Genomic DNA, 54,927 nt, shown 5'->3' on the forward strand with positions numbered 1-54,927 from the left:
GCCATGGGGACGAGCGGCCCGATTGCCCCATCCTCGATGACCTGGCGGGGGAGCTCCCTGCCCAGAAGCACTAGGCGCGCTTGCGCGCCGCCGGTGAAGCAGCAGCAGCAGCAGGTGCGGCCTTGCGCACGCGCCTGACAGGCACCTTGGCCACGGCCTGGTCCGTGCGCCGCAGCACCCCCTTGCACAGCGTCTCGATGCACTGCCCGGCCACCTGCTCGGCCGTGTACTCGCCACCGGGCTGGTACCAGCGGCCGATCCAGCTCAGCGCCCCGGCGATCACGAAGGCCGTCATCTTCGGGTCGCAGGGCTGCAGCGAGCCCTCTTCCACCCCTTCAGCCACCAGGCGGCGGAATTCCTTGTCGATGGCGGACTTGAGGCGCCGCAGCTCCACCCGGCTCTCGGGCGGCAGCTGCTCGTCGCCCACGCGGATCAGGCACTTGCCGAAATCCTCGGTGACGATGCGCGCATAGACCTGCATGCAGGTCATGAGCTGGTCGATGGCCTTGCCGCCGGCGGCGCGCGAAGCGGCTATGCCCTCCAGCATCATCTCCAGCCCCTTGCTCACGCACTGCAGCAGGATCTCGTCCTTGTTCTTCACGTAGTAGTACAGCGTGGGCTTGGTCACATTGAGCCGCGCGGCGATGTCGTCGAGCGAGGTCGCATGGAAACCCCGCTCGTTGAACAGCTGGGCCGCCGCCTGCAGCACGGCATTGCGCTTGGCCTCGCGCTGCTGTTCGCGGTGGGACGCGGGCGCCCAGGGCGATGCGGGCGGGCGCGGGTCGGCACTGCGGGGGGGCGACACGGTGGGGCTGGGCATGGCAGGCTGGTTCCTCGGGAAAGTACGGATGCTGATGGGGCGCAGTGCCTTCCAGAATCTACTCGCGAGTAAACAGTTTACGCACAAGTAGAACTTTTCCGCCACCTTGGCGAGAGTTTTCCGGTCAGCACAAACCCGCATTAGAAAGCCAATGGAGACACACCCACCCGGCATTCCCCCCGCCACGGCAGCGCCGCTGCTCGCGGTCGACGGCGTCACGCTGGCCTTCGGCGGGGTCAAGGCGCTCACCGGCGTGGGCTTTGGCGTGCAGGCCGGCTCCATCACCGCCGTCATTGGCCCCAACGGCGCGGGCAAGACCTCGCTGTTCAACACCATCTCGGGCTTCTACCGGCCCGCCAGCGGCGCCATCCGCTTCAAGGGCCAGGACATCACGCGTGTGCCCGCCCCCCGGCGCGCCCGGCTGGGCCTGGGGCGCAGCTTCCAGAACATCGCGCTGTTCCGCGGCATGACGGTGCTCGACAACATCAAGCTCGGCCGCCACGCGCACCTCAAGACCAACGTGCTCGACGCACTGCTCTACGTGGGCCGCGCGCGCCGCGAAGAGGCCGCCCTGCGCGCCGACATCGAGGAGCGCATCATCGACTTCCTGGAGATCGACCACATCCGCCACGCGCCCGTCTCGGCCCTGCCCTACGGCCTGCAAAAACGCGTGGAGATGGCCCGCGCACTGGCCATGCAGCCCGAGGTGCTGATGCTCGACGAACCCGTGGCCGGCATGAACCGCGAGGAGACCGAGGACATGGCGCGCTTCATCCTTGACGTGCGCGCCGAATGGGGTGTCACCGTGCTCATGGTCGAGCACGACATGGGCATGGTCATGGACCTGTCGGACCACGTGGTGGTGCTCAACTTCGGCCAGGTCATCGCCCAGGGCACGCCGGGGCAGGTGCAGGCCAACCCCGAGGTGATCCGCGCCTACCTGGGCGCGGGCAACGTGGGCGACCTGCGCGCCCGGCTCCAGGCAGCAGCCGCCACACCGCAGCAAGGGGCCAGCGCATGATGGACTGGGCCTACCTGTTCGAGATCAGCCTCACCGGCATTGCCGGCGGCGGCCTGTACGCCCTGGCCGCGCTGGCCTTCGTCATGGTCTACAAGGCTACGCGCGTGGTGAACATCGCCATCGGCGAACTGCTCATGGTCGGCGCGTACCTGTTCTTCACCTTCGCCGCCACCTTCGCGATGCCGCTGTGGCTGGCCATTCCCGCCGCGGTGCTGGGATCGGGCCTGCTGGGCGCGGTGATCGAGCGCACCATGATCCGCCCGCTGCTGGGCGAACCGCCGATCTCCGTCTTCATGGTCACCGTGGGCCTGGCCTCGGTGCTCGTGGGCCTGGTGGAGATGATCTGGACGGCCGACCAGCGCCGCCTGCCCGAGTTCATGCCCACCAAGCCCATCATGGTGGGCGATGCCTTCCTCGCGCCCAAGGTGTTCTGGGGCGCCATGATCGCCGTGGCCTTCATCGCCGCGGTGCTGCTGGTGTTCCGCTTCTGGCGCGGCGGCGTGGCGCTGCGCGCCACGGCCAGCGACCAGGCCGCCGCCTACTCGGTGGGCATCAATGTGCCGCGCGTGTTCTCGCTGGCCTGGGTGGCCTCGGCCATGATCGCCGCCGTCTCGGGGATCATCGTCGGCTCCATCGGCGGCATCTCGTCGAGCATGGGCGTGTTCGGCCTCTCGGTGCTGGTGGTGGTCATCGTGGGCGGGCTCGACAGCGTGCTCGGCGCGCTCCTGGGCGGCCTGCTCATCGGCCTGGTCGAAGCATTGGCGGGCGCCTACCTGGGCGGCGAATACAAGCTCTTGGCCACCTTCATCGTGCTCGTGGCCGTGCTGCTGGTGCGTCCGTACGGCCTGTTCGGCACCCACGAAATAGAACGTCTGTAAGGCCCGCCATGCGCATCGGAACCCTCAAGGAAAGCTACGTCGCCGACGCGGCGCTGTTCGACTCGCGCACGCAGAAGGTCTGGCTGGCCGTGGCCGCCGCGCTGCTGCTGCTCTTTCCCTTCATGGCCAGCGACTACTGGCTCTACCTGGCCTGCCTGGTCAGCATCAACGTCGCCAGCGCCACGGGCCTCAACATCCTCACCGGCTACACAGGCCTGGTGAGCCTGGGGCAGGCGGCCTTCATGGGCCTGGGAGCCTACACCGTGGCCGTGCTGGAAACGCGCGTGGGCACGCCCTTCGTGCTCAACCTGCTGGCCGGCGGCTTCGTGGCCATGCTGGGCGGCATCGTCGTGGGCATCCCCTCGCTGCGCGTCAAGGGCCTGTACCTGGCCATCGCCACCATCGCGGCATCCTTCATCGCGCACTTCATCTTCGCCAACTGGAAGTTCACGGGCGGCACCGGCGGCCTGAGCGTACCCCCGGCAAAGCTGTTCGGCCTGCCGCTCGACACCTCGTTCCGCCTGTACTGGGTGATCGTGCCGGTCACCGTGCTCATGCTGCTGGGCGCGGCCAACCTGTTCCGCACGCGCGTGGGCCGCGCCTTCATCGCCATCCGCGACCGCGATATCTCGGCCGAGGTGCTGGGCATCCCCCTGCTGCGCTACAAGCTGCTTTCCTTCGGCCTGTCTTCGTTCTATGCAGGCGTGGCCGGTGGGCTGTGGGCGTACTTCTTCCGCGTGGTCACGCCCGAGAGCTTTCCGCTGCTCATGTCCATCTTCTTCCTGGCGGCCATCATCGTCGGCGGCATGGGCTCCATCCTGGGCGGCATCCTCGGTGCGGTGTTCATGACCATGGTGCCCGAGCTGCTCAAGCTGGTGGTCGCCCTGCTGCCCGGCGGCAACGAGCTCACGGTGTTCCTCTCGCCCGTGCGCACCGTGGTCTTCGGCCTGCTGATCATCGGATTTCTGGTGTTCGAGCCACAGGGGCTCGCAGAAGTGTGGCGGCGCATTCGCCGCTTTTTCCATCTGTGGCCGTTCCGCAATTGACGGGCCCCGCCGCAGCCAAAAAACCATGAAGGAGACAAGCACCATGCCCCAAACCACCACCCCAGCCCTTGCATCGCAGCGCCGCCGCTCCCTGCTGCTCGCGGCCGGCGCCACGCTCGCCGCGCCGCTCACCGCCACCGCGCAGGCCAGCGGCGAGGACATCGTGATCGGCGGCTCCATCCCGCTCACCGGCGTGTTCGCGTTCGCGGGCGTGGGCATCAACGCCGGCATCGGCGACTACGTGAAGATGGTCAACGACGCCGGCGGCATCAAGGGCCGCAAGCTCAAGTACGTGCCCGAGGACACGGGCTACAAGGTCGACGTCTCCGTGGCCGCCTACAAGAAGATCACCAGCCAGAACAAGGTGAACCTCTACTACGGCGACTCCACGGGCTTTTCCAAGACCATCAACCCCGAGCTCGACCGCGCCGGCACCACGCTGATGGCTGGCGCCTCCTTCGCCAGCGAGCTCAACGACCCCAAGAAGAACCCCAACCAGTTCCTCGTCGGGCCCGACAACACCGAGATGTTCGGCATCCTGCTCAAGCACATCGCCAAGGAGAAGCCCGGCGCCAAGGTGGCCTTCGTGTACTCCGATTCGGAATTCGGCCGCGACCCCATCGACAAGAGCGAGGCCGCCGCCAAGGCGCTCGGCCTGTCGGTGCCCGTCAAGATCATGACGCCCGCGGGCAGCGTGGACGTCTCGGGCGAGGTCATCAAGCTGCGCCGCGCAGCGCCCGACTACACCATCTTCCACGGCTACATCCTCGCGCCCATCCCCGAGTTCATCACCCAGGGCAAGCAGCAGGGCATGACCAGCAAGTGGATGGGCACCTTCTGGACCATGGACAGCTCCACCGTGATGAAGATGGGCGAGGCCGCCGACGGCTTCATGGGTGTGATGCCCTACCGCTACTACTACGACACCGAGAAGGCACCCATGCTGGAGAAGATCCGCGCGCTGCGCCCCGAGTACCAGAGCACGGCCTACATCCAGGGCTTTCTCGCCGCCATGCTGTTCACCGAATCGGCCAAGCGCTGCCTGGATGCGGGCAAGCCCCTCGACGGCAAGAACCTCAAGGCCGCGCTCAACAGCATCAAGGACTTCGACACCGGTGGCCTGATCGGCGTGCCCATCACCATCAGCGGCAACTCCATCCCCGTGGGGCGCGTGTACCGCGCGGACATGAAGGCCCAGAAGATGGTCGCAGCCTCCGACTGGATCAAACTGTGACCAGCCTGCCATGACCGCGCACGCCACGCCGGACCATGTCCTCGAAGTCAATAACATCGAGGTCATCTACAACCAGGTCGTGCAGGCCCTGCGCGGACTGTCGCTGGCCGTGCCGCGCGGCCAGATCGTGGCATTGCTGGGCAGCAACGGCGCGGGCAAGTCCACCACGCTCAAGGCCATCTCGGGCCTGCTCGCGATCGAAGACGGCACGGTGGAGTCGGGCAGCATCCGCTTCAACGGCCAGCCCACGGCGGGCCTGGCACCGCAGCAGTTGGTGCGCAGCGGCCTCTCGCACGTGATGGAGGGCCGGCGTGTGTTCGAGGACCTCAGCGTCGAAGAGAACCTGGTGGCCGCGACCTATGCGCTCACGGGCCGGGGCGATGCCAGGCCCGACTTCGACAGCGTCTACAGCTACTTCCCGCGCCTGCACGAGCGCCGCAAGGGCCTGGCCGGGTACCTCTCGGGCGGCGAGCAGCAGATGCTGGCCATCGGCCGCGCGCTCATCGCCCAGCCCCAGCTGATCCTGCTCGACGAGCCCTCGCTGGGCCTGTCGCCCAAGCTGGTGGAAGACATCTTCACCATCATCGCACGCATCAACGCCGAGCGCGGCACCTCCATGCTGCTGGTGGAGCAGAACGCCACCGTGGCCCTGGCCGTGGCCCACCAGGGCTACATCATGGAGAACGGCAAGATCGTGATCGACGGCCCGGCCGAGCGCCTGGCCAACGACCCCGACGTGCGCGAGTTTTACCTGGGCATGGGCGGCAGCGGCGAAGCGAAAAGCTTCAAGGACATCAAGCACTACAAGCGCAGGAAGCGTTGGCTGTCATGAATCTTCCCGACCTCACCCTGCCCCAGATGCTGCGCGAGCGCGCGCGCACCGAGCCGGGCCGCGTGGCCATCCGGCAGAAGGACTACGGCATCTGGAAGCCCTTCACCTGGGCCCGCTACCACGAGCGCGCCTGCCACTTCGGCCTGGGCCTGCGCGCTCTGGGCCTGCCGGCCGGCGGCCATGTGGGCGTGATCTCCGAGAACCGCATCGAATGGGTGCTCGCGCAGATGGGCGCGGGCCTGGTCGGCGCAGTCACCGTGGGCGTGTACCCCACCAGCCCCACCAACGAGGTGGCCTACGTGGTCGGCCATGCCGACATCGAGGTCATGGTCTGCGAGGACCAGGAGCAGACCGACAAGCTGCTCGCCGCGCTGCCAGAGCTGCCGCGCCTGAAGAAGATCATCGTCATCGAGACCAAGGGCCTGCGCCGCTTCGCACCCGAGGCGCGCGCGCTGATCGCCACCTTCGCCGAGGTCGAGGCGCTGGGCGCCGCAGCGGACTCACAGGCGCTGGTGGACGAGGCGCTGGCGCGCCAGACCCTGGACGACCTGGGCCTGATGATCTACACCTCGGGCTCCACCGGCAAGCCCAAGGGCGCCATGATCCGCTACCGCAACATCCGCGGCGTGGTGCCCGGCATCGTGGATCGGCTGCAGCTCGACGCGGCCACCACCCACCTGTCCTACCTGCCGCTGTGCCATGTGGCCGAGCAGATGCTCACCAGCTTCGTGCCGGTGTACATCGGCTCGCAGGTGAACTTCGGCGAATCGATCCGCACCGTGCAGGAAGACCTGCGCGAGGTGGCACCCACCATGTTCCTGGGCGTGCCGCGCATCTGGGAGAAGATGCACGCCGCCATCCACATCAAGCTGCAGGAGACCGGGGGCCTGCGCCGCCGGCTGTTCCAGCGCGCCTTCGCCGCCTGCCAGCCCCTGGCCGAGAAGCCGCGCAGCGCCTGGAGCCTGGGCGAGCGCCTGGCATCGGCCGCCAGCTACTGGCTGGTGTTCCGTGCGCTGCAGAACTTCATCGGCCTGCGCGATGCGCGCGTGGCGCTCACCGGGGCCGCGCCCATCCCGCCCGATGTGGTGCGCTTCTTTCGCGTGCTCGGCCTGCCGCTGGTGGAGGTCTACGGCCTGACCGAATCCACCGGCATGGTCACCGGCCACCGGCTGGACCAGGTGGTGGTGGGCACCGTGGGCGTGCCCATCCTGGGCGTGGAACACCACATCGCCGACAACGGCGAGCTGCAGCTGCGCGGCGACATGGTGTTCGCGGGCTACTACCAGAACCCCGAGGCCACGGCCGCGAGCATCGTCGACGGCTGGCTGCACACCGGTGACGTGGTGCGTGAAGAGAACGGCCAGATCAAGATCGTGGACCGGCTCAAGGACGTCATGATCACGGCCGGCGGCAAGAACCTCACCCCTTCGGAAATCGAGAACACCATGAAGGGCAGCCCCTTCATCAAGGAATGCATCATCGTCGCCGAGGGCCGCAAGTTCGTCGGCGCGCTGGTGATGATCGACTTCGAGACCGTGGGCAAATGGGCCGAGGCGCGGCGCATCGCCTTCACGCACTTCCGCTCGCTGGTGGAAACGCCCGAGGTGCGCGAACTCATCGACACCGAGATCCGCCGCGGCAACGAGCGCCTGGCCCAGGTCTCGCAGATCCGCCAGTTCCACCTGCTCACCAAGGAACTGGACCACGACGACGGCGAGGTCACCGCCACCATGAAGGTGCGCCGCTCCAGCATCTACAAGACTTACGCCGCCGAGATCGAAGCGCTCTACCGCTGAGGAAACCCCGCCATGACCGACCACGCCGAGGCAGCGCCTCCTCCCCTGCTGATCGAACGCCAAGGTGCCATCGCCACCCTGTGCTTCAACCGGCCCGCCGCGCTCAACGCCATCGACGTGCCCATGGCCCAGGCCTTCCTCGCCGCCGTGCAGGCCATCGCGCAGGACCCTGGCGTGCGCGTGGTGGTGCTGCGCGGCGCCGGCAAGGGCTTCATGGCCGGTGGCGACCTGGCCACCCTGCGCGCCAACCCTGTGCAGGGCGCCATGGACCTGCTCACACCCCTGCACGCCGGCCTGGCCCTACTGGCGCAGATCGATGCACCCGTCATCGCCCAGGTGCATGGCGTGGCTGCGGGGGCCGGCCTGTCGATGCTGCTGCAGGCCGACTACGTGCTGATGGCCGAGGGCACGCGCCTGAACCTGGCCTACATCAATCTGGGCACCAGTTGCGACGTGGGCGCCTCCTGGTCGCTGCCGCGCCTGGTCGGCATGCGCCAAGCGCTGGAGATCGCGCTGCTCGGCGATGCCTTCACGGCCGAGGACGCGCTGCGCCTGGGACTGGTGAACCGCATCCTGCCCGCCGCCGACCTCGATGCCGCCACCGCTGCGATGGCCGAACGCCTGGCCGCCGGCCCCACCGTGGCCTATGGCGCGATGAAGCGCCTCATGCGCCAGTCGATGGAGCGCAGCCTGTCCGAGCAGCTCGATGCGGAGCAGCAGGCCTTTGCCCGCTGCGCAGCCACCAGCGATTTCCGAGAGGGCATAGCGGCCTTCCACGAACGCCGCCCCGCGCAGTTCAACGGGCGCTGAACCCGGTCGGCAAGCTCAGAACGGCGCCGATTCCGGGTCCGTGTCCACCGGGGCTGTTGCCGGCCCGGTGATGGCGCGCCCGCCCACATCCTTGCCGCGCGGCGCCACGGGCACGGCGGATGCGAGGCTGGGGCGCGAAGCGGCAACAGCGCCACCGCCGGAGCCGACACCATCGGACTCACCCCCCAGCGCCTCGATCAGGTCGGGGATCAGCTTGGACAGTTCGCCCGTGGCGATCGCCACATCGGTATCGAAGCCGCCGTCATCGGCCTTGGTGCCCTCGAACACCGTGTCCAGAAAGGACACCTTCTTGATCTGCAGCCCCTCGGTCAGCATCAGCGAGACGCGGTCGTCCCAGGTCAGCGCCAGCTTGGTGGGCAGCTTGCCGGCGGCGATGTGGGCCTGCACCTCCTCGATGTCGAGCGGGTGGCGCGAATAGCGCACCACGGCCTTGGCCTCGTCGGCGCTTTTCAGCTCGCATTCGCGGTCCACGGTAAAGCCCACGGGCGGCTCCTGCGTGCTCAGCCAGTGCGACATGGCCGCCTGCGGGCTGGTCTCGGTGTACAGCAGCGAGACCGACAGGCCCGGCAGCGACTCGACCAGCAACGACACCACCTCGTCGGCACGGCCCTGGCTGCCGGTGTCGAAGACGATGGTGCGTGCCTCCTTGTCGATCCACACCCACATCGAGCCCTGCTTGGTGAAAGCCATGGGCAAGAGGTCGAGCTTGGCCTCTTCCTTGAGCTCCTTGCTCTCCTTCTTGCCCGGCTTGCGCCCGGTTTCCTTCTCGATGCGCTCGGCCTTTTCCTTCACGCGGCGGTTGAGCACCGAGCCCGGCAGCACCTTGGACTCGACCATGAAGCGCAGGATCCACTGCCCGCCCACCGATTCGACCAGGGCGCCATGCTCTTCGCCGCGCGGCGGGACAAAGCCCAGCGACTTTTCCTGCGTGGCACCGCATTCCATGAAGGGCAGCTTGGCCAGCGCCTCTTCCACCTGCGTCAATTCCACCTGCCATTGCGGCGCAATGCGGTACACGATCATGTTCTTGAACACGGAAACAAACCCCCTGGTTGCCGGACGAAGCTGTCCACCGGTGCCTGCACGCCGAGAGCGCTGCGGCACGGAACCCTCCATTGTCGGTGCTCGGCACACCCTTGCGCACCAGGTTGCAGCGCGGCACGGGGGCAATGCCCGCGCCCGGCCCGCTTTTGCTCCGCTTTTGATAGCTGCAGCGCCGCGCGGACAAAGACGATCTTCTTGTCACAACTTTACACTGGGACAAACAACGTGCATGCGGGCGATACATGGCAGGCGGACACTGCAGTCAACCGCTGGAACCGTCGTTCCGGGGCCTCTTCCCCCCTCTGAAAGGACTCTCGCCATGGCCTTCCTGTCCCGCCAAACCGTTGTTGCCGCCTCCGTCCTCGCCGCCCTGGCCCTGCCGGTGCTGGCCCAGCCCACCCCCGCCAACCCGCCCGCAGCCGGCACCGTGGCCGCGCCTGACGCCCGCAAGGGCCCCGGCGAACACCGCGAACGCCACGAGGCCCGCAAGGCCCAGCGTGCCGCCGCACTCAAGGAGCAGCTCAAGCTGACCCCCAACCAGGAACCGGCCTGGAACACCTTCACGGCCTCCATGCAACCCCAGGGCGACCGCCCCGCGCGCCTGGACCGCAAGGACATGGACAAGCTCACCACCCCCGAGCGCATCGACCGCATGCGGGCCCTGCGCGCCCAGCACGCCGCCGAGGCCGACCGCCGCGGTGAAGCCACCAAGGCCTTCTATGCCGTGCTGACCCCTGAGCAGCAAAAGACCTTCGACGCCCGCACCCACCGCATGGGCCCGCGCGGCGAGCACGGCAAGCATGGCCCCCACGGCCACCGTGGCAAGCCTGCCGGCACACCCCCAGCCTCCCAGTCGTGAGCGGCAGGGCCACACTCCCCGGTGTGGCCGGCAGGCAGCAGATGGTGAAGGGCCCCTCGGGGCCCTTTTCCTTTTTTGCCGCCAGCAAGGCGAGGTGGCGGCCTACAAAACACCCTGGGAATGCATTCCTAAACTTGTTTACATACAGTTGTGTATGTCAAACCACGGAACAAAAACCATGAACTCCAAAACCGTCCGAACCACCGTCCCTGCGCTCGCGGCCACCCTGGCCCTGGGCTGCCTGGCAGCATTGCCCCAGGCCGTCCAGGCGCAAAACGCACAGGCATCGCCCTCCGTCTACGTCCAGGGCTCCCAGGCCCGCCGCGACACCGATGTCCTCACCATCGGCGCCACCCTGCCCTGGAAGGACTGGCAGCGCCCCCTCTGGGGCGGCCAGCTCACGGGCTATTGGGACATCTATGCCAGCCGATGGTCCTATGACGGCCTCTCGGGCCAGCGCGAGCACCTCAGCCTGGTCGGCGTCACCCCCACCCTGCGCCTGCGCATGGACGAGGGCCGTTCCGCCTGGTTCTGGGAGGGCGGCATCGGCCTCACGGTGGCCGACAAGCGCTACGAGATCCGGGACCGCACCTTCAGCACCCGCGCCAACTTCGCCTCCCACCTGGGCCTGGGCGTGAGCCTGGGCCAACAGCGCCAGCACGACATCGTGCTGCGGGTGCAACATGTCTCCAACGCCGGTATCAAAAAGCCCAACCCAGGCGAGAACTTCGTGCAGCTGCGCTACGGCTACCACTTCTGAGCCGGCCCCCGGTCCCGGCCCCGGAGCCCGCCACCCCGGCGGGCTTTTTTGTGCCCAGGCCCGTCCCGGTCTGTGGATAACCATGGGTATGGTTGCCGAACAACCGATTGCTTATCCACAGAGCTTGGGGATTTCCAAAAGTTGTTGTCACCCAACTGCAGAGTTCACCCCCGCGGCGCCACAGGGTTTGAGGCCACGCAAGTGCGCGCCAGCAATGGGAAAAAAGGGCTTGTCCACACAAACAGCCCTTGCTCTATTACTACTGCTATTGATTTATAGAGCTATCAAAGAATAACAAGCAAAGCCAACGCGGGGCATGGAACGCCACAGTGCTCCTGGAAAGCGGCCCGGTGGCGGGTTGCCGTGCCCTGCGCCTCGCGCAAGGCAGGAGGGAACCCACCCGTGGCTTGCGCAAGCCGACGAGTCCCCTGTCTGTCCCCCAGGTTCAGGGACTGGCTGCACCGGCCTGGACGGCCTGCAGAGGCCGCTTCGATGGCTGAGGTGAGGGGCAGAGGCCGTGGTGCCGCAGCCAGGGCTGCAAATGCCTCTGAGCAGGCCCCCAAAGTCCCTATCCCGGTGAAAAAAGCGGCCTGTGCCGGCAACTTCTCCCCACTTACGCAGCCCCTTGTGCATAACTTTGGGGGAATCGCTGGCACAAGCGCCTGGTTGTCCACAGCGAGGTGCCGTTTCCAGGTTTTGTCCCCGTTGGCGCTACAGCGGGACCCGCGTGCTGCGCACAGGGTTGGCGGCGACGCAAGTGCTTGTCACGCCAAAGGAAAAAGCCCTTGTCCACAGAAAAGCCGGTGCTTTACTACTACGACTATGTATTTATAAAGAAATTAAGAAGAAGACAGGGAACAACATCCCTTTGCGCCAGCACCCGGGCAGGGGCCAAAAAAGCGCACACCACTGGGCGTTGTTTCAGACGGGTTCTCAGAGCCAGAGGCCAGGAAACAAGCGCAGCCGGTAAAAACTGGCGCGCCCCAGGCCAGCGCCCCGCGCAAGGGCCGCCCCGCCGCGCTGGGGGCGTCCCCTGGGGGGAATGGCGCCGCAGGCGACTCAGGGGGGCTGCTTATCCAGGACTGCGCAGGAAGGCCTCCAGCCGGTCCACGGAGAGGGGGCGGCTGAAGAAGTAGCCCTGGTAGAGCTGGCAACCTGCGCGGGCCAGCAGCTCGCGCTGCTCGGCGGTTTCCACGCCTTCGGCGATGACCTCCAGGCCCAGGCTGCGCGACAGGCCGATGATGGTGTCCACGATGGCGGCATCGTTGGGGTCGGTCAGCAGGTCGCGCACGAAGCTCTGGTCGATCTTGAGCTGGTCCAGCGGCATGCGCTTCAAGTAGCTCAGGCTCGAGTAGCCGGTGCCGAAGTCGTCGAGCGAGAAGCCCACCCCATAGGAGCGCAGGGCGGTCATGGTGGCGATGGTGGTTTCCATGTCCTCCACCAGCAGGCTTTCGGTCAGCTCCAGCTTGAGCAGGCCCGAGGGCGCCCCGGTGATGGCCAGCACCCGCGCCACGTCGTCCACGAAGCTCGCATGGCGGAACTGGCGCGAACTCACGTTGACGGCCACCGTGAGGTGGCTCAGGGCAGGGTCGTCCTGCCAGCTGGCCAGCAGCTTGCAGGCGGTGTGCAGCACCCAGCGGCCCAGCGGCAGGATCAGCCCGGTTTCCTCGGCCAGCGGGATGAACTGCGCCGGCGAGACCATGCCGCGCTGCGGATGCGCCCAGCGCAGCAGTGCCTCCACCCCCACCACCAGGCCCGACTGGCGCACCTGGGGCTGAAAGTGCAGCAAAAACTCCTCCTGCGCCAGGGCCGAGCGCAGGTCGGTCTCCAGCGAGGCGCGTTCGGTCACCACCGCCTGCATCTGCGGGTTGAAGAAGCGCAGCGTGTTGCGGCCCGCTGTCTTGGCCTGGTACATGGCCAGATCGGCCTGCTTGAGCAGTTCACCCACGCTGGTCTGCTCGCCCGTGAAGGGCGCCACGCCAATGCTCGGCGTGCTGCGGTACTGGTAGCCGGCCAGTGCATACGGCAGTGCCAGCGTGGCCAGGATCTTCTCGCCCACCGACCGTGCGTGCAGCACCAGGTCGTCGGGCCGGCTGCTCAGCTCCTCGAGCATCACCACGAACTCATCGCCGCCCAGGCGCGCCACCGTGTCCACGGCACGCACGCAGGTGTTCAGGCGCTGCGCCACCTGCTGCAGCAGCAGGTCACCCTGGTCATGGCCCAGGGTGTCGTTGAGGGTCTTGAAGTTGTCCAGGTCGATGAACAGCAGCGCACCGCCGCGCTGGTGCCGCCGGGCACTGGCCAGCGCCTGGTGCATGCGGTCCATCAGCAGCATGCGGTTGGGCAGCCCGGTCAGCGGGTCGTAGAAGGCCAGGCGCTGGATCTCGCGCTCGGTGGCCTTGCGCTGGCGGATGTCGGTGTTGATGGCCAGGATGGAATGGGGCTGGCCGTTGTCGCCGCGCACCAGGGTCCAGCGGCCTTCCACGTCGATGGAACTGCCATCGCGGTGCTGCTGCACGATCTCGCCGGTCCACTCCCCATGCTCCAGCGTGGCCTGGGTGGCGCGGCGGAAATGCGTGGGGTCCCCGTACAGCAAGGTCTCGATCGACTGGCCCAGCACCTGCAGCTTCGACCAGCCGTACAGGCGCTCGGCGCTCTGGTTCCAGAAGATGATGCGGTGCTCCAGGTCGCGCACGATGATCGCGTCCTGGGCCTTGTCCAGCAGTGAGGCCTGGTGGCGTATGCGCGCATCGGCCACCTGGCGCTCGATCTCGGCCGAGGCACGGGCCGCGAAGATCTGCAGCGTGGAGATGATGAAGTTCGGATCGGCGATGGCCTGGCGGAACAGCACGAACACCAGGCCCACCACCTCGCCATCGGCATTGCACAGCTGCTGCCCGGCGTAGCCGCGCGCCTGCACCATGCGCAGCACGGGCGCCTCGGGATACAGCTGCTGCACCCCGTCGGCCACCACGAACTGGCGCTGGTTCAGGAGCTGCAGGCTGGGCGTGCCTTCCAGCGTGTAGTCGGTGGGCGCGAGGAACTGGCCATCGAGCACGGCCGCCAGCGTGCTCACCCGCGGGGGCTGGTCATGGTAGTGCGGCAGCAGGCGCACCACGCACCCGCCCTGGGCATCCAGGGCGTCGGCCATGTTGCGCACCAGCTGCTCGAAGAACTCCGTGCCGGTGCTGGCCGACACAGCCGCCGCCACCTTGAGCACCGAGGCCTGCAGCCGCTGCTGCGCCTTCTGCGTGCGCAGGCTGGTGATGCCGAAGGCCAGGTCGTTGGCCAGCTCCTGCAGCAGCGCGGTCTCCTCGGCACTGATCTGCAGCACCTGCGGGGCGTACAGGTACAGCAGGCCGAAGGTGCTGTCGCGGTCGCGCAGCGGCAGGCAGACCACGGCATGGAACCCGTGCTCCAGCATGCGCTCGGTCCAGTCCATGAAGTAGCGTTCCGCGCGGATGTCGCGCACGATCTCGGCCTGGCCCGAGCGCACGGCGCGGCCGGCGGGCCCGCGCCCGTAGCGCTCGTCCTCCGACCAACTGAGCTTCAGGGTCTCGAGGTAGTTGTCGTTGTGGCCTGCATGGGCCACCGGCTCGATGGACTTGCGCTCGTCGTCGCGCGCAAAGCCCACCCAGCCCATGCGGTAGCCGCCGATGTCCACCGCGATCTTGCAGATGGCCTGCAGCAGCGCCGCCTCGGAGGTGGCGCGCACCAGGGTCTCGTTGCAGGCACTGAGCAGGCGCTGGGCGCGGCCCATGCGTGCCAGCTCGGCCTCGTTGCGCACGCGCTCGGTCACGTCGGAGGCCAGCACCTGGCGCGCCGCCACGCCGTTGAAGTCGATGTTGCCCGCCGTGAGCTCCATGTCGATCAGGCTGCCGTCCTTGCGCACATGCCGGCGCACCTTGGGCCGGTTGCGCTGCTGCGGGTCGATGGCGCGCAGTTTGCGCTCGGCCAGTTCGCGGTGCTCCGGGGGCCACAGGTCCTGCATGCCCATGCGCAGCAGCTCCTTTTCGCTGTAGCCGTAGTGGTGCACCATGGCATGGTTCACGGCCAGGATGCGCAGGCTTTCTCGCTCGTACACCCACATGGGCTGCGGGTGCTCGTCGAACAGCAAGCGGTACTGCAGTTCCGAGGCATGCAGCTGCCCGGCCACGCGGCGCAACTGCACCGTGGCCCCGAGCGATTCGGCCAGGATCTCCAGGTGCGCGACATCGCGCCGCGAAAAAGCGTTGGCCTGGTCCGAGGTGACGGTGAGCGAGCCCACCACCATGTCCCCTGCGCGCAGCGGCGCCGCCATCACCGAGCGCACGCCACGGCGGTGCGCCATGGACTGCATGTCCCAGCCAGCGCCTTCGGTGTCGTTGCACAGCACCGAGCGGCCCTGCTGCAGCGAGGACCAGAGAAGGCCTTCATCCACCGCCAGCAGGTCGCCCATGGGCCGCACCATGTCGCCGGCCGAGGCCTTGGCCACCAGGTACCGGCCCTCGAGCAATTCCACCATGGCGCCGCGTGCGCCGGTCTGGCGCTGCACGGTCTCGGCCACCATGTGCAGCACCTCGGCCAGCGGCAGGTCGAGCGAGGAGATGCGCTGCTGCAGGTCCAGCAGTTCGGCATGGTTGTGCGTGTCGCGCTGGGCCTCCAGCTCGGTGGCCTTCTGCGCGCTGTGGTCGGCCATGCCGCCCACCATGCGCACGGCGCGGCCGCTGCTGTCGCGGATCAGGAAGCCGCGGTCCAGCACCCAGGCATAGCTGCCGTCCTGGCGGCGAAAGCGGTACTCGGCCGACCAGTGGCTGTCGGTCCCGTCGATGGCCGCATGGATGCCGCTGAGCACGGCTTCGCTGTCCTCGGGGTGCAGGCGCAGTGTCCAGGAGGTGCTGTCCGGCGGCAGCTCGCCGAGCGGCACGCCGAACAGGCTCTGCATGCCCTCGTTCCACCACATCGCGTCGGTGGTCAGGTTCCAGTCCCAGATCGCATCGGCCGTGGCGCGCGAGACGAGCTGGAAACGCTCTTCGCTGCGCTGCAGCGCCAGGTCGGCCTGGTGGCGCGCAGAGATGTCCTGGAAGGCCCCCTGGATGCGCACGATGCGGCCCTGCGCATCGCGCACCGCCTGGCCGGCGGTGCGCACCCAGAAATGCCGCCCGCCCGGCATGACGACTTCGGCCTCCAGGTCGAAGGGAGTGCCGTGGCGCATGCAGGCGCGGAAGGCCGCGCGCAAGGCGGCGCGGTACGGTGGCGTGTACAGGTCCTGGATCTGGCCCACGGTACTCACCCGCCGCGTCAGCCCGTAGGTGGCGGCAATCTCCTGCGACCAGCTCAGGCGCATGCTGGGCAGCTCCACGATCCAGCCGCCCACCTGCGCGATGCGTCCGGCCACGCGCAGCGTCTCGCCCTGCTCCAGCAACTCGCCGTGCATGCGGTCGCGCTGCTCCACCAGCTGGGCCAGCAGGCGCTGCTGGCGGCGCAGCTCCAGCTGCACCATGGCCTGCTCGGCCAGCACCGTGAGGCCGTCGAGCTGCTCGGCCGTGAGGCCGCGCACACGGGTGTCCAGCACGGCCAGCGTGCCCAGGGCAAAGCCTTCGCCATTGACCAGCGGCACACAGGCGTAGAAGCGGATGTGCGGGCTGCCGGTCACCAGCGGGTTGTGCGCGAACACGGGGTGCGCGCTGGCATCGCCCACCACCACCGGCTCCTTGCTGCCGTGCAGCGCGTGGGCGCAGAACGCGACGGCGCGGTCGGTCTCCTGGAAAGGGATGCCCACTGCGGCCTTGAACCACTGGCGCTCGCTGTCCACGAAATTGACCACCGCCATCGGCGTGCCGCAGATGCGCGAGGCCAGCACGGCCAGCTTGTCGAAGGCATCCTCGGACGGAGTGTCCAGGATGGCATAGGACTGCAGTGCATGGAGCCGCGCAGCCTCAGCGGTGGCGTGCTCTGGGTGCTGCATGCTCAGGCGCTCCAGCTGCCGCCCGGGCCGCACGCATCCACGTGTCGCAGACACGGTCTTGCAGGGAGCGGTATGGCCAGCATGGAGGGAAGAACCGGACCGGAGTCGGTGGTGGGGGGAAGAATGGAAAAGGACTGTGGCCCTGCGCCGCCAACCTGTTGGCGCAACCAGCCAGCATTTCTAGACGTAAAAAGTGTTCCCTGCAACCTTAAAAGGACAATCCTACACCGGGAAGTCGGGCGGCCTGGTCCCGCAAAACCCGCATGGGGCCCTGCGGGGCAGTCGCGCAGGCAACCTTCGTGCAGGGCGAGGCTTGCTAGCCTTCATGGCATGCAGATCTCCGAACTCGCCCGCCGCACCTCGGTCTCGGTGCATGCCCTGCGGCACTACGAAAGCCAGGGCCTGCTGCTGCCCGAGCGCCGGCCCAACGGCTACCGCGACTATGCCGAAGGCACCGAGCGCGAGGTGGTCTTCATCGCCATGTCGCGCCAGCTCGGCTTTGCGCTGCCGCGCATCGCCGGGCACCTGGCGGATTTCCGCAGTGGCCGGCTGAGCATCGCCACCATGGTGCAGGCGCTGCAGCAGCGCGCGCAGGAGCTGGCCGACCAGGCGGCCCTCTTGCAGGCGCAGCGCCAGAAGGTGCTGGAACACATGGCCTGGCTGCAGGCCAGGGCCCCTGCGTCGCCTGCCCCGTCCCCTCCCGCAGCACCACCCTGGCCGCGCGTGCGCCGGCGTGCCGCGGGCCCTTCCTCGCCAACCCACCGGAGCCCACCATGACACACAGCCCCACCACCCCGGCCGGCCTGCTGCAGGCCCATGTACTGGCCATGCCCATTGCGCAGACCCTGGGCTTGCGCTTCACCCGGGTGGCCCCCGGGCGCGTGGACCTGGAGATGCCCATGCAGGAATCCCTGTGTTTCCGCACAGGCCAGCTGCAGGCCACGGCCGTGTTCGGGCTGGCCGACTTCGCCGCCGTGGCGGCGGCCGGCAGCACCCTGCCGGCCGGCTGGGTCAATTCCACTGTGGATGCCCAGGTGAAGCTGCTGGCCCCCGCGCGCGGCCACTGCCTGCGCGCCAGGGGCCGGGTGGTGAATGCCGGTCGCACACTCACCGTGTGCGCGGCCGACGTCTATGCGGTGGCCGATTCGGGCGAGGAGACCTTGTGCGCCACCTTGCTGGCCACGGCGCACAACACCGAGGCCAGGCAAGCCCCCGGCCCGGCGGTTGTCAGTTGAGGGCTCTGCGGGCGCGCACTGCCTGGGCCAAGCCTTCGAGCACCGGCACGGTCTGCGCCAGGCTGATGCAGGCGTCCGTCACCGACACGCCATGTGCCAGCGGCTGGCCGGGCACGATGTCCTGGCGGCCTTCCTGCAGGTGGCTTTCGACCATCAGGCCGGTGATGCGCGTGTCGCCCGCGGCGATCTGCCGCGCCACGTCCTCGGCCACGGTGATCTGGCGCTGGTGCTGCTTGCTGCTGTTGGCGTGCGACACGTCGACCATCACCTGCGGGCGCAGGCCGGCCGAGGCCAGCATGGCGCAGGCGGCCTCCACATCGGCCGCGCTGTAGTTGGGCTGTTTGCCGCCGCGCAGGATCACGTGGCAGTCGTTGTTGCCGCGGGTCTCGAAGATCGCAGCCTGGCCCATCTTGGTCATGCCCATGAAGGCGTGCGCGGCGCTGGCCGCCTGGATGGCGTCGCTGGCCACCTTCACACCACCATCGGTGCCGTTCTTGAAGCCTACAGGGCACGACAGGCCGCTGGCCAGTTGGCGGTGGCTCTGGCTCTCCGTCGTGCGGGCACCGATGGCGCCCCAGCTCACCAGGTCGCTGATGAACTGCGGGCTCAAGAGGTCCAGGAACTCCGTGCCCACCGGCAGGCCCAGGGCCAGCACGTCCAGCAGCAGGGCGCGTGCCATCTCCAGCCCCTCGTTGATGGCGAAGCTGCCATCGAGGTGCGGGTCGTTGATGTAGCCCTTCCACCCCACGGTGGTGCGTGGCTTCTCGAAGTACACGCGCATCACCACCAGCAGCTCGCCGGCCAGCGCATCGGCGTGCTGCTTGAGGGCGCGGGCGTACTCCATGGCCTGGCCATGGTCGTGGATGGAGCACGGCCCGACCACCACGATGAGCCGGTCGTCCTGGCCGTGCAGCACGCGCGAGATCGCGGCGCGGCTGGTTTCCACAAGGGTCTGCGCGGCCTCGGGCGCGGGCTGCCACTCCTGCAGCAGGGCCGGGGTGATCAGCGGGCGCACGGCCTTGATGCGGGTGTCGTCGATGCGGGTCGTGTCGTGGGTGGACAGCGCTGCCGTGGCGGTGGTGTGTACGTGGAGGGTCATGGTGGCTGCCATTTTCGCCTTGGTCGCGGGAGGGCTTTGCGCTAGGGTTTCGTCCTACAGCCTTTCGCCCCTGCCGCAGATATACCTAGGGCCTGCCCTAGCCAGTCCAACCGCCCGTCCCCAGGAGTTTCCATGGCCATCCAGAACGCCCTTGCCAGTGTCGCCGTCAGCAGCCTGCCGGATGCCGTGCAATGGTATGGCGCCCTGTTCGAGCGCGGGCCCGATTCGCAGCCCATGCCCGAACTGGCCGAATGGACCCTGCCGCAGGGCGGCTGGCTGCAGGTCTACGAACTGCCCCGGCGCGCCGGCCGCTGCTCGGTCACCCTGGCGGTGGACGACATCGACCGGCAGGGCGAGCAACTGGAACGCATGGGCGTGGACACGGCCCAACGCTCCAACAGTCGCAAGGTGCGCGCCATCCTGGTGACGGACCCGGACGGCAACCACCTGGCCTTTGCGCAGGCCCTGGGGCGCACTCAGCTCTCGAACTGAGGGGGTCAGGGCCGACGGAAGGCGGGCCGCTGGCCCGCCCAGTGCTTGGCGCTCAGTTGGTCCAGCCGCACCGTGCCGCCCGTGGACGGCGCATGCACGAAGCGCCCCTCCCCCACATAGATGCCCGCATGGTTGGGCTGGCGCCCGGTGCCAAAGACCACCAGGTCGCCGGCACGCAACTCGCCTCCTTCGATCGGGTAGCCCCAGGTATTGAGCGCGGCCACAGTGCGTGGCGGCGGCGTGCCGACCTGGTTGCGGTAGACATAGCCGATCAGCCCGCTGCAGTCGAAGCCCGAATCCGGAGTGTTGCCGCCATAGCGGTATGGCGTGCCCACCAGGCCCAGCGCGTGGATGGCGATGCCGTGCGCCTGGTCCGGGCTCAGCGGCGGCGTGGTGCGGACCGGGGCGGACGGGAAGGAGGAGGACGACGAGGGGGGCCGGGAGCTGCCGCAGCCTGCGATCAGCAGCGCAGCGGACACCAGGGCCAGGCAGGAAAGGGCACGCATGGATTGCAAGCGTACCGTACCCTGCGGGCGGGGGTGAATGCCCCGCCGTGGCGCCTGCCTTTTGTGAAGGCCCGCGCCACTGTGGTCCCTGTCTTTCGTTACACGGTTGCAGCCGCTGCCCGGGCGCCTTCGCGGCGTTCGGCGAGCCGGTTGGCCACGCTCACGATGGCCTGTACCGAGGCCGTCACGATGTTGTGGCTGGCGCCTGCGCCAAAGGTGGAGCCGGCCACGCCTTCGAGCGCGGCCTCCACGATGGCCAGGGCCTGCGCGTTGGCGCCCGTGCCCGTGGCGCGTTCTTCGTAATGATCCACGCGCAGCGGCAGGCCCAGGGCGTCCACCGTCGCAGCGATCGGGCCATTGCCCTGCCCTTGCAGCGTCTGGCGCACGCCATCGATGCTCACGTCGAGCTCGATGCCCTGGCCGTCATCGGCCAGTTTGTGGCCGTGGCAGACGATGGCGGCCTGGGGGCCCGAAGCCAGGTAGGTGGACTGGAACAAGGACCACAGCGCATCGCCCGTCATCTCGCCTTCGCTGGCATCGGTCTGGCGCTGCACCACGGCGCTGAACTCCACCTGCATGCGCCGTGGCATCACCACGCCGTGCTCGCGCTCGAGCAGAAAGGCGATACCGCCCTTGCCCGACTGGCTGTTCACGCGGATCACGCTGTCGTAGGTGCGGCCGAGGTCCGCCGGGTCGATGGGCAGGTAAGGCACTTCCCACAGGGCGTTCGGGTCCTGCGCGGCAAAGCCCTTCTTGATCGCGTCCTGGTGCGAGCCCGAGAACGCGGTGAACACCAGGTCGCCCGCATAGGGGTGGCGCGGGTGCACGGGCAGGGCCGTGCATTCCTCGGCCACGCGCGCCACGGCGGTGATGTCCGAGAAGTCCAGGCCCGGGTGCACGCCCTGGGTGTACATGTTGAGCGCCAGGGTCACGATGTCCACGTTGCCGCAGCGCTCGCCGTTGCCGAAGAGGCAGCCCTCCACGCGGTCGGCGCCGGCCATCATGGCCAGCTCGGCCGCGGCCACGCCGGTGCCGCGGTCGTTGTGCGGGTGCACCGAGAGCACCACATGCTCGCGCGGGGCCAGGCGCCGGTGCATCCACTCGATCTGGTCGGCGAACACAGTGGGCGTGGCGTTTTCCGCCGTGGTCGGCAGGTTGATGATGATGGGCCGGCCCGGGCCCACGCCCCAGGCCTTGATCGCCGTCTGGCAGGCGCGCAGCGAGACTTCGAGCTCGGTGGCGCTGAAGGTCTCTGGCGAGTACTGCAGCGTCCATTGGGTGCCGGGCTCGGCATCGGTCAAACGCTTGAGGTGCGAGACGTTCTGCTCGATGAACTCCATGACCTGCGTCACGTTCATGCCGAACACGATGCGGCGCCAGGCCGGTGCCGTGGCGTTGTACAGGTGCACGATGGCGCGCGGTGCGCCGCGCACGGCCTCTACAGTGCGCTCGATCAGGTCGGCGCGCGACTGCGTCATGACCATGAGGGTCACGTCCTCGGGCACCAGGTCTTCGTCGATGAGGCGGCGCACGAAGTCGAAATCGGTCTGCGAGGCGGCGGGAAAGCCCACCTCGATCTCCTTGAAGCCGATGCGCACGAGCTCCTGGAACAGGCGCATCTTGCGCTCGCCGTTCATGGGCTCGAACAGGGCCTGGTTGCCATCGCGCAGGTCGGTGGACAACCAGATCGGCGCCTGGGTGATGGAACGCGAGGGCCAGGTGCGGTCGGTGAGTGCAACCGGGGCGATGGGCTGGTACTTGGTGGCGGGCTTGGCAATCATGAGAGGCTCCACGAACAGGTGCGTGCAGTGCGCCATGCGGTGGGCGCTGCCTGCATGCAGGTCAAACGAAATGAATACGGATGACGTCCCCTGCAGCCCTTTGCACAGGTGCAAAGGCTGGTTCGCGGGCCGGGGTCAGGGGGAAATCAGGTGTTGCGCAGAACGGCAACGGTGGCGAACGCAGGCAGACCCCGGCCAGGCACTAGGCCTAGAGCTAGGGTGGATAGGGACATGCTGCGTTGCATAGAGGCAAATGCTAACACGGGCTTTGCCGCGCTGCCAAGCCCTGGATTTTTAGCCGCCCCGTGTGCGCCGGCTCCAGTCCTCGACCTCGCCCTGCTCCAGCCGCCGCGCCACCAGCTTCTGCCACGAGGGCGGCAACTGCGGCAGCGCTGCCAGCTCGCGCAGCAGGTCCGCGTCGAGCGTGCGGTGGTAGAGCACCTCGATCACCCAGGCCAGCGGCCAGGCCGCATGCGGGCGCGCCACCAGCGTGATGGCATCGCCCGCCTGCACGGTGCCGGCTTGGAGCACGCGGTAGTACCAGCCGGTGCGGCCCGTGCGCTGCACGGAGAGCGCCATGTCGCGCTGGCCGAAACGGGTGTTGAGCTTCCAGCAGGGCTGGCGCGTCTGCGCCACCTCCAGCAGCACGCTGCCCATGCGCACGCGGTCGCCCCAGCACAGGTCGGCCTCGGTCATGCCGGTGCTGGCGATGTTCTCGCCAAAGGCCCCTGGCTGCATCAGCATGGGCAGCTCTCCGAGTTCGTTGCGCCACAGCGCGTAGTGGCCCAGCGGGTACTGGTGCACGGCCTTGTCGGGACCGCCGTGGATGCGGGTGTCGCCCTGTTCGTCGCCCAGCAGGCCGTTCGCCTCCACGTGCACCGGGCCGGCGACGGCCTGCTTGGCAATGGCGCTGCGGGTGTCCGGCCGGCCGCCGAACGGCACGGCGGCCCCACGCAGCACGGCCGCCACCTGGCCCAGCACCATCGGGGTCATGCGGCCCCGGCTTCAATGCCGTCGAGCCAGGTGCCGAACACGGCCTCGGCCACACGGGCCAGCGCGGCGCCGTGCTCCTGGGCCCCGCTGCGCAGCGCATGCAGGTCCACGCCAGCCGCAGCGAGTTCGCAGGCATGGCCCACCAGCCACTGCTCGATGCGCGACAGGTCCGCTTCCAGGTGGAACTGCAGGCCCAGCGCATGCGTGCCGATGGCAAAGGCCTGGTGCGGGCACAGCGGGGTGGTGGCCAGGCCCTCGGCACCGGCCGGTATCTCGAACTGGTCGCCATGCCAGTGCAGCACCGGTGTGCCGTCGGCCAGGGGGGCCAGCACCGAGCGTGCGCCGCCCGGCGTGAGGGCCAGCGGCGCAAAGCCGATCTCCTTGTGCCCCATGGGCGCCACACCCGCGCCCAGGGCCCGCGCCATGAGCTGCGCACCCAGGCAGACGCCCAGCACCGGCTGGCGCCGTGCCAGCCGCTCGCGCAGCAGGGCCAGGGTGTCGGCGAGGAAGGGGTAGGCCGCATCGTCGAAGGCGCCGATGGGCCCGCCCAGCACCACCAGCAGGTCGGGCTCGGGGTGCAGGTGGTCCGCGAGCGGGCCCACGCCGGCCTCGTGCATGCGTACGGCATAGCCACGCTGTTGCAGCAGGGGGGCCAGCAGGCCCAGGTCTTCGAAGGGAACGTGGCGCAGCACAAGCGCGGTCTTCATGGCGGATTCCTTTTTTGTACTAATACATTAAAATGAATGTATGAGTACATTGTACGTTTCTGGAAAATCCGCTGCCGACATTGCCGACAGCCTGCTGGCCGCCGTGCGCGACGGAACCCTGCCGCCCGGCAATCCCCTGCCCGCCGTGCGCGTGGCGGCACGGCAGCTGGGCGTCAACCCCAACACCGTGGCGGCAGCCTACGCGCGCCTGCGCGATGCCGGCCACGTGGTGACGGACGGGCGCCGCGGCACGCGCGTGGTCGAGCCGCCTGAGCGCATGCCGCATGCCTACGCCGTACCCCCCGGCCTGCGCGACCTGGCCAGCGGCAATGTCGATGCTTCCCTGCTGCCCCAGTTGCAGGGCGGCCCAAGCGCCTGGGCGGCACTGACTTCCTCGGCGGGCTACGACGCTCCGGCCGATCTGCCCGCACTGCAGGCCGAGGCGCGCCATTGGCTGACGGCCCAGGGCCTGCCGTGCGAAGAGATCGCCGTGTTCTCGGGCACGCTCGATGCGGTGGAGCGGGCCCTGCGTGCGCACACGCGCCCGGGCGAGCGCGTGGCGGTCGAAGACCCCTGCTGGCCGCCCATGGTGGCGCTGCTGCACAGCCTGCGCCTGAAGCCCGTGCCGCTGCCGGTGGATGGCGAAGGCGTGTGCGTCCCCGAAGCCGGGGTGCTCGAAGGCTGTACGGCCCTGGTGCTCACGCCGCGCGCGCACAACCCCACTGGGGCAGCCATCAGCCCCGCGCGCTGGAAGGCGCTGCAGCCCCAGTTGCAGGCCCTGCCCCGGCTGCTCGTGGTGTTCGACGACCACTGGGGCCCGCTCAGCAATGCGCCGCTGGCCGCGGCGGCAGCGCTGCCTGCGCTGTGGCTGCACGTGGTCTCGCTCAGCAAATTCCTCGGGCCCGACCTGCGCGTGGCCGTGGCTACCGGCAGCCCCGCCCTGCTGCAGACCCTGCGTGCGCAGCAGGCCCTGGGGCCGCGCTGGGTCAGCCGCATCCTGCAGGGCCTGGCGGCCGCCCTGTGGCGGCAGATGCGCGACGGCAGCGCGCTGGCGCAGGCCGGCGGCTCGTACGCCGCACGGCGCCAGGGCCTGGTGCAGGCACTGGCCGCGCAGCAGATCACCGTGGCGCCCGGTGAGGGCCTGCACCTGTGGCTGCCCGTGGCCGACGAGGCAGCCGTCGTGCAGTCCCTGGCCTCGCGCGGCTGGGCCGTGCAGGCCGGCGGCCCGCTGCGCCTGGCCAGCGCGCCGGCCGTGCGTGTGAGCCTGGGCGGCTGCAAGCCCACGGACATGGCCCGGCTGGCGGCCGACCTGGCGCAGGCGCTGCGCACGCCGGGACGTGCCGTGTTCTGAGTTCTAGAATCGCGCCCATCTGAACCACCACCCCCTGCCGGAGACAACCCCATGCCCTACATGCTGCTCATCATAGAACCCCCAGGCCAGCGCGCCGAACGCGGCCTGGCCGCCGGGCAGGAGGTCTATGCGCGCATGCAGCGCTTCGGTGCCGGACTGCAGGCGCGCGGCCTGCTGCTGGGCGGCGAATCGCTGGCCAACGACACCGACGGCGTGCGCCTGCAGGTGCGCGAAGGCCAGCCGCGCCTGGTCGATGGGCCCTTCGCCGAGACCAAGGAAATGGTCGGCGGCTTCTTCCTCGTGGACTGCGCCACGCGCGAGGAGGCCCTCGTCATCGCGCGCGAATGCCCGGCCGCCGAGTGGGCGACCATCGAAGTGCGCGCCATCGCTCCCTGCTACGACGGTGCGGCCGCCTGAGCGGCCGCAGACCCGTCAATCGTCGTTCTCGGCCTTGCCCTGCGCGGCGTAGGCCAGGCCGATCTTGCGATACAGCCGGTGCCAGACGAATAGGTAGAGCACCACCACCAGGCAGGCCACGCCCAGCGCGGGGCGGAAAGGCGTCGAGAACACAAAGCGCCAGGCCCAGTACAGCTCCGAGAAGCCCATCAGCGCAAAGGTGCCCAGGCCCACCCACGGGCCCTCGGCGCGCCAGGCGCCCACCGACACGAAGGCGTGGGCGATGAGCGCGGAGAGTGCCAGCAGCGCATTGGTCACCATGGACAGCACGGGCCGCACCTCGAACCAGCCCGCCAGCCCCTTGAGCGTGGGCGCATCGTCGGACCTGGAGGTCAGCGCCGCCTTGACGATCATGGCCATGAACAGGCCCTTGCTCTTCCAGCCGCTCGAACCGGACCCGCCCAGCATCGCATCGGCCAGCTTGCGCGTGAGCCAGTCGTGGCGGGAGGATGAACCGCTGCTGCGATCGCCGTCGTCCTCGTCGTCCTTCTCCTCGGGCGGCAACTGCGCGATGGCTCCCGGCACATGGTCGCGCAGTGCCTCGGGCACGTGCTCCATGGCCCCACTGCGGCTGCGCACGGCGTAGGCGCACACAGTGAGGGTCCGCAGCGCCTCGGGCACCTCATCCAGGCGCCAGCCGCCGTCCTTCACATGCTCGATGCAGGCTTCTTCGTTCAGCATGGCCGGCGGGATCTGCCGGAACTCCTTGACACCCTGGCGCAGCGCCGCCGCATAGCGCTCGGGGGTCATCAGGCGCCGCGGCACGAAGCGCACGGTGTCTTCGTCGGCCTCCATGGCCACGTCCACCATGGCATCGGTGATGCGCTCGCGCGGAATGTCGGCTAGCGTGCGCGGGTGTGTGCCCAGTTGCTCCATCAATGTCGCGTCGTCGGCGGCACTGGCCTGCCCGCGCGCCAGCGCGTGCAGCCAGCGGGTGTCTTCGTGGTCGCCCCACTCCGACTGGAACTGCGGGTACAGGGACAGTACGGTGGATGCCTCCAGCGCTGCCTCCCGTTCATGGCCCAGGGCGCGGTGGGCGCTGGCCATCACGTAGTGGGCATTCTCGGGGTTGCTGACCTCCGAGCGGCCCAGCTGCGCGTCGGCGATAGCGCCTTCGTGGTCACCGGCCCACAGTTTTGCCCAGGCCCGCGTGACATGCCAATGGCTGGCCTGGCTCGGCTCGCCCTGCTTGCGCAAGCGCTCCAGGTGGTCCTCGATCATGCGGGTAGCCACCTTCACGCGCTCGGCCTCCGGCACCTCCAGGAACACGCTGGGGCTCTCCTTGAGCGCCGCCACGCACACCGCCACGCTGCGCATCGGCCGGGGGATTTTCTTGAGCGACAGGCCGTTGGTGCGTGCCGATGCCAGGCACAGTTCGGGGGTGACCAGGGCCGGCGGAATGTGCTCGATCAGGCAGCCATAGTCGTGCCGCACGGCACGTTCGGCCAGCTCGGGCGTGATCTTCGCCGGATCGATGTAGCTGATGTTGTAGATGTCGGACTTGAGCGCCGCGGCCTCCAGCGCATCGGTGCGCAGCCAGCGCGCCACGTTGCGCAGCGGCACCTCGGCGCGCACGGCCTTGAGCGCCATTTCGGGCGTGACCAGGCAGCCCCAGACGTCGTACAGGCTGTTCTTGTCCCAGGTGGTCGGCAGGCGGCTGCACCGTTCGTCGCGGTAGTCCCAGTCGCGATCCCCGGCGTAGAGCCCGCGTGCCAGGGCCAGGCCCTCGGCGGTCATGCATTCGGACGGGATCGCGGTCGCCGTGCGCACGTCCCTGCGGATCAGCGCCTCCAGCCGGGCAGGCGTGTGCAGGTATGCGGGCAGCCAGGACAGGTTGTCCACGTAGTGGGCCAGCGTGGCGTCGGCCATCGCATCGTCCATCCACTGCGCGGGCACGCGGTAGATCGCATAGTGGTCATCGGCCACGGCCTGCAGCCATCCCTCGCGGGTCTGGGGCTCGGCGGGCCTCGGCGCAGCGGTGCCGCCCTCGCCTGCATCCGCTTCATCCCCGGGCGTGCCCGCCACTGCGCTGTCGTGTGCGCGGCGTGCCGTCTCCAGGGCATCGAGGCTGGGCGAGGCCATCAGCCACAGTTCCCACCAGGCGTCCCCGTCGCCCGTATCCGAATGCGCGTACAGCGTCAGCCACTGCTCGCGCGACTCGCGCAGCACACCGCTGTCGCCGGGCAGGGCCTGCGCCAGCGGCACGGCCCAGGCGTAGCTGCGTTGCTCCCTGCGGTTCCACGGCACGATGCACTCCGGGTCTGCGTCAGGCTTGCCGTAGCGCGCGGTCAGCGTGTCCAGCAAGGCGGTGCGCAACTGCCCCACGGCATCGCCAAGTTCGCTGCCCAGGTAGTCGTAGTAGCCGTTGTGCTCTTCGCTGATGTAGGCGCGCGCGATGCGGCGCACGGCCACGGTGCGGTTGGCCTGCACGGTGGCTTCGTCCTCATCGTCGTCCTCGTATTCATCATCATCACCGTCGTCGTCATCGCGGGCACCATGCTCCGGGGAGGACTCGCGTTCCAGCGTTTCGCCAGCCGCCATGCGGTGCAGGCGTGCCTCGGCCTCGGCCAGCAGGTCTTCGGCCAGGGCGGTGACCTCCTGAGGCGCCACCATGCCTTCCAGGTGGTCCGTGGCGGGGGGTGTGAAGAACGGGCCTGGCGGCCGGCAGCCATCCAGCGCATTGCTGCTGCGCCACAGGGGCGTGCCGTCGGCCTGCTGCAGGGCGACCTGCTGGCCGTCGTACACGGCGCGCCACACCAGGGCACCCTCCTTGTCGACAAAGTGCACCTGGCCATCGCGCGTGAGAAAGGGCACCAGCGGGGTGTCCGGCTCTTCGCCCACCAGCCAGCCATCGCCATCGGTCAGCGGCTCCAGCAGCGGCTCGCCCACGGTGAACACCCGCCCGTCCGGGTGCAGCATGCCCCAGGTGCCTGGTCCGGCATCGCCCCTGCGCGGCGACGCGAGCACCACCGCGCAGCCGCCTGCGGCACGGAAGTGGCTGCCCCAGGCCAGCGCCGGTGTGGACAGTGCCGTGCCGTCGGCGCGCAGGAAATCCGTGCCGTTGTGCGTGTTGGCCGCCAGGCCGCAGACCATGCGGTCGGACAGGTGCCTCTCGCCCTTGACCACCACGCGGCCCCGGGCATCAAGGTAGCCGTGGCCGTTGTACCAGGATTCGGGCTCATCGAAATAGGCCAGGCCGGCGTCGTTGAATGCCTGGATGCGTGGGTAGCGCGGCTCCATCACCCACTGGCCGCGGGTGTCGATCAGGCCCCATTTGTCCTCCTCGATCGAGGCCGGGGTCACCGGCAGCTCGCCGAAGGGCCACACGAAGTCGAAGCGCGGCTCGATCACCCAGCGGCCGTCGCGGTCCACGAAGCCCTGCAGGCGCTGGTTCTTCTTGCGGTCCCAGTGCGTTGCGCGCGCCAGGCCGCCAGCGCCGAACAGGCTCAGGTCATGAAAAATCTGCTCCGAGGTGAAGCGCCCCTCGCGGTCGATGCTGCGCCAGGCGTTCTCGCCCACCTTCACGGCGCACAGCCCATCGCGGAAAGCCCGCGTGTCCTCGAAGCTTGGTGCTATCACCACCTCGCTCGCCAGGTTCACAAAGCCCCAGCGCCCGTCCTGCAGAAAGCGCGCCATGCCGTCTTCGGAATAGTTGCGCGCGTTCTCCAGCGTGGGCGGCACGCGCCAGCGGCCCTCGGCATCGATGTAGCCCCAGCGGCCATCGCCAGCCTGGGCGGCGGAGATCCAGCCCCCCTGCCCGTCGGCGTTGAAGCGAAGCAGGGAGCGCAGCCCCTCGGCCGGTGCCACGGCCCGGCCCGGGTGCACGATGACGTGGGCATTGCGGCTGCCGTCGGGCGACAGCGGGATGCTGGCGACCCACGGGGGCGCCGCAGCGGTGTTCTTTTCCATGGTTCTTTTCCTCCGCGCGGGATCGTAAGGGCGGGTCAGGGAGCGCGCAGCCAAAGACCCCGTGCGCCCGCGAAAAACCGGGCATTTGTCACGCTTGCAGCCACCGGGTCCTGCGGCCGGGGCCGGGCCGGCGCGGGTTCTGGGTTAGGGGTGTATCAATTCGTCAGAGATGTTGCCTTCAGTTCTGCAGGGAAAGGGCCGCTGCGCGCACGGCGGCCAGGAATTTGGCCGCGGCCGGAGTCGGCACGGCGCCCCGCCGGGTGATGGCGCTGATGGTCAGCTCGGGCAGGCGCTCGCGCACGGGTATGGCGCGGATGCCATGGCGCGCGAGTTCCCGGTCCAGCGCCGGGCGCGCGAACACGCTGATCAGGTCGCCCCGGCCCACCAGTGCGCGCGTGATCTCCATCGAGCGGCTCACCACGATGCGCTCGGGCGCGGGCACGCCGCCGCCGGCAAACAGGTCCTCGACCATGGCCCGGTCCCAGCCCACCCATTCCGCGTGCTGCAGCGCCGCCAGGCTGCGCGCCCGGGCACGCGGGTGGCCTACGCGCGCGCAGATGGCCAGCGGTGTCGTGAGCAGCTCCTCGCAATCGAGCTCGGGGCCGGTGCGCTCCACGCGGTGCTGCACCAGCGCCAGATCGAGCAGCCCTTCGCGCAGCGCGGGCAGCACCAGGGGTGCCAGGCCCTCGCTGAACTCCAGGGCGGTCGCCGGCAGTTCGGCGCGGAACAGTGCCAGCGCCTGGGGCAGCAGCGCCATGGTGGGAACGGAGGACACGGCCACGCGCACGCAACCGAGCTGGCCATCGCGCATCTGGCGCAACTCGTCGCGTGCGCGCTCGGCCTCCTGCTCCAGCAGGCGCGCACGCTTTTCAAAGGCCAGGCCGTACTCGGTCGGGGTGACGCCCTGGGCGCCGCGCACGAAGAGTGGCACCGCCAGGTGCTCTTCCAGTTCGCGGATGGCGCGCGAGACGGCGGGCTGGGTGATGTGCAGCGCATTCGCCGCCTGGCGGATGCTGCGCAGCTGCACCACGGCGAGGAAGGCTTTGAGCTGGTGCGGTTTCATGGCGGGTACTGGTCGGGGATTGGTGATGCATTTCCGTTTTCACGGCAACGAAATTGTGACTGTTCGCGGCATGGGCGCGGCGATAGAGTGGCTGCCGTCCTTGTCCATACCGAAGGGTTCTTCCATGAAACACCGGCTCCTGCCGTTGGCCGCGTTGCTCACCAGCCTGGCCTTCTCTGCCCATGCCCAGACATCGGCATCCCCCCTGGCCCAGCGCGTTCTGGCCCTGTCCGATGCAGCTGAGCCCCAGGTGATCGCTTGGCGCCGCCACATCCACCAGCACCCTGAGCTGTCGTACGAAGAGGTGCAGACAGCCGCCTACATCGCGGCCGCGCTGGCCAGGATGCCCGGCATCGAAGTGCAGACCGGCATTGCCAAGACCGGCATCAAGGCCGTGCTGCGCGGCGGCAAGCCCGGCCCCGTGGTGGCCCTGCGCGCCGACATGGACGCCCTGCCCGTGCAGGAGCGCAACGACCTGCCCTTCAAGTCCACTGCGCGCGCGCAGTGGCGCGGCAACGAGACACCTGTGTCCCACGCCTGTGGGCACGACACCCATGTCGCCATGCTGCTGGGCGCCGCGCAGGCACTCTCCCGCGTGCGCAGCGAACTCGCGGGCACGGTGGTCTTCCTGTGCCAGCCGGCCGAGGAACTCGGCCCCGGCCCCGTGCCCAGCGGCGCCAAGGCCATGATGGAGGCCAAGGTGCTCGACAACCCCAAGGTCGACGTCGTGATGGGCCAGCACATCAGCGCCCGCGCACCCGGCAACACCCTGGCCTACCGCGCGGGCAGCTTCATGGCCAGCGGCGACGTCTTCAACATCAAGCTCCAGGGCAAGGGCGGCCACGGCTCCTCGCCCTGGACGGCCAAGGACCCCACGCTCACCGCGGCCGAGATCGTGCTTGCGCTGCAGGGCATCATCAGCCAGCAGATCGACCCGCTCGACGGCCCCACCGTGGTCACCGTGGGCCTGCTGCAAAGCGGCAACCGCGTCAACATCCTGCCCGACACGGCCGAGATCGGCGGCACCGTGCGCTCGCTCTCGGCGCGCAACCAGAAGGTGGCGCACGAGAGCATCCGCCTCAAGGCGCAGAAGATCGCCGAGAGCGCGGGCCTCACGGCCGAGGTCACCATCGACACCGGCTACGAGGTCGTGGTCAGCGACCCCAAGATCACCGCCGCCCTGGCGCCGGCGTTTGCCGCCGCGGCCGGTGGGGCCGACAAGGCGAAGGAGGTGCCGCCTTCCATGGGCTCGGAAGACTTCGGCTCGTTTGGCGGCAGCGGCGTGCCCGTGGTGTTCTGGAACCTCTATGCCTCGCCCTTCGGCGACAAGTCGGGCGCTCCCAACCATTCGTCCGAATTCGTGATCGACGAAAAGGCGCTGCGCATCGGCGTGCGCGCCCTCACCAGCGCCACCCTGGCGTACATGGCGCAGAACCCTGCTGCCAAGCGCTGACCGCTGCGGTCCCTTCGCAAACAGCCCATGCCGGGGGGGCCTGCATGGGCTGTTTTTATTGGGAGCATGCAATTTTCTAGGTACAAACCCTGAATTCGCAGAATCCGTGTCGAATTTGCAGGCCACCGACCGTCGTGGAGGATGAGCGCAGAGATTTCTTCCTTCTGCGCAGCAACCGCTTCCAACGACAGGAGATCCGCCATGCGATTCATGATTCTGGTCAAAGCCAGCCCCGAGAGCGAAGCCGGCGTGCTGCCCGGCGAGGAACTGCTGGCCGCCATGGGCGCCTACCACGAGGAGCTGTCGCGCGCCGGCGTGCTGCTCGATGGCGTGGGCCTCAAGGCCAGCAGCCAGGGCTGGCGCGTGCGCTATGGCAGCGGCGGCCAGCGCACGGTGGTCGACGGCCCGTTTGCCGAGACCAAGGAGCTGCTCGCGGGCTACACGCTGATCCAGGTGCGCTCGCGCGAGGAAGCCATGGAATGGGCACGCCGCTTTCCCAACCCGCGCGGCGAGGGGCTCCCGGCCGAGATCGAGGTGCGCCCGGTCTTCGAGCTCGACGACTTTGCCCAGGGCGAAGGCGTGCAGCGCTTTCGCGACCTGGACGCCAGCCGCGCCTGAGCCCCGGAGGACCCCATGCTCAAGACCATTGCCCTCACCGCACTGGCCGCCGTGGCCCTGCTGCTGGCCTACGCGGCCACCCGCCCCGACAGCTTCCGCGTGGAGCGCAGCCGGGTGATCGAGGCCCCGCCCGAGCGCGTGTTCGGCCTCATCCAGGACCTGCGCCGCTTCAACACCTGGAACCCCTACGAGCGCAAGGACCCGGGCGCCAAGGGCGAGTACAGCACCACCACCGCCGGTCCCGGCGCGCGCTATGCGTGGCGGGGCGACAAGGTGGGCACGGGCAGTATGGAGATCACCGAGGCCACGGCCCCCGCCCATGTGGGCATGAAGCTCGACTTCGTGGCCCCGTTCGAGGCGCACAACCGGGCGGACTTCACGCTGCAGCCCCAAGCCGGCAACGCCACCCGCGTCACCTGGGCCATGCACGGCCCGGTGCCCTACCTCGCCAAGATCATGCACCTGTTCTTCAATGTGGACAGCATGGTCGGCAAGGACTTCGAGGAGGGCCTCGCCTTCCTCGCGGCCGAGGCCGCCAAGTGATCCCGCTGGGGCGCCTCGTTCCCTGCATTCCCCGTCCGTTATCCCTTATCGTTCCACTACCTCAGGAGACCGCCATGCAACACCAGATGATCTTCGTCAACCTGCCCATCAAGGACATGGGCCGCTCGCAAGCCTTCTTCCGCGCGCTGGGCTACGACTTCAATCCCCAGTTCACCAACGAGCAGGGTGCCTGCCTGGTGCTGGGCGAGAACCTGTTCGTGATGCTGCTCGTCGAAGAGTTCTACAAGACCTTCACCGACAAGGCGATAGCCGACGCGAGGAAGACCTCCGAGGTACTGGTCTGCCTGTCGGCCCAGAGCCGCGAGGAGATCGACGCCCTGGTCTCCAAGGCCATCGCCGCCGGCGCCACCGCACCGCGCCCACCGCAGGACCATGGCTTCATGTACGGCCATGGCTTCGACGACCTGGACGGCCACACCTGGGAATTCGCCTACATGGTGGACGCCAGCAAGGCGCTGGGCTGAGCACCATGGGCCTGCCCGACCCCGATGCGCTGCACCGCACCATCGAATCGGTATGGCGCATCGAGGCGGCCCGCATCATCGCCCGCGTGGCGCGCATGACGCGCGACGTGGGCCGGGCCGAGGAGCTGGCGCAGGATGCACTGGTCTCGGCCCTGGAGCACTGGCCCGCCGCCGGCCTGCCTGACAACCCCGCCGCCTGGCTCATGACCACCGCCCGCAACCGCGCCCTCGACCACCTGCGCCAGCAGGCCATGCAGGCGCGCGAGCACGAGGCCCTGGGCCATGACATGGAGGCGCTGGAGGCGCAGTACGCGCCCGACTTCGTCGACGCCCTGGACGCCGCGCGCCAGGACGACATCGGCGACGACCTGCTGCGCCTGATCTTCACCGCCTGCCACCCCGTGCTCTCCACCGAGGCGCGCGTCGCCCTCACGCTGCGGTTGCTGGGCGGCCTGTCCACGGTGGAGATTGCGCGCGCCTTTCTCGTGCCCGAGGCCACCGTCGCCCAGCGCATCGTGCGCGCCAAGCGCAGCCTCACGGCCGCGCATGTGCCCTTCGAGGTGCCGGGTGCGGCCGAGCGCGCGCCGCGCCTGGCCTCGGTGCTCGAAGTCATCTACCTGATCTTCAACGAAGGCTATGCCGCCACCGCCGGCGACGACTGGGTGCGCCCGGCGCTGTGCGGCGAGGCCCAGCGCCTGGTGCGTGTGCTCGCCGGCCTGGCGCCCGACGAGCCCGAGGTGCAGGGCCTGGTGGCGCTGCTGGAGATCCAGGCCTCGCGCCTGCCCGCGCGCACCGATGCCGGAGGCCGCCCCGTGCTGCTCATGGACCAGGACCGCTCGCGCTGGGACCACCTGCTGGTGCGCCGGGGCCTGGCTGCGCTCGACAAGGCCGAGCAACTGGCCCGCGCCGGCCACCCCTGGGGGCCGTACGCGCTGCAGGGCGCCATCGCCGCCTGCCATGCGCGCGCCCGCCGCGCCGAAGACACGGACTGGCACCACATCGTCGCGCTGTACGACGCCCTGCTGCAGGTCTCGCCCTCGCCCGTGGTCGCGCTCAACCGTGCGGTGGCCGTGGGCATGGCCGACGGACCCGCCGCGGCCCTGGCCCTGGTGGATGCACTGGGCGCCGACCCCGCCCTGCGCGACTACCACTGGCTGCCCAGCGTGCGCGGCGACCTGCTGGCCAAGCTGGGCCGCCACGGTGAGGCGCGCACCCAGTTCGCGCACGCCGCCACGCTCACGCGCAATGCGCAGGAACAGGCGCTGCTGCTGCAGCGCGCCGCGCAATGCGGCACGTGACAGAGGCGGGTGTTTCACGTAACGTGCAGGCTTCCAAGGAGCGACCTCCATGCACCCTGCGCCCACGCCCCCGTTCCCGCTCGAAGGCGGCTGCGACTGCCACCACGTGCGCTACCGCATGGAGACCGCGCCGCTGTTCGTGCACTGCTGCCACTGCCGCTGGTGCCAGCGCGAGAGCGGGGCCTCGTTCGCGCTCAACGCCATGATCGAGGCCGACCGCGTGCACCTGCTGGGTGGCACGCCCGTGCTGGTGGATACGCCGTCGGAAAGCGGCCTGGGCCAGAAGATCGCGCGCTGCCCCCACTGCCATGTGGCGCTGTGGAGCCACTATGCGGGCGCGGGCCCGGTGGTGTCCTTCGTGCGCGTGGGCACGCTCGATGAGCCTGACCACCTGCCGCCCGACATCCACATCTTCACGCAGTCCCGGCAGCCCTGGGTGGTGCTGCCCGAGGGCGCGAAGGTGGTGCCCGAGTACTACGAGCGCGAGGCGCACTGGCCGCCCGAGAGCCTGGCGCGGCGCCAGGTGCTGCTGCCCCGGATAGCGGCTTACCGCGCCGCGAAGGGTTTCGATCCGCTATAGCCCCGCAGGCGGTCCGCGTTGGCCAGGTCGGCGATGGGCGAGAGCAGCGCCCGGTCGAAGTCCTGCAGGGTCTGGCCCGAACGCACGCGCTGCGGCCAGTCCGCATGGGTGAGCGCCCCCCGGCCGAGCGAAACCAGATCGGCCTCGCCACGCCCGACCATTCCAGCGGCCGCGGCGGGCGTGTGCAGCGAGCCGTTGGCGATCACCGGCACCGCTCCGTGCCGCTTCGCGAGCGCTGCAAGACTGGGGCCTTCTCTAAAAGCCGGTTGCCAGGCTTCGAACTCGGTCGTGTGCAGATAGTCGAGAGGGGCTGCCGACAAGACCGCGAACACGGTAGCCGCCTGTGCCTCGCCCCCGGGCCATTGGTGCGTGAAGTCGTTCACCTTGCCTTGAGAGACGCGGTATCCGACCACGAATCCGGGTCCCACCGCGCGGCGCACTGCATGGATCGTCTCGACGCCAAGGCGCAAGCGCTGCTCCAGCGAGCCACCGTAGCCATCGCCGCGGTGGTTGGTGTATCCGGTGAGGAACTGATCTAGCAGGTAGCCGTTTGCACCGTGGATTTCCACGCCATCGAAGCCGGCTTGCCTGGCGCGCAGCGCTGCGGCGGCAAACCCGGCGACGATTTCCTCAATCTCTGCAAGCGACAGTTCCTCAGGCGTCCTGTAAGCGCCCTCGCCCCGGTAGAAGCCCATCTGCAGGCCCTTGGGCTGCACCGCGGAAGGCCCCTTGGCGACAGTCCGGTGGGGATTGCCCTGCGAGATCGCACCGGCGTGCATCAGCTGGGCCACGATCCGGCCGCCCGCAGCATGCACCTGGTCCGCGACGGGCCGCCATGCCTCCTGCTGCGCGCCGTCGGTGAGGCCGGGCTGGAACAGATAGCCCTGGGCGTATGCCCGGTCGGTGTAGATGCCTTCGGTGATGACGAGCCCGAAGCCACCGCGGGCGAATGCGCCGTAGTACTCGGCCATGCGGGCCGTGGCACGGCCATCGGCCGTGGCGCTGACCCGCGTCATCGGCGCCACCGCCAGGCGGTTGGCCAATTGCAGCGGGCCCAGAGCGACCGGGGACAGGAGGGTCGCCGCATCCATCTCAGCCTCCCTCCGCGGGGGGCACGACGGCAATGGCCTCGATCTCGATCATCGCCTCGGGCGTGTAGAGGGCGCGGATCTCGGCGATGGTGTCGGCAGGGTACGGGGCCGCAAAGAACTCCCGGCGCAGGGCCACGACGTCGTCGAAGTGGCCCATGTCGGTCACGAAGATCGTGACCTTGACGATGTCCTTCAGGCCGGCGCCGCCGGCCTCCAGGGCCCGGCGCAGGTTCGCGAAGGCCTGCCGGCCCTGCGCCAGGAATCCGCCCGGGACGATCTTTCCATCCTGGCCGGCGCCGGCCTGCCCGGAGATGAAGAGCCAGCCGTTGGCCTTGATGCCCTGCGACAGCAGGAAGGGTTCATAGGGGTCCGGGTGGGTGATGACGCGCTCGATCATGGTTGATTTCCTTTCATCTGAAGCCGGGGCCACTGCAGCCCCGATGTGAGGAAGATAAGGACTGGCGGTGCTTTCGACAAAGGTTCATTTCTCAGCGGTAAGATGAAATGAAATCATCCATGGCAGGCGAAAAGCCTGCGCGCCATCCATGTCCATGCACCGACGATCCCTGCCGCTATCGGCCCTGCGCGCCTTCGAAGCGGCTGCCCGCCTGGGCAGCTTCAAGGCCGCGGCCGAGGAACTCGCGGTCACGCCAACAGCGGTCAGCCACCAGATACGGGGCCTGGAGCAGCAGCTGGGCGCGCCCCTTTTCAGCCGGCAGGTCCGCCGGGTGGTGCTGACCGAGCCGGGCATGCAGCTGTACCCGGTGCTGCGCGATGGCTTCGACGCGTTCCAGGCCTCGCTGGAGCGGCTGGCGCAGGCACGGCAGCGGCCGCAGGTGGTGATCTCGGCCACCAACGCGTTCACCGCCCGATGGCTGTTGCCGCGCATGGCCGACTTCCGTGCCCGGCTACCGGGCATCGACCTGCAGCTGCAGGCCTCGGACGATCCCGTGGATCTGCGTTCGAGCGCGGTCGACATCGCCATCCGCTATGGCCGGGGGCCCTATCCCGGCCTGGCGGTGGAGGCCCTCTTCACCGACGATTTCGCACCGGTGGCGAATCCGCGGCTCGGGGTGCGCTCGACCGACGACCTGGCGCGGTGGCCCCTGATCTACTTTGCCTGGCGCCGGCCCCGGCCGGAGAATCCGACCTGGGAGCGCTGGTTCGCAGAGGCCGGGATGCGGGAGCTGGCGCCGGCGGGCACCTTGCGCTTTTCGGACGAAGGCCATGCCATCCAGGCGGCGATCGCCGGGCAGGGCATTGCGCTGGTGAGCCAGGCAATGGTGGCCGAGGAACTGGCGTGCGGCAACCTGCACCAGCCTTTCGGGCCGGGCATCGCCGGCCACACCTACCACCTCGCCATCAGCGACGAGCGTGCGCCATCGCCGAGCACGCAAGCCGCCATGGCATGGCTGAGAAGCCAGGCGGCAAGTCTTCGGGGCTAGGGCTCGGAGCTAGCGTTCGGACGGCCCGCGCTTCCTGCGCGGCAGGTGCTTCCAGGAGGGATGGGTGGCCGGCTTGGGCGCAGCCCCCAGCGCCGCGCGCGCGAGTGCATCGGCCTCGGCATTGCGGTGGCGCGGTATCCACTGCACCTGCGCGGTGGTGAATTCGGCCAGCAGGCTGCGTGCGGCCGCATACAAGGGCGCCAGCCGCGCATGGGCGGCGGCCGGTGTGGCCGCCATCTGCTCCACCAGCAGGCTGCTGTCACTGTAGACCTGCACGGTGGCGGCGCCCCGCGTGCGCGCCTCACCGAGGGCCAGCACCAGGGCACCCAGCTCGGCCTCGTTGTTGCAGCCGGTGGTGTGCGTGGCCTGCGACAACCGGTGGCGGGTGCCGTCGGGCGCCACCAGCACGGCACCCAGGCCCATGCGGCCGGGGTTGGGGATGGCGCTGCCATCGCAGTGGATGGTCCAGGGCGCTGGCAGGTCCATGGCGGAACGGTGGCCGCGCTTACTCGGGCTGGCGGTAGTACGCCTCCACCTTGCCCGTGAGCTTGATGATGAGCGGCTGGCCCGTGCGGTCCAGCGTCTTGCCGGCAGGCACCTTGACCCAGCCTTCGCTGATGCAGTACTCCTGCACGTCGTTGCGGTCCTTGCCGTTGAAGCGGATGCCGATGTCGTGCTCGAACACGGCCGGCACATGGTGCGGGCTGCGCGGGTCGGCGGACAGGTGGTCGGGCAGGGGTGGGGTATCGGTCATGGAAATCGTGTGAAGAATGGGGTCAATGCAGGCGCGTATTTTCGTTGATCCGCCGCATGCCCGCGCCGGCAAAGGGAGGGTTGCGGGCTGGGGATCAATCAGCCGGCGGCCGGAACCGCGGGCGCGGCATGCTGCGCGAGCAGCTTGCCCACGCCCGGCCTGGCGCAGCGCTGCAGCGCCATCAGGAGTGCGTGGCCGGGTTCGGCCACGCCCCAGCGCTGGCGCAGGTCGTGCTGCATGCGCGCCAGCAGTTCGGCGGCCATCTCGGCGTCGGCCAGCGCCCGGTGGGCCCGGCCGGTGCGCGGCAGGCCGTGGTAATCCACCAGCGAGCCGAGCTTGTGGCTCGGTGCCTCGGGGTACAGCCGGCGCGACAGCAGCACCGTGCACGCGAACGGGTGCGGCGCGGGCACGCCGGCCAGGGCCAGCTCGGCCTGCCAGAACTTGCTGTCGAAGGCGGCGTTGTGCGCCACCATGGGCGCATCGCCCACGAAGCGGGCCGCGTCCTGCATCACGCCGGCCGCTTCGGGCGCGGCGTTCACCATGGCGTTGGTGATGCCCGTGAGCTGGGTGATGAAGGCGGGGATCCAGGCGCCGGTCTTCATCAGGCTCTGGTAGCGGTCCACCAGGCGGCCGTCCTCCAGCAGCACGATGGCCACCTCGGTCGCACGCGCGCCCTGGCCGGGCGAGACGCCCGTGGTTTCAAAGTCGATGACGGCGATGCGGGACATGGGGCCTGGAGGATAAACCGAAGCCCTTGCCCCGTCCCGGGCCCAGGGTTTGCGGCCCTGCCAGGCGGGCTTCAGGCCGCCGTATAGGTGTAGTCCACCGGCACGGTGCGCTCGTAGACCGTCTGGCTGGCGGCGTTCTTCATCACCAGCCGGACGCTGCCGAGCTTGCCGGGGTCGATGACGGTGAAATGCCTGGCCACGACCCCGGTGCCCACCTGCCTGCCCGTGGTGCCCTCATAGGTCATGTTGGCCTGCGTCTCGGGGATGACCCAGATATCGAGGCCTTCTTCGGTGTTGATCGTGTAGGCGACGTCCACGTCGATGCGGGTGCCGGCCTTGACCACGGCCGGGGAGGGAATGGACACCTTGATGCCGGTGATCTCCGAGCCCTTGCCATCGTTCAGCCACTCCTCGTCGACCTCGGCCTGTTCGTAGGTGAAGTCCACCGCCAGCGCCTGGTTGAAGACCTCCACGAACTCCTGGTTCTTGGCCACGATGAACAGCTCGCGCACGCTGCCTGCCTGCGTCAGGTGCACGCGGCGGTTCACTTGTCCGCTGCCGGGCTCTAGGCAGTCGCGCGAGCCCTCGTAGATCGAGTCGTAGGTGGTGTCAAGGATCTTCACCCATACATACAGGGGCTCCCGGGGCGCGCTGTAGCGGTAGTTCAGCGTCACGGTGATGGGGGTGTTGGCCTGCAGCACACTGCCCGAGGGCGGGTCGATGCGCACTCCGGTGATCTTCAGGTCGGTGCGGGTGGTGTCCTGGCGCCTGGCGCGCCGCACAAAGTAGACGACCAGCCCGATGGCCACCAGTCCCGCGATGGTGATGTAGACGTTTTCCACGGTGAATTGCCCCTCAGGGTCCGCACCTCGCTGTTGGTATGGATGGGGCGGTGCGTGGTGCCCCGGGGCAAATTATGGTGGTGGTCGACCAGGGGTCAACAGCGGGGGTGTGCGAGGAAGAAGCGCAGCATCTCCTCGGTGGCCGACACGCCCCGGGGATCGGTATGGCTGCCGCGCGCATCGCCGCCGGCCCAGGCGTGGCCGCCACCGTGCAGCACCCAGTGCTCTGCCAGCGTGGTACCGCCGCTCTGGTACAGCTTGCGCGTATAGCCCTGGCCTTGGGCCGACCGGCCGGTGGTCACCGCAGGGCGTACCTCGCTCTCGGCTGCGGCCAGTGCGGTCTCCACCAGTTGCTCGCCATTGCGGGCATGCACGGTGGCATCGGCGTCGCCATGGAAGACGATCAGGGGCAGCGCCGTGCCCAGCTGGATGACGGGGGGCGTGGTCGTCGCGAACGGGCTGGTGCTGGCGGCCTTGGCGCCGGTCTTCATCGCCGAGAGCGCCGCCATCACGTTCTGCGCCGCACCGGCCGCCAGGCCCGAATGCACGCCCACGGCAGCAAACAGGTCGGGGTACTCGCGCGCCAGCAGCGCCGCCATGGCACCCCCGGCCGACAGGCCCGCCACATACACGCGCCGTTCGTCGACCGGGTGGCGCGCCATCACCTCGCGCACCATGGCCACCAGCGTGGCCGGCTCGCCATTGCCGCGCCGCTGGTCCTCCGGGCGGAACCAGTTCCAGCAGGCCTTGGGGTTGGCGCTGGCCGACTGTGCGGGGTAGAGCACCAGCGCGCGGGCCGCCCCGGCGGCTTCGTTCATGCCGGTGCCGGTGGCGAAGTCCTTGGGGTCTTGCGTGCACCCGTGCAGCATGAGCACCAGGGGCATGGGCGTGGCGGCGTCGGCGCCCGGGGGCACGTAAAGGTAGTAATGGTCCTGCGGCGCGCCCGCGCGGGAAAACGCCACGCGCGTGAAGTGGCCGGGGGGCTGCGCCGGGCTGGGCGCCGGCCTGCTGCGCAGGGGCGCCTCGGCCGCAGGGGCCGTGTCCGCGCCCTCCTCCACCAGGTCGATCACCTCGGCGTCTTCGATGCCGGCCTGCGCATAGCGGTTGCGCCAGCTGGGGCCGGCCGGGGCCGCAGGTGTGGCGGGAGGCGGCGAACCCGGCTTGGCACCCTGCCCGCCGCCAGCGCCGCCCAGGGCCTGCTGGATGGCGCGGGTGGCATCGGCCAGCTGGCCCTTGCGCACCAGGTCGGTGGCATTGCCGAGAATGTGTTGGAGGTTGTGGTTCCAGTCCATGGGGGTCCTTGGGTTCTGCGGATAGGGCATGCGCCGTTCATGGCACAGCCGCCCAGGGGTGGCCGGTGCCGTCGGTTTTTGTCTCGGGATGCCGCCGCTCGAAAGGGCCGGTCTGGATTAGAAGAACGCGAAAGAAATCGCCGCTTTGGTGCTATGGGGCACCCGCCACGGAGGGCGTCGTTTGTCTCAGCCGATGCGGCCGGCCAGTGCCGCCTTGACGGCCGGGCTGGCGTGGAAGGCCCCCAGCACGGTGACCGAGGCGATGGTCGCCTGCGCCAGCTCGGGCGGTACGTCGTCCTCGATGCTGGCCAGGCCCAGCACGCGGATCTCCAGCGTCTGGCCGGCGGCCTGGATGGTCTCCAGGTCGGTGCGGCCAAAGCGCTGCAGGCCCAGCACCAGCATCTTGCGTGCCACCACCTGGCGCACGGCCTCGTTCTGGGTGCTCAGCTGGTTGCGGATCGCGGTGCGGATGAAGTCGGTGCGGTTGGCGTAAAAGCCCTCGGATACAAGCAGATCGATGTGCCCCAGGTCCACATAACCGAGGTTGATGGTGATCTTTTCGGAATCGGGGACCTTGTTGCGCAAGGCCAGTGAGGTGCTGGGAGTGGAGTTCATGGGGTACCTTCTGGCCATCTTGTGCCATCCATATGGATGGTAAATGGATGGTGTTCTGGTCTTTTCAAGGGTGGGCCATCCAAAAGAAAGAGCCCAAGGGGCCCTTTCTGGTGCGTTGCTGCAGAGCGGCGGGATCAGCCCGCGCCGCGGCTGCCCCCGCCACTGCTGCTGCCCGCACCGCCCTGGCGCGATTGCCCCTGGTTGCCGCTGCCCAGGTGGGTGTCACGGTCCCCACGGCTTTCCGGGGTCCTGCGGCCCTGGTTGGTCTGCGTGGCGGCCTTGTCGCCGGTGCTGTTGTGGGCATGGGCCACCTTGCCCGTGTCCTGGTCGGCGCTGGCGCCGTGGTCCAGGTCGTCGTTCCTGTTGTCCTTGCTGCTCATGGCGATCTCCTTGGTTCGGGTTGAACGGTGGTGCTGCAGCGGTTCAGGACAGCGTCAGTTCCTTGTGCTCGCCCAGGTCGCGCGGCTGCTCGCCGGTGATGGCGGCCTTGGCCATCTTGAACAGCTGCACCATCTTGCTTTCCTTGACGTCCCAGTACTCGGCATGGCCGATGCGCACCGCCAGCAGGGCCAGGTTGGGGTCGGTGTGGCCTGCGGGGAACCAGGCCTTGGCCATGGGCGACCACAGGGCCTCCTTCTGTGCCAGGTCCTCGACGAAGCTGGCCTGGCCCGACAGGGACACATAGCTGTCGTCGCCGGGATCGGCGTAGGACACGTTCACTTGGCCATCGGTCAGCAGGCGGCCATACAGCTCGCCATTGCGCGGGATGAAGAAGTACAGCAGCGACTGCTCGTCAATGCTGCGGTTCTGCGTGGTCAGCGGGTGCGCATGCAGCATGCCATTGGCGTGGCGGTGCGTGAGCATGCCGAATTTGATGTCCTTGATCAGCTTCCAGAGCGTCTCGCGGGCGGGGGTTTCGTGTTGCATGGGGGTGCCTCCGGCGGGTGGTGAATCGGTAAAAATTCACTGTAGGCCGCCGGGAGGTGCGCAGGCGTCGGTCTCGGGCCCGGCTTGCGTAGGGCGTTTGTCCGACAGCGCTCAGCGCGGCCTGCGCTGCTCCAGCGCAAATGGGGGCAGACCCTTGAGCAGGCGTTGCCCGTACGAGGTGTTCATGAGCCGCTTGTCGTAGCAGTAGACATGGGCCTGGTCTTCCTCGGTGCGGATGGCGCGGCCCACCCATTGGGCCAGGCGGATCGCGGTGGCCGGCACCACCAGTTCGCTGAAAGGGTCGCGCCCCACGGCGCGCAGCCATTCGGCGCGGGCCTCGCCCACGGGGTCGTCGGGCGGGGCGAAGGGCAGCTTGGTGATGAACACCGACTCGCACAGCCGCCCCGGCAGGTCCAACCCCTCGCCGAAGGACTGCATGCCGAAGATCACCGAGGGCTGCCCGTCGGCCACGCGCTCGCGGTGGCGCTTGAGCAGCTGCGTGCGCGGCAGCGCGTTCTGCACCAGCACCACGCTGCGCATGGCAGTAGGCAGGGCATCGACTGCCTGGCGCATCTGTTCGCGCGAGGTGAACAGCACCAGCGCGCCGTATTCCACGTTGGCGATGTCGTAGAGCAGCGCCTCCACCATCTCGGCCGTGAACTGGGCCGCGTTCTTCGGGTCGGCGTGGGTCTCGGCCGCGATCAGCGTGCCCTGGGCGGCATAGTCGAAGGGGCTCGGCACCTCCAGCGTGGTGGCGGCCGCGTCGCCGTGCAAACCCGACTCGCGCAGGAAGAATTCGAAGTGCCCGCAACTGGTAAGCGTGGCCGAGGTCAGCACCGCGCCGCGTACGGCGCTCCACAGGTGGTTGCGCAGCGTGGTGCCGGGCAATATCGGGCTGGCATGCGCCTTGACGACGATGAAGTCGCCCTCCACCTCCAGCGTGAACCACTTGGCCGCCGGCACCGCGCCCTCGGGCGCATCCTGCAGCAGCAGCTGGGCGGTGGCGTGCAGCTCCTCCAGGCGCGGCGCCAGCATGCCGATCTGCGCGTACAGGGTGGACAGGCGGCGCGCCTCGTCGGGCTTGTCGCGCATCTCGGCGCGCAGCGCCTTGGAGATGGCGCGCAGCGCTTCGAGGAAACCATCGGCACTCGCGGCCAGCAGCCCCAGCGGTGCGAGCAGCGGCTGCGGCAGTTCGCCGCGCGGCACGCGCACGCGCGCCGGGCCCCAGGCGTCCCGCTGGCTCTTGAGGGCCGGGCCGTACACGTCCATCACGATGCGTGCCAGGTCCTGCAGGGTCTGGCGCAGCTGGCCCGAGTGCTTGGGGATGTCGGCGATCTCTTCGACCTCCAGCAGCGCGCCGATGCGCAGGCCCCGGCTGGCCAGGCGCTCGATCCAGGTCACGCGGCTCAGGTCCATGCTGCAGGCGAACTGGTCCAGCGCCGTCGCGGGCAGGTGGTGCGCCTCGTCCAGCACCAGCAGGCAGTTGTCCAGTTCGGGCAGCACGCGTGCGCCCAGGGAGGACAGCAGCAGGTCGTGGTTGGCCACGATCACCTGGGCGCCGACCAGCTCCTTGCGCTTGTCGTAGTAGGTGCACTGGCTGAAGGCCGGGCAGTGCTTGCCGGTGCAGGAGGCGCCCTCGGCCGCCACGGCGCTCCACACCTCGGGCTCGGGCGGCGTGTCCAGGCTGTCGCGGTCGCCGTCCCAGGCGCCCTTGGCCAGGGTTTGCGACATGGCGGAGTAGAACTGGATGCGCGCCTCGGTCTCCTGGCGCGGGCGCTTGGCGCGCGCGGCGGCCTCTTCCTCGGCGAACAGGTCGTCTTCGGGCTCCTCCTCGGCTTCGCCGGTGCCGGCCAGGCCGTCGAGCTTGAGCTTGCAGACATAGCGGCCGCGCCCCTTCGCCAGCGCAAACTTGAAGGGCTGGGGCAGCAGCTTGGCCAGAGCGGGCAGGTCCTTGTTGACCAGTTGTTCCTGCAGCGCCACCGTGGCGGTGGATATCAGCACCCGCGTGCCGCGCGACAGCGCCATCGAGATCGCGGGCGCGCAGTAGGCCAGCGACTTGCCCACACCGGTGCCGGCCTGGATCACGGCGATCGACCGGGTGGGTGCGGCCTCGCCTGCTTCCTCGTCCACCTTGCCCAGCGTGGCATGGCCGAAGGTTTCTGCCACCTGCGCGGCCATGCGCCGCTGCCCCCCGCGGCTGCGGAAACCCGGGGTGGCCTGCACCACCGCATCGAAGGACTGCAGGGCCGCCTGGGCCCACTCTGTGGAAGACATAAGGACGAGAGTGTGGCATATGGTTGGGCATACAGTGTTTTGCGACCTGGGCATCCTGTCGTGCAGATGGGGAATGGGCCTACACCGTGGTGCACCTGGCTCTCCTAGGATGGGACAACGACCCACCAGCGCCCCTGTGGCGCCAAGGAAGCACACATGCCCACGACCGCCGATCCCCGCACGACCGAAGCCTCGGTGGATACCACCAAGCGCCAGTCCGCCGCCACCCCCACCCGCGGCGACGCCGATGCGGCCAACGCCGCCCAGGAAGAAAACCCCAAGCTGCCGCACGAGCGCGACCAGTCGGTGGACATGACCCATGGCAAGCCCGACGCCCAGGTACAGCAGGCCTACCGCGACGTGCAGCGCGGCCTGCAGGACACGGACCGCGGTCCCCCGGCCGACAAGGCCTACCAGAAGCAGAAGTAGCCTGGCCCGCTCCGCGCAGGCCGCCCTGCCGGTGTATGCGCCAGAACAACACCCTGGAAACGCGCGTCGGGTGCGGGCGTTGCTGTGCGCCATTCAATGGTTGCCAGCGCAACCCATTCCCCTATACTGAAAAGCACTGAAACGGCACCCCCGTGCGAAAGCCGGGCCCGCAAAGTCACCGGTCTACCGGTACCGAGAGCATGTCTCGGCACCCACGACAGCGGGACTGCCACGTTGAAATCCAGGGTTGCTCAGGGAAACCGCCGTCTCAGTGGTCATCACACCCAACCGAGAGGCCGCCCCAGCGATGCAACACCGCCCAGGTCCCGCACTCGCCGTTTCTGCTCCTGATCTTCCTGCTTCGAGCGCGGGCGGGGCCATCCATGGCCGCCTTCACGGGCGCCATCCTGCTGCACAGGGGGCTTGACGGATATGGGCGACGGGCTGGTCATCGGTACCCAGGACATTGCGCAGAAGGACCAACTGGTGCTGCGCGCCCTGGTGCGCCTGCTCGACGGCGGCGTGAACATCCGTGCGCGCTTCAGCGAACAGCTGGCCGAGTGCAATGTGGTCTTCGTCCCCAGCCACTGGCCCTACCGCTTCCATGCCCCCTGCATCACGGTGCGCTTGCTCGACCCCGCCGACACCGGGGCGGCGCTGGAGCAGACCGCCGACCTCACCGTGGCCACGCCGCTGCGCATGAGCAACGTGATCGCCGTCCTGCAGTCGGCCACCCAGCGGGTGCACGGTGCCACGCAGTTCGACCCGGTCAAGGGCCAGCGTGCCCTGTTCGATCTGCTCGCCGAGCGCACCCGCACTGCGGAACGCCGCCGCGCCGTGGTGCCCGTGAGCGGCGGCCAGCAGATCGTCTTCGACTTCGTGCAGCAGCTGGTGCATACCTCCATGCCCCTGGAGGTGCTGCTCTCGGGCGCCTACACGCTGGGCGAGCCGCACCGCGTGAGCCCGGTCGAGGAAGAGCTCATCCGCTCCGTGCCCGCGCACAGCCTGCGCCACGTGCTGTGGAGCCTGGCCATGCGCCTGGCCGAGAGCCGTGCGGGAGCACCCGCACGCCCTGGCTGGTACCGGCTGCTGCGCTGGCCCGATGCCATCGGCCTGTCGTCCGCCGGGCACCCGCGCCTGGCGGCGCTGCTCACCAGCCGGGCCCTGAGCTGCGAGCAGCTGTGTGCCAAGAGCGGCGTGCCCGAAGCCACGGTGCGCTGGTTCCTCGAAGCCAGCCTGGCCCTGGGCCTGGCGGTGGAGGAGAGCGCGCCTGCGGTGGCTGCCGCCGCCGCTGTGGCAGCCCCGGTGCCGGCGGCCAAAACCCCTGTTCCTGCCGCCGCCCCCGCGGGCTGGCTTGGCAACCTGCGAGAACGGCTCAAGCTATGGTGACGCCCTCTTCCTCCGCGCCTGCGGTGTTTGCAGGCGGTTCCCGCGATCTCAAGATCGTGTTCACCGGCCCCATGGGCGCCGGCAAGACCACCGCCATCCAGGCCATCAGCGATGGCCAGGCCCTGTCCACCGACGTGCCCATCACCGGCTGGTCCGAGCTGCCCATGCCCGGCAAGACCATGACCACCGTGGGCCTGGACTACGGCGAGTGCCAGATGGATGGCGGCCAGTGGAAGCTCAAGCTCTTCGGCACGCCCGGCCAGGAGCGCTTTCGCTTCATGTGGGACATCCTGGGCGCGGGCGCCTTCGGCCTCATCGTGCTGGCCGACAACTCCCAGCACGACCCCATTGGCGAGGTGGCGCGTTACCTCCAGGCCTTCGCCCCGCATGTGCCGGCGCGGCGCACCGTGGTGGGCGTGGGCCGGCTGGACACCCATCCCTCGCCCTGCATCGCCGACTACTGCGAGCAGCTGGGCGCCCTGGGATACAACCCCCCGGTGCTGGAGGTGGACGTGCGGCGCGATGCCGACGTGCGCCTTTTGCTGTCGGTCCTGGTGAGCATGGCGGAGATCGAACATGAGTAGCAGCAATATCGGCGGCACCCCTGGCCTGGTGCCTGTCGCCACGTCCTTGCGACTGGTCACCATTGCGCAGCTGGCCGGGCTGCTGGGCGAGCTGCAGCGCGGCACGCCGGGCATCCTGAGCGCCACGCTGGCCAGTGCCGACGGCTTCACCGTGGCCTCCACGCTGTCCGACAGCCAGGACGCCGACAAGCTCTCGGCCATGTCCGGCTCGCTCAGCGCGCTGGCCGGCGCCATGACGCGCGAGGCCGGCCACAGCGCGCCCGAGCGGCTGATCCTCGAATCGGGCAGCGGCCACATCGTCTCGATGAACCTGCCTGTGCCCTCGGGCGACCTGGTGCTCACCGTGGTCACCAACGAATCCTCGCTGCTGGGCAAGCTGCTGTGGAGCTGCCGCAACACCGCCGACCAGGTGGTGGCCGCCTGCACCACGGCGCCGCAGCCGGGCTGAGCCCCTTCCATTGCCGTTCTCGTTCCCTGTTCTGTTCCACCACCACCACCGGAGACCCCGCCATGGCATTGACCCCCAAAGAACTCCTGAACCAGCTGATGCAGACCGAGGGCGCGATGTGCGCCGCGCTGGTGGACTACAACAGCGGCATGCTGCTCGAATCCGTGGGCAGCGGCATGGACCTGGAGCTGGCCGCCGCCGGCAACACCGAGGTGGTGCGCGCCAAGATGAAGACCATGAAATCGCTGGGCATGCAGGGCGCCATCGAGGACATCCTGATCACGCTGACGCACCAGTACCACATCATCCGCCCCGTGGAAAAGCACGACGGCCTGTTCATCTACTACGTGCTGGACCGCAGCCGCGCCAACCTGGCCATGGCGCGCCGCAAGGTGCTCGAAGCCGAGTCGCAGACCGCTATCTGAGCACCGTCAGGCGCCGCGCGTGAACCAGCGCGGTACCTCGGGCAAGGCCTGCTCCAGCGAGCCCAGCACGGCCAGGCAGGCCTGCGCAACCTCGGGTGCGGGCTGCAGCAGGTCGGGCACCACCACCAGGCCCATGCCCGCGGCCAGCGCCGCGCAGGCGCCATTGTGGCTGTCCTCGAAGGCCAGGCAGCGGGCCGGGTCCACCCCAAGCCGCCCGGCTGCCAGCGCATACAGCGCCGGGTCGGGCTTGCCGCGCAGTACCTCGTTGCCCCCGGCCACCGCCGCGAAATGCGGCAGCACGCCCACGCGCGCCAGGCGGTGCGTGATCTCGTCGGTGCGCGATGACGAGGCCACGGCGCAGGGAATGCCAGCGGCCTGCAACTGCGCGAGCAGCGCGGCAGCGCCGGGCTTGAGCGGGAACAGCAGCCTGTCGCCCTCGACCTCTTCCAGTGCGGTGCGCACAGCCCCCATGGCCTGCTCGAACGGAGCGATCCCGCCCAGGAGCGCCTGCAGGATGGCATGCGAGTCCTGTGCCGCCTTGCCCACCACCTGCAGGTAGTCGCTCTCGCGCAGCTCCACGCCCAGCGCCAGGGCCGCCTCGGTCCAGGCGCGCAAGGTGGCGCGTTCGGAATCGATGAGCAGGCCGTCCATGTCGAAGATGGCGGCGGCGAAGGGTGGCGGGGGCATGCCGCTCAGCCGCGCTCGCGCAGCGCCCGCTCGATGCGGTCGCGCCGCACCGTGGTCTTGGGCACCTTGAACGGGAACCACATGCGCACGTCCTCTTCGAGCCCGATGCCGTGCATGTAGTTGTAGATGGCCTTCTTCAGGCCGGCGCCCAGCGCGTCGTGGTCCACGCCCGTGGGGTCGACGAAGGCCACGTCGTTCTTGGCGAAGTCGCCCGGCGGCAGCGGCGCCAGGGTGACGCCGTATTCCTCGGGGTTCTTGCCCACGGGCGAGTGCACGGTGCAGGCAAAGCGGTGGAAGAAACCGCTCTGGATGCATCCGTTGGCGAACAGCTGGCGCACGTATTCGAGCGCGTCCACCGTGTCCTGCACCGTCTGCGTGGGAAAGCCGTACATCAGGTAGGCGTGCACGAGGATGCCCGCGTCGGTGAAGGCCCGCGTCACGCGCGCCACCTGGTCCACCGACACGCCCTTCTTCATCAGGTTCAGCAGCCGGTCGGACGCCACTTCCAGCCCGCCCGAGATGGCGATGCAGCCGCTGTCGGCCATCAGGCTGGCGAGCTCGGGCGTGAAGGTCTTCTCGAAGCGGATGTTGCCCCACCACGAGATGCCCGTGTTGCGCGCGATGAGCTCGGTCGCCAGGGCCTTGAGCGACTTGGGCGGTGCGGCCTCGTCGACGAAGTGAAAGCCGGTCTGCCCGGTCTCGCGCACGATGGCTTCGATGCGGTCGGCCAGCACGGCGGCCGAGGCGCCTTCGTAGCGGCTGATGTAGTCCAGGCTCACATCGCAGAAGCTGCATTTCTTCCAGTAGCAGCCGTGCGCCACGGTGAGCTTGTTCCAGCGCCCGTCGCTCCACAGCCGGTGCATGGGGTTGAGCATGTCCAGCAGCGACAGGTATTTGTCCAGCGGCAGCCCGTCCCAGGTGGGTGTGCCCACCTCGGCGAAGGCGATGTCCGCCTCCTGCATGTTGATGTAGCGCACGGCGCCCGTATCGGCCTCGCGCACGAAGGTGCGCACCAGGCGCTGGCGCCCGCGTTGGCCCTGCACATGCTCCAGCAGCGCCAGCAGCGGGCGCTCGCCCGCGTCGAGCGCCACGTAGTCGAAATGGTCGAACACGCGCGGCTCGGCCAGCTCGCGCAGCTCGGTGTTCACAAAGCCGCCGCCCAGCACGGTGACGATGTGCGGGTGCACGGCCTTGATCGCCTGCGCGATGCGGAAGGCCGCATACACAGCCCCCGGAAAGGGCACGGACAGCAGCACCACCGTGGGCGCATGGCGCTCCACTGCGGCCAGGGCCAGCGTGCGCAGGGTCTCGTCCACCAGGTTCAGGGGCTCGGCCAGCGCGGCGGCCAGCGGGTCGAAGGTGGGCTGGCTGCCCGCCAGCGACTCGGCATAGCGCACGAACTCGAAGCGCGGGTCCACCGCGTCGCGCAGCACGTCGGCCAGGTCGTTGAGGTACAGCGTGGCCAGGTGCTTGGCGCGGTCGTGCAGGCCCAGGGCGCCGAAGGCCCAGCCCAGCGGGTCGCCGCCCTCGTCGTCCACATAGACGTCGAGCGTGGCGAAGCGCGGCCCCTCGGGCAAAAAGTTGCGCCCCACGATGCGGTGCGCCAGCGTGGTGTCGCGCCCCTGAAGGAAGGCGATGGTGGGCGCGATGGTGGAGAAATACCGCTCGCGCTGCGCCGCGAAGGCCTGCACCGCGGGGCTGTGCTTCTTCGCGGGCAGCGCATCCACCTTGGCGGCCACCGCGCGCAGGCCCTCGGGCGAGAGCAGCTGCAGCACCAGGGCCAGCGCCAGGTCCTCCTGCACCGCCGTGATGCCGCGCGAGCGCAGAAAGCCCGTGAGGTAGGCGGTCGATGGGTAGGGCGTGTTCAGCTGCGTCATCGGCGGGATGACGGACAGGACGCGAAGCGGTGGGACGGCGGACATGGTGGGGGCGGACGGGCACACTCAGGCGATGCGGTGCCGCCTCAAGGGGAATCGTGGAAGTGCCCGATTATCCCGCCTGGCCCTTACCCAGCGGGGGCGTGCGACTTACAGTGGCTGCGGTGGCGGCTCCACTGCCGCTTCCGGCGTGCCGGCCAGGTAGTTGTTCTTCACGCGCACGTAGTGCTCTGCGGAATAGCGCAGGTAGGCGATCTCCTGGTCCGTCAGCGCGCGCTGGCGCACCGCGGGCCGGCCGATATAGAGGTAGCCGCTCTCCAGCACCTTGCCGGGCGAGACCAGGCTGCCCGCACCCAGCATCACGCGGTCGCCGATCACGGCGTCATCCATCACGATGGAACCCATGCCGATCAGGCACTCATCGCCGATGCGGCAGCCGTGCAGGATCACCGAATGGCCCACGGTCACATGGCTGCCGATGATGAGCGGCGAGCCTTCGGGCTTGCTGGGATTGCGGTGCGAGACATGGCCCATGCTCAGGTCCTGCACATTGGTGGCCTCGCCCACCACGATGCGGTTCACATCGCCGCGCAGCACGGCGTTGCACCACACGGAGGCGTCTTTTCCAAGCGTCACGTCGCCGATCACCTGGGCGGAGCTGTGCAGGAAGACGCCGGTGCCGAGCACGGGCGCGGTATCGAGGTAAGGAGCGGTGGGCATGGGGTTCGTGGGGGCTCAGGATGCAAAACGCCGAGCGTAGTGCAAATTTGGCAAGCTCAGCGCGGTGCCCCGACGGCGTAGAAGCCCAGGAACATGTCCACCGCATCCTCCAGCACCTGCTGGCGCAGCGCGGGGGCCAGCGGCGGCTGGCCCATGGCCAGCTGCGGCCAGAAGGCGAAGGACTTGACCAGGCCGTGCAGCTGGTGGGCCGCGTACTGCGGGTCCACCCCGGCGCGCAGGCGGCCATGCTGCTGGGCGGCGCGCAGCCACTGCGGCAGGCCCTCTTCCTTTTCGGACAGGCGGTCCACCAGGGCGCGGGCGCGCTCGGGCGTGTGCATCAGCTCGGCCATGGCCACACGCGACAGGTCGATAAAGCTGGCGTCGTCGAGCATCTGCATCTTCTGCTCCAGCACGGCCAGCAGCTGCGGGCGCAGCGGGCTGGCCGCGTCGTAGGGGATCTCGGCCTGCGCATGGCTGCGTTCCCACATCTGGGCCAGGATGGCCTCGAACAGTTCGTCCTTGCTCGGGAAGTGGTTGTACACCGTGCGCTTGGAGACATCGGCCGCTGCGGCCACGCGGTCCATGCTGGTGCCGGCAAAGCCGTTCTCGCGGAACTCGGCAATCGCGGCCTGCACGATGGCCTCGCGCTTGCGGTCGGTCAGGCGGGTGGGAACGGTGGGGGCTATGGCACTCATAGGCGAAATTTTACACCGGGTAGTTTACTTTTTCAGAAACAACACTACACTGTGCAGTGCACTTTTCAGAAAAGGCAGTCCCCATGTTCCGCCGCGTGCCCCGCACCCTCCTCCTCCTCACCGCAATCACCGCCATGGCCTACAGCATCATTTCCTGTGCCACCCTGCCCTCGGGCTCGTACGAGGCTTCGCCCCAGTACCAGGACGGCAAGTTCCGCAACGCCGTGCCGCGCCAGGCCCCGGGCTTCCTCAAGACCGTGGCCATCTTCTGGCGCTTTGCCACCGAAAAGCCCGCCAACACGGTGCCTACCAAGCCCATCGAGGTCAAGCCGCTGACCCAGGCCGATGTGCTGGCCGCGCCCGACCAGAGCCTGTGGCGCCTGGGCCATTCGACCATGCTGCTCAAGCTCGACGGCAAGTTCTGGCTCACCGACCCGGTGTTCTCCGAGCGCGCCTCGCCCTTCCAGTTCGCGGGCCCCAAGCGCTTCCATGCGCCGCCGCTCACCATCGACGAGCTGCCACCCATCACCGGCGTGGTGCTCTCGCACGACCACTATGACCACCTGGACTTCGACGCCATCCAGAAGCTCGCGCCCAAGGTCGAGCACTTCCTCACCCCGCTGGGCGTGGGCGACCGCCTCATCGGCTGGGGCGTGCCGGCTGCCAAGGTGCAGCAGTTCGACTGGTGGCAGGGCACCAGCGTGGGCGGCGTGAAGTTCGTCGCCACCCCGGCCCAGCATTTCTCGGGCCGCACCCTGTCGGACGGCAACGCCACGCTGTGGGCCTCGTGGGTCATCATGGCTGGCGACACGCGCATCTTCTTCAGCGGCGACACCGGCTACTTCGACGGCTTCAAGGCCATCGGCGAGCGCTACGGCCCCTTCGACCTGACCATGGTCGAGACCGGTGCCTACGACGCCCAGTGGCCCGACGTGCACATGCAGCCCGAGGAAAGCCTGCAGGCCCACCGCGACGTGCGTGGCCACCGCATGATGCCCATCCACAACGGCACCTTCGACCTGGCCATGCACCCCTGGCACGAGCCTTTCGACCGCATCACCCAGCTGGCTGCGGCCGCCAATGTGCCCCTGGTGGCACCGGTGATGGGTGAGCGCCTGGACATCCGCAACCCGGCCCTGTCGCAAAGCTGGTGGAAAAGCGCGGAGTGAACCGAACCGGGTGATCAGCCGCGCGGCAGGCGCCTGGCCAACTGGCCTACGGTGCGCGCCGCGGCCGTGATCTCGGCAATGTCGAAACCCGCGTAGCCGAACAGCCAGCCGCGCCGCTCTGACGCGATCACATAGCGCGACAGCGGCGCCAGCATCACCCCCGCCGCCTGGGCCTGGCGGCACAGCGCCTCGTCGTCGCTGCCTGGCGCGCGCTCGCACAGCAGGTGCATGCCCCGGTCGCTGGCGGCCAGCTGCAGGGCGCCATCGCTGGCATCGGCCAGCGCATCGCGCAGGGCCTGCTGGCGCGCCTGGTACAGCTCGCGCTTCTGGCGCAGGTGGCGCAGCAGGTGGCCCTCGGCAATGAACTGCGCCCGCACCGCCTGCGCATCGCCGGGCGCATGCCGGTCGGTGATGGCGCGGGCCATGGCAAACGGCTGCACCAGCGCCGGCGGCGCCACGATGAAGCCCAGGCGCAGGCCAGGGTGCAGCGTTTTCGAGAACGTGCCCACGTACAGCACCCGCTCCGACCCCGGCAGGCTGCACAGCGCGGGCACGCGCTGCGCGCCGTACTGGAACTCGCCGTCGTAGTCGTCCTCCACCACCCAGGCATCGTGTGTGCGCGCCCACTGCAGCAGCGCCTGGCGCCGCGCCAGGCCCATGCGCACGCCGGTGGGGTACTGGTGCGTGGGCGTCACCACCGCCATGTGCGCGCCGGGCCAGCGCTGTGTGGCCTCGGCGATGCAGGCGCCCTCGCCGTCCATCGCCATGGGGCGGGCCAGCACGCCGTGGCCCAGCAGGGCCGCGCGGATGCCGGGGTAGCCCGGGTCTTCCACCAGCACCTCGTCGCCTACGTCCAGCAGCAGCCGCGCGATCAGGTCGATGGCCTGCTGCGAGCCCGA

Annotated in this window: 53 protein-coding genes and 1 riboswitch (1 of these 54 only partly in view); of the genes, 27 read left to right on the forward strand and 26 right to left on the reverse strand. The window is 69.1% G+C overall.

The genetic code is table 11. The annotated features are described in order from the left end of the window. Positions 1–70: 70 nt before the first annotated feature. On the reverse strand, positions 71–820 hold the full coding sequence (locus tag ACK59X_RS01480) for a TetR/AcrR family transcriptional regulator (protein ID WP_409954671.1): 750 nt from the start codon (positions 818–820) through the stop codon (positions 71–73). Positions 821–971: 151 nt separating this feature from the next. On the opposite strand from ACK59X_RS01480, the gene ACK59X_RS01485 reads away from it, so the two are divergent. Genes ACK59X_RS01485 through ACK59X_RS01515 form a run of 7 tightly spaced genes read left to right on the forward strand, consistent with a single transcriptional unit; the run spans position 972 to position 8,437 of the window. After that, positions 972–1,841, forward strand: a complete 870-nt coding sequence (locus tag ACK59X_RS01485) for an ABC transporter ATP-binding protein (protein WP_409954672.1) — start codon at positions 972–974, stop codon at positions 1,839–1,841. After that, positions 1,838–2,719, forward strand: coding sequence for a branched-chain amino acid ABC transporter permease (locus ACK59X_RS01490; RefSeq protein ID WP_409954673.1), 882 nt, complete (start codon positions 1,838–1,840; stop codon positions 2,717–2,719). The genes ACK59X_RS01485 and ACK59X_RS01490 overlap by 4 nt, the downstream gene beginning before the upstream one ends. 8 nt (positions 2,720–2,727) lie before the next feature. After that, on the forward strand, positions 2,728–3,765 hold the full coding sequence (locus ACK59X_RS01495; protein ID WP_409954674.1) for a branched-chain amino acid ABC transporter permease: 1,038 nt from the start codon (positions 2,728–2,730) through the stop codon (positions 3,763–3,765). 43 nt (positions 3,766–3,808) lie between these two features. Next, positions 3,809–4,999: an ABC transporter substrate-binding protein gene (locus tag ACK59X_RS01500; RefSeq protein WP_409954675.1), complete on the forward strand. Its 1,191-nt coding sequence runs from the start codon at positions 3,809–3,811 to the stop codon at positions 4,997–4,999. Positions 5,000–5,009: 10 nt separating this feature from the next. Then, the gene (locus tag ACK59X_RS01505) at positions 5,010–5,831 is read left to right on the forward strand and encodes an ABC transporter ATP-binding protein (RefSeq protein ID WP_409954676.1); all 822 of its coding nucleotides are present in this window, start codon (positions 5,010–5,012) and stop codon (positions 5,829–5,831) included. Continuing rightward, positions 5,828–7,627, forward strand: a complete 1,800-nt coding sequence (locus tag ACK59X_RS01510) for an AMP-dependent synthetase/ligase (RefSeq protein ID WP_409954677.1) — start codon at positions 5,828–5,830, stop codon at positions 7,625–7,627. The genes ACK59X_RS01505 and ACK59X_RS01510 overlap by 4 nt, the downstream gene beginning before the upstream one ends. A gap of 12 nt (positions 7,628–7,639) precedes the next feature. Next, positions 7,640–8,437: an enoyl-CoA hydratase/isomerase family protein gene (locus ACK59X_RS01515; protein WP_409954678.1), complete on the forward strand. Its 798-nt coding sequence runs from the start codon at positions 7,640–7,642 to the stop codon at positions 8,435–8,437. A gap of 15 nt (positions 8,438–8,452) precedes the next feature. Here the strand turns inward: ACK59X_RS01515 and ACK59X_RS01520 are convergent, their stop codons facing one another. Next, the gene (locus ACK59X_RS01520) at positions 8,453–9,493 is read right to left on the reverse strand and encodes a recombination-associated protein RdgC (protein ID WP_409954679.1); all 1,041 of its coding nucleotides are present in this window, start codon (positions 9,491–9,493) and stop codon (positions 8,453–8,455) included. Positions 9,494–9,821: 328 nt separating this feature from the next. Between ACK59X_RS01520 and ACK59X_RS01525 the strand changes: the two genes are divergently transcribed. Together ACK59X_RS01525 and ACK59X_RS01530 are read left to right on the forward strand one after the other, a co-directional pair. Continuing rightward, positions 9,822–10,361 (forward strand): Spy/CpxP family protein refolding chaperone, encoded by a 540-nt coding sequence (locus ACK59X_RS01525; protein ID WP_409954680.1) that lies wholly within the window; start codon positions 9,822–9,824, stop codon positions 10,359–10,361. Between the two features lie 178 nt (positions 10,362–10,539). After that, on the forward strand, positions 10,540–11,121 hold the full coding sequence (locus tag ACK59X_RS01530; protein ID WP_409954681.1) for an acyloxyacyl hydrolase: 582 nt from the start codon (positions 10,540–10,542) through the stop codon (positions 11,119–11,121). A 1,072-nt stretch (positions 11,122–12,193) separates the two neighbouring features. On the opposite strand, the gene ACK59X_RS01535 is transcribed toward ACK59X_RS01530, so the two are convergent. Then, entirely contained in the window at positions 12,194–17,068 is a 4,875-nt protein-coding gene (locus ACK59X_RS01535; protein ID WP_409954682.1) for an EAL domain-containing protein, read from the reverse strand. 330 nt (positions 17,069–17,398) lie between these two features. Between ACK59X_RS01535 and ACK59X_RS01540 the strand changes: the two genes are divergently transcribed. Together ACK59X_RS01540 and ACK59X_RS01545 are read left to right on the forward strand one after the other, a co-directional pair. Then, positions 17,399–17,845, forward strand: coding sequence for a MerR family DNA-binding transcriptional regulator (locus tag ACK59X_RS01540; protein WP_409954683.1), 447 nt, complete (start codon positions 17,399–17,401; stop codon positions 17,843–17,845). Continuing rightward, positions 17,842–18,303: a PaaI family thioesterase gene (locus tag ACK59X_RS01545; RefSeq protein WP_409954684.1), complete on the forward strand. Its 462-nt coding sequence runs from the start codon at positions 17,842–17,844 to the stop codon at positions 18,301–18,303. The genes ACK59X_RS01540 and ACK59X_RS01545 overlap by 4 nt, the downstream gene beginning before the upstream one ends. Here ACK59X_RS01545 and ACK59X_RS01550 read toward each other — a convergent pair. Next, positions 18,296–19,402: a 3-deoxy-7-phosphoheptulonate synthase gene (locus tag ACK59X_RS01550; RefSeq protein ID WP_409954685.1), complete on the reverse strand. Its 1,107-nt coding sequence runs from the start codon at positions 19,400–19,402 to the stop codon at positions 18,296–18,298. The two genes, ACK59X_RS01545 and ACK59X_RS01550, sit on opposite strands and share 8 nt — an antisense overlap. A 132-nt stretch (positions 19,403–19,534) precedes the next feature. On the opposite strand from ACK59X_RS01550, the gene ACK59X_RS01555 reads away from it, so the two are divergent. Continuing rightward, positions 19,535–19,894: a VOC family protein gene (locus tag ACK59X_RS01555; RefSeq protein ID WP_409954686.1), complete on the forward strand. Its 360-nt coding sequence runs from the start codon at positions 19,535–19,537 to the stop codon at positions 19,892–19,894. A gap of 5 nt (positions 19,895–19,899) precedes the next feature. Here the strand turns inward: ACK59X_RS01555 and ACK59X_RS01560 are convergent, their stop codons facing one another. From ACK59X_RS01560 to ACK59X_RS01575, 4 genes are all read right to left on the reverse strand, one after another. Then, the gene (locus ACK59X_RS01560; protein ID WP_409954687.1) at positions 19,900–20,400 is read right to left on the reverse strand and encodes a C40 family peptidase; all 501 of its coding nucleotides are present in this window, start codon (positions 20,398–20,400) and stop codon (positions 19,900–19,902) included. Positions 20,401–20,498: 98 nt separating this feature from the next. Then, the gene (gene leuA / locus ACK59X_RS01565; RefSeq protein ID WP_409954688.1) at positions 20,499–22,181 is read right to left on the reverse strand and encodes a 2-isopropylmalate synthase; all 1,683 of its coding nucleotides are present in this window, start codon (positions 22,179–22,181) and stop codon (positions 20,499–20,501) included. A 294-nt stretch (positions 22,182–22,475) separates the two neighbouring features. Beyond that, positions 22,476–23,174 carry an MOSC domain-containing protein gene (locus tag ACK59X_RS01570; protein WP_409954689.1) on the reverse strand — a complete coding sequence of 233 codons (699 nt, stop codon included), beginning with the start codon at positions 23,172–23,174 and terminating at the stop codon, positions 22,476–22,478. Continuing rightward, complete coding sequence (locus tag ACK59X_RS01575; RefSeq protein WP_409954690.1) at positions 23,171–23,881, reverse strand: glutamine amidotransferase; 711 nt, start codon at positions 23,879–23,881, stop codon at positions 23,171–23,173. The genes ACK59X_RS01570 and ACK59X_RS01575 overlap by 4 nt, the downstream gene beginning before the upstream one ends. A gap of 40 nt (positions 23,882–23,921) precedes the next feature. On the opposite strand from ACK59X_RS01575, the gene ACK59X_RS01580 reads away from it, so the two are divergent. Both ACK59X_RS01580 and ACK59X_RS01585 read left to right on the forward strand, forming a co-directional pair. Next, complete coding sequence (locus ACK59X_RS01580; protein ID WP_409954691.1) at positions 23,922–25,232, forward strand: aminotransferase class I/II-fold pyridoxal phosphate-dependent enzyme; 1,311 nt, start codon at positions 23,922–23,924, stop codon at positions 25,230–25,232. A 51-nt stretch (positions 25,233–25,283) separates the two neighbouring features. Then, positions 25,284–25,649, forward strand: coding sequence for a YciI family protein (locus ACK59X_RS01585; RefSeq protein ID WP_409954692.1), 366 nt, complete (start codon positions 25,284–25,286; stop codon positions 25,647–25,649). A gap of 15 nt (positions 25,650–25,664) precedes the next feature. Here ACK59X_RS01585 and ACK59X_RS01590 read toward each other — a convergent pair whose 3' ends face one another. Together ACK59X_RS01590 and ACK59X_RS01595 are read right to left on the reverse strand one after the other, a co-directional pair. Continuing rightward, positions 25,665–29,597, reverse strand: coding sequence for a WG repeat-containing protein (locus tag ACK59X_RS01590; protein WP_409954693.1), 3,933 nt, complete (start codon positions 29,595–29,597; stop codon positions 25,665–25,667). Between the two features lie 178 nt (positions 29,598–29,775). Next, positions 29,776–30,660 carry a LysR family transcriptional regulator gene (locus ACK59X_RS01595; protein ID WP_409954694.1) on the reverse strand — a complete coding sequence of 295 codons (885 nt, stop codon included), beginning with the start codon at positions 30,658–30,660 and terminating at the stop codon, positions 29,776–29,778. A 124-nt stretch (positions 30,661–30,784) separates the two neighbouring features. On the opposite strand from ACK59X_RS01595, the gene ACK59X_RS01600 reads away from it, so the two are divergent. From ACK59X_RS01600 to ACK59X_RS01625, 6 genes are all read left to right on the forward strand, one after another. Further along, complete coding sequence (locus ACK59X_RS01600; protein WP_409954695.1) at positions 30,785–32,113, forward strand: M20 family metallopeptidase; 1,329 nt, start codon at positions 30,785–30,787, stop codon at positions 32,111–32,113. A gap of 201 nt (positions 32,114–32,314) precedes the next feature. After that, on the forward strand, positions 32,315–32,731 hold the full coding sequence (locus ACK59X_RS01605; protein ID WP_409954696.1) for a YciI family protein: 417 nt from the start codon (positions 32,315–32,317) through the stop codon (positions 32,729–32,731). A gap of 15 nt (positions 32,732–32,746) precedes the next feature. Next, positions 32,747–33,274 carry an SRPBCC family protein gene (locus tag ACK59X_RS01610; RefSeq protein ID WP_409954697.1) on the forward strand — a complete coding sequence of 176 codons (528 nt, stop codon included), beginning with the start codon at positions 32,747–32,749 and terminating at the stop codon, positions 33,272–33,274. Between the two features lie 74 nt (positions 33,275–33,348). Further along, entirely contained in the window at positions 33,349–33,759 is a 411-nt protein-coding gene (locus tag ACK59X_RS01615; RefSeq protein WP_409954698.1) for a VOC family protein, read from the forward strand. A gap of 5 nt (positions 33,760–33,764) precedes the next feature. Next, positions 33,765–35,057, forward strand: a complete 1,293-nt coding sequence (locus ACK59X_RS01620) for an RNA polymerase sigma factor (RefSeq protein WP_409954699.1) — start codon at positions 33,765–33,767, stop codon at positions 35,055–35,057. Between the two features lie 49 nt (positions 35,058–35,106). After that, positions 35,107–35,637, forward strand: coding sequence for a GFA family protein (locus tag ACK59X_RS01625; protein ID WP_409954700.1), 531 nt, complete (start codon positions 35,107–35,109; stop codon positions 35,635–35,637). Here the strand turns inward: ACK59X_RS01625 and ACK59X_RS01630 are convergent. Together ACK59X_RS01630 and ACK59X_RS01635 are read right to left on the reverse strand one after the other, a co-directional pair. Next, on the reverse strand, positions 35,604–36,728 hold the full coding sequence (locus ACK59X_RS01630; RefSeq protein WP_409954701.1) for an NADH:flavin oxidoreductase: 1,125 nt from the start codon (positions 36,726–36,728) through the stop codon (positions 35,604–35,606). The genes ACK59X_RS01625 and ACK59X_RS01630 overlap by 34 nt on opposite strands. 1 nt (position 36,729) lies before the next feature. Next, the gene (locus ACK59X_RS01635) at positions 36,730–37,125 is read right to left on the reverse strand and encodes a RidA family protein (RefSeq protein ID WP_409954702.1); all 396 of its coding nucleotides are present in this window, start codon (positions 37,123–37,125) and stop codon (positions 36,730–36,732) included. Positions 37,126–37,279: 154 nt separating this feature from the next. On the opposite strand from ACK59X_RS01635, the gene ACK59X_RS01640 reads away from it, so the two are divergent. Next, positions 37,280–38,173: a LysR substrate-binding domain-containing protein gene (locus tag ACK59X_RS01640; protein ID WP_409954703.1), complete on the forward strand. Its 894-nt coding sequence runs from the start codon at positions 37,280–37,282 to the stop codon at positions 38,171–38,173. Positions 38,174–38,182: 9 nt separating this feature from the next. On the opposite strand, the gene ACK59X_RS01645 is transcribed toward ACK59X_RS01640, so the two are convergent. From ACK59X_RS01645 to dinG, 9 genes are all read right to left on the reverse strand, one after another. Beyond that, complete coding sequence (locus ACK59X_RS01645) at positions 38,183–38,659, reverse strand: ribonuclease HI family protein (RefSeq protein ID WP_409954704.1); 477 nt, start codon at positions 38,657–38,659, stop codon at positions 38,183–38,185. 19 nt (positions 38,660–38,678) lie between these two features. Continuing rightward, entirely contained in the window at positions 38,679–38,927 is a 249-nt protein-coding gene (locus ACK59X_RS01650) for a DUF3297 family protein (protein ID WP_409954705.1), read from the reverse strand. A 98-nt stretch (positions 38,928–39,025) separates the two neighbouring features. Continuing rightward, positions 39,026–39,655: a PolC-type DNA polymerase III gene (locus ACK59X_RS01655; RefSeq protein ID WP_409954706.1), complete on the reverse strand. Its 630-nt coding sequence runs from the start codon at positions 39,653–39,655 to the stop codon at positions 39,026–39,028. Positions 39,656–39,726: 71 nt separating this feature from the next. After that, positions 39,727–40,497: a hypothetical protein gene (locus tag ACK59X_RS01660; protein WP_409954707.1), complete on the reverse strand. Its 771-nt coding sequence runs from the start codon at positions 40,495–40,497 to the stop codon at positions 39,727–39,729. 95 nt (positions 40,498–40,592) lie between these two features. Beyond that, entirely contained in the window at positions 40,593–41,789 is a 1,197-nt protein-coding gene (locus ACK59X_RS01665; protein WP_409954708.1) for an alpha/beta hydrolase family esterase, read from the reverse strand. Positions 41,790–41,975: 186 nt separating this feature from the next. Further along, a complete protein-coding gene (locus ACK59X_RS01670; RefSeq protein ID WP_409954709.1) occupies positions 41,976–42,404 on the reverse strand; it encodes a CopG family transcriptional regulator in 429 nt (142 codons plus the stop codon). A gap of 134 nt (positions 42,405–42,538) precedes the next feature. After that, positions 42,539–42,784: a hypothetical protein gene (locus tag ACK59X_RS01675; RefSeq protein WP_409954710.1), complete on the reverse strand. Its 246-nt coding sequence runs from the start codon at positions 42,782–42,784 to the stop codon at positions 42,539–42,541. A gap of 43 nt (positions 42,785–42,827) precedes the next feature. Next, on the reverse strand, positions 42,828–43,331 hold the full coding sequence (locus tag ACK59X_RS01680) for a pyridoxamine 5'-phosphate oxidase family protein (protein ID WP_409954711.1): 504 nt from the start codon (positions 43,329–43,331) through the stop codon (positions 42,828–42,830). Between the two features lie 111 nt (positions 43,332–43,442). After that, positions 43,443–45,605 carry an ATP-dependent DNA helicase DinG gene (gene dinG, locus ACK59X_RS01685; protein WP_409954712.1) on the reverse strand — a complete coding sequence of 721 codons (2,163 nt, stop codon included), beginning with the start codon at positions 45,603–45,605 and terminating at the stop codon, positions 43,443–43,445. Positions 45,606–45,761: 156 nt separating this feature from the next. Here dinG and ACK59X_RS01690 point away from each other — a divergent pair, with 156 nt between their 5' ends. The 5 genes from ACK59X_RS01690 to ACK59X_RS01710 all read left to right on the forward strand — a co-directional run bounded on the left by ACK59X_RS01690 (position 45,762) and on the right by ACK59X_RS01710 (position 48,880). Then, positions 45,762–46,034, forward strand: a complete 273-nt coding sequence (locus ACK59X_RS01690; protein WP_007861770.1) for a hypothetical protein — start codon at positions 45,762–45,764, stop codon at positions 46,032–46,034. Positions 46,035–46,167: 133 nt separating this feature from the next. Beyond that, positions 46,168–46,268: riboswitch (cyclic di-GMP riboswitch) on the forward strand. A gap of 189 nt (positions 46,269–46,457) precedes the next feature. After that, the gene (locus ACK59X_RS01695; RefSeq protein WP_409954713.1) at positions 46,458–47,423 is read left to right on the forward strand and encodes a hypothetical protein; all 966 of its coding nucleotides are present in this window, start codon (positions 46,458–46,460) and stop codon (positions 47,421–47,423) included. Continuing rightward, positions 47,420–48,007 carry a GTP-binding protein gene (locus ACK59X_RS01700; RefSeq protein ID WP_409954714.1) on the forward strand — a complete coding sequence of 196 codons (588 nt, stop codon included), beginning with the start codon at positions 47,420–47,422 and terminating at the stop codon, positions 48,005–48,007. The genes ACK59X_RS01695 and ACK59X_RS01700 overlap by 4 nt, the downstream gene beginning before the upstream one ends. Then, positions 48,000–48,455 carry a roadblock/LC7 domain-containing protein gene (locus tag ACK59X_RS01705; protein ID WP_409954715.1) on the forward strand — a complete coding sequence of 152 codons (456 nt, stop codon included), beginning with the start codon at positions 48,000–48,002 and terminating at the stop codon, positions 48,453–48,455. Before ACK59X_RS01700 ends, ACK59X_RS01705 begins: the two co-directional genes overlap by 8 nt. Positions 48,456–48,517: 62 nt before the next feature. Continuing rightward, on the forward strand, positions 48,518–48,880 hold the full coding sequence (locus tag ACK59X_RS01710) for a hypothetical protein (RefSeq protein ID WP_409954716.1): 363 nt from the start codon (positions 48,518–48,520) through the stop codon (positions 48,878–48,880). 6 nt (positions 48,881–48,886) lie between these two features. Here ACK59X_RS01710 and ACK59X_RS01715 read toward each other — a convergent pair whose 3' ends face one another. The 4 genes from ACK59X_RS01715 to ACK59X_RS01730 all read right to left on the reverse strand — a co-directional run bounded on the left by ACK59X_RS01715 (position 48,887) and on the right by ACK59X_RS01730 (position 52,859). Next, positions 48,887–49,567, reverse strand: a complete 681-nt coding sequence (locus ACK59X_RS01715; RefSeq protein ID WP_409954717.1) for an HAD family hydrolase — start codon at positions 49,565–49,567, stop codon at positions 48,887–48,889. A 5-nt stretch (positions 49,568–49,572) separates the two neighbouring features. Further along, positions 49,573–51,489 (reverse strand): B12-binding domain-containing radical SAM protein, encoded by a 1,917-nt coding sequence (locus ACK59X_RS01720; protein ID WP_409954718.1) that lies wholly within the window; start codon positions 51,487–51,489, stop codon positions 49,573–49,575. A 105-nt stretch (positions 51,490–51,594) separates the two neighbouring features. Further along, a complete protein-coding gene (locus ACK59X_RS01725; RefSeq protein WP_409954719.1) occupies positions 51,595–52,164 on the reverse strand; it encodes a gamma carbonic anhydrase family protein in 570 nt (189 codons plus the stop codon). Positions 52,165–52,220: 56 nt separating this feature from the next. After that, positions 52,221–52,859 carry a TetR/AcrR family transcriptional regulator gene (locus ACK59X_RS01730; protein WP_409954720.1) on the reverse strand — a complete coding sequence of 213 codons (639 nt, stop codon included), beginning with the start codon at positions 52,857–52,859 and terminating at the stop codon, positions 52,221–52,223. 134 nt (positions 52,860–52,993) lie between these two features. Between ACK59X_RS01730 and ACK59X_RS01735 the strand changes: the two genes are divergently transcribed. Continuing rightward, on the forward strand, positions 52,994–54,028 hold the full coding sequence (locus ACK59X_RS01735) for an MBL fold metallo-hydrolase (RefSeq protein ID WP_409954721.1): 1,035 nt from the start codon (positions 52,994–52,996) through the stop codon (positions 54,026–54,028). A 14-nt stretch (positions 54,029–54,042) separates the two neighbouring features. Here the strand turns inward: ACK59X_RS01735 and ACK59X_RS01740 are convergent, their stop codons facing one another. Then, positions 54,043–54,927, reverse strand: the 3' portion of a protein-coding gene (locus ACK59X_RS01740) for a PLP-dependent aminotransferase family protein (protein WP_409954722.1). The gene runs 564 nt beyond the window's last position; 885 of the gene's 1,449 nt are visible here — the last part of the coding sequence; its start codon lies off the right edge, out of view; its stop codon occupies positions 54,043–54,045.

It is taken from the genome of Acidovorax sp., assembly GCF_046339755.1.
Classification (GTDB): domain Bacteria; phylum Pseudomonadota; class Gammaproteobacteria; order Burkholderiales; family Burkholderiaceae_C; genus Acidovorax.

Excerpts from the sequence above, each read along its gene's own strand:
- ACK59X_RS01560 (WP_409954687.1), bottom strand. The coding sequence starts at position 20,400 with ATGCGTGCCCTTTCCTGCCTGGCCCTGGTGTCCGCTGCGCTGCTGATC.
- ACK59X_RS01485 (WP_409954672.1), top strand. The coding sequence starts at position 972 with ATGGAGACACACCCACCCGGCATTCCCCCCGCCACGGCAGCGCCGCTG.
- ACK59X_RS01680 (WP_409954711.1), bottom strand. The coding sequence starts at position 43,331 with ATGCAACACGAAACCCCCGCCCGCGAGACGCTCTGGAAGCTGATCAAG.
- ACK59X_RS01490 (WP_409954673.1), top strand. The coding sequence starts at position 1,838 with ATGATGGACTGGGCCTACCTGTTCGAGATCAGCCTCACCGGCATTGCC.
- ACK59X_RS01545 (WP_409954684.1), top strand. The coding sequence starts at position 17,842 with ATGACACACAGCCCCACCACCCCGGCCGGCCTGCTGCAGGCCCATGTA.
- ACK59X_RS01615 (WP_409954698.1), top strand. The coding sequence starts at position 33,349 with ATGCAACACCAGATGATCTTCGTCAACCTGCCCATCAAGGACATGGGC.
- ACK59X_RS01670 (WP_409954709.1), bottom strand. The coding sequence starts at position 42,404 with ATGAACTCCACTCCCAGCACCTCACTGGCCTTGCGCAACAAGGTCCCC.
- ACK59X_RS01735 (WP_409954721.1), top strand. The coding sequence starts at position 52,994 with ATGGCCTACAGCATCATTTCCTGTGCCACCCTGCCCTCGGGCTCGTAC.
- ACK59X_RS01705 (WP_409954715.1), top strand. The coding sequence starts at position 48,000 with ATGAGTAGCAGCAATATCGGCGGCACCCCTGGCCTGGTGCCTGTCGCC.
- ACK59X_RS01605 (WP_409954696.1), top strand. The coding sequence starts at position 32,315 with ATGCGATTCATGATTCTGGTCAAAGCCAGCCCCGAGAGCGAAGCCGGC.
- ACK59X_RS01730 (WP_409954720.1), bottom strand. The coding sequence starts at position 52,859 with ATGAGTGCCATAGCCCCCACCGTTCCCACCCGCCTGACCGACCGCAAG.
- ACK59X_RS01600 (WP_409954695.1), top strand. The coding sequence starts at position 30,785 with ATGAAACACCGGCTCCTGCCGTTGGCCGCGTTGCTCACCAGCCTGGCC.
- ACK59X_RS01595 (WP_409954694.1), bottom strand. The coding sequence starts at position 30,660 with ATGAAACCGCACCAGCTCAAAGCCTTCCTCGCCGTGGTGCAGCTGCGC.
- ACK59X_RS01570 (WP_409954689.1), bottom strand. The coding sequence starts at position 23,174 with ATGACCCCGATGGTGCTGGGCCAGGTGGCGGCCGTGCTGCGTGGGGCC.
- ACK59X_RS01580 (WP_409954691.1), top strand. The coding sequence starts at position 23,922 with ATGAGTACATTGTACGTTTCTGGAAAATCCGCTGCCGACATTGCCGAC.
- ACK59X_RS01665 (WP_409954708.1), bottom strand. The coding sequence starts at position 41,789 with ATGGACTGGAACCACAACCTCCAACACATTCTCGGCAATGCCACCGAC.
- ACK59X_RS01635 (WP_409954702.1), bottom strand. The coding sequence starts at position 37,125 with ATGATCGAGCGCGTCATCACCCACCCGGACCCCTATGAACCCTTCCTG.
- ACK59X_RS01625 (WP_409954700.1), top strand. The coding sequence starts at position 35,107 with ATGCACCCTGCGCCCACGCCCCCGTTCCCGCTCGAAGGCGGCTGCGAC.
- ACK59X_RS01515 (WP_409954678.1), top strand. The coding sequence starts at position 7,640 with ATGACCGACCACGCCGAGGCAGCGCCTCCTCCCCTGCTGATCGAACGC.
- ACK59X_RS01690 (WP_007861770.1), top strand. The coding sequence starts at position 45,762 with ATGCCCACGACCGCCGATCCCCGCACGACCGAAGCCTCGGTGGATACC.
- ACK59X_RS01540 (WP_409954683.1), top strand. The coding sequence starts at position 17,399 with ATGCAGATCTCCGAACTCGCCCGCCGCACCTCGGTCTCGGTGCATGCC.
- ACK59X_RS01575 (WP_409954690.1), bottom strand. The coding sequence starts at position 23,881 with ATGAAGACCGCGCTTGTGCTGCGCCACGTTCCCTTCGAAGACCTGGGC.
- ACK59X_RS01555 (WP_409954686.1), top strand. The coding sequence starts at position 19,535 with ATGGCCATCCAGAACGCCCTTGCCAGTGTCGCCGTCAGCAGCCTGCCG.
- ACK59X_RS01495 (WP_409954674.1), top strand. The coding sequence starts at position 2,728 with ATGCGCATCGGAACCCTCAAGGAAAGCTACGTCGCCGACGCGGCGCTG.
- ACK59X_RS01590 (WP_409954693.1), bottom strand. The coding sequence starts at position 29,597 with ATGGAAAAGAACACCGCTGCGGCGCCCCCGTGGGTCGCCAGCATCCCG.
- ACK59X_RS01725 (WP_409954719.1), bottom strand. The coding sequence starts at position 52,164 with ATGCCCACCGCTCCTTACCTCGATACCGCGCCCGTGCTCGGCACCGGC.
- ACK59X_RS01650 (WP_409954705.1), bottom strand. The coding sequence starts at position 38,927 with ATGACCGATACCCCACCCCTGCCCGACCACCTGTCCGCCGACCCGCGC.
- ACK59X_RS01510 (WP_409954677.1), top strand. The coding sequence starts at position 5,828 with ATGAATCTTCCCGACCTCACCCTGCCCCAGATGCTGCGCGAGCGCGCG.
- dinG (WP_409954712.1), bottom strand. The coding sequence starts at position 45,605 with ATGTCTTCCACAGAGTGGGCCCAGGCGGCCCTGCAGTCCTTCGATGCG.
- ACK59X_RS01535 (WP_409954682.1), bottom strand. The coding sequence starts at position 17,068 with ATGCAGCACCCAGAGCACGCCACCGCTGAGGCTGCGCGGCTCCATGCA.
- ACK59X_RS01620 (WP_409954699.1), top strand. The coding sequence starts at position 33,765 with ATGGGCCTGCCCGACCCCGATGCGCTGCACCGCACCATCGAATCGGTA.
- ACK59X_RS01710 (WP_409954716.1), top strand. The coding sequence starts at position 48,518 with ATGGCATTGACCCCCAAAGAACTCCTGAACCAGCTGATGCAGACCGAG.
- ACK59X_RS01655 (WP_409954706.1), bottom strand. The coding sequence starts at position 39,655 with ATGTCCCGCATCGCCGTCATCGACTTTGAAACCACGGGCGTCTCGCCC.
- ACK59X_RS01610 (WP_409954697.1), top strand. The coding sequence starts at position 32,747 with ATGCTCAAGACCATTGCCCTCACCGCACTGGCCGCCGTGGCCCTGCTG.
- ACK59X_RS01525 (WP_409954680.1), top strand. The coding sequence starts at position 9,822 with ATGGCCTTCCTGTCCCGCCAAACCGTTGTTGCCGCCTCCGTCCTCGCC.
- ACK59X_RS01645 (WP_409954704.1), bottom strand. The coding sequence starts at position 38,659 with ATGGACCTGCCAGCGCCCTGGACCATCCACTGCGATGGCAGCGCCATC.
- ACK59X_RS01550 (WP_409954685.1), bottom strand. The coding sequence starts at position 19,402 with ATGACCCTCCACGTACACACCACCGCCACGGCAGCGCTGTCCACCCAC.
- ACK59X_RS01630 (WP_409954701.1), bottom strand. The coding sequence starts at position 36,728 with ATGGATGCGGCGACCCTCCTGTCCCCGGTCGCTCTGGGCCCGCTGCAA.
- ACK59X_RS01530 (WP_409954681.1), top strand. The coding sequence starts at position 10,540 with ATGAACTCCAAAACCGTCCGAACCACCGTCCCTGCGCTCGCGGCCACC.
- ACK59X_RS01640 (WP_409954703.1), top strand. The coding sequence starts at position 37,280 with ATGCACCGACGATCCCTGCCGCTATCGGCCCTGCGCGCCTTCGAAGCG.
- ACK59X_RS01480 (WP_409954671.1), bottom strand. The coding sequence starts at position 820 with ATGCCCAGCCCCACCGTGTCGCCCCCCCGCAGTGCCGACCCGCGCCCG.
- ACK59X_RS01500 (WP_409954675.1), top strand. The coding sequence starts at position 3,809 with ATGCCCCAAACCACCACCCCAGCCCTTGCATCGCAGCGCCGCCGCTCC.
- ACK59X_RS01505 (WP_409954676.1), top strand. The coding sequence starts at position 5,010 with ATGACCGCGCACGCCACGCCGGACCATGTCCTCGAAGTCAATAACATC.
- ACK59X_RS01715 (WP_409954717.1), bottom strand. The coding sequence starts at position 49,567 with ATGCCCCCGCCACCCTTCGCCGCCGCCATCTTCGACATGGACGGCCTG.
- ACK59X_RS01675 (WP_409954710.1), bottom strand. The coding sequence starts at position 42,784 with ATGAGCAGCAAGGACAACAGGAACGACGACCTGGACCACGGCGCCAGC.
- ACK59X_RS01585 (WP_409954692.1), top strand. The coding sequence starts at position 25,284 with ATGCCCTACATGCTGCTCATCATAGAACCCCCAGGCCAGCGCGCCGAA.
- ACK59X_RS01720 (WP_409954718.1), bottom strand. The coding sequence starts at position 51,489 with ATGTCCGCCGTCCCACCGCTTCGCGTCCTGTCCGTCATCCCGCCGATG.
- leuA (WP_409954688.1), bottom strand. The coding sequence starts at position 22,181 with ATGATTGCCAAGCCCGCCACCAAGTACCAGCCCATCGCCCCGGTTGCA.